Consider the following 57,671-nt stretch of genomic DNA (forward strand, 5'->3'; position numbering starts at 1 on the left):
ACAAGATCGCTACCGGGATTCGATGGACATTGAATTAATCAATATTAGGGACTTTCCTTTATACAATCAGGATGATGAAGAAGTACCTCCTGAAACGGTTCAATCTGCTGTAGAGCAAATCCATAATAGTGATGGTATCCTATTTGTTACACCAGAGTACAATCACTCTATACCTGCAGTGCTTAAAAATGCGATCGACTGGTTCTCGCGCTCCGGAAGACCAACAGCCGGAAAGCCAACTATGATTGCTGGAGCTTCCCAAGGAGCACTAGGTACCGTACGCTCACAACTACACCTGCGACAAATCTTAAATGCTCCTGGTGTGTCAGCCAAAGTGCTTCCTCAAAATGAGATATTCCTTGGAACCATACAAGACAAATTTGACGATAATGGGCAATTAACCGATCCTGGAACCATTGATTTTATTGATAACGTGGTGACAAACTTTAAAGATTGGATTAACCAAGTAAGCTAAAGCTTATTGAAACATAAATAAACATGAAAATGGGCACTTCTCATTTTTAGAGAAGTGCCCTATTTTATAAGTAAAGAAAGCATAAGTTCTGGCGCTTGTGCTTTTCTTATAAGTTAATCTACATAGCCGATTACTACTAATAGATAGGAAGATAAGCATGATAAAATAAAAAGGAGTGCTAAACCTAGCACTCCTAAAAATACCTACTTTATTTTGAAATAGAAGCGCTTAAGAACTCTTGCACTTCCTCTGGTGTTTTTGCGTTAGCACTATGAAGATGAGCTTTCTTTTCTCCGTTTTGGAAGATTAAAATACTAGGAATGCCCATTACTTCATATTCTTGAGCCACTTCTGGTAGTTCGTCACGATTAATTTCATACCACTCGAACTTATTGTATTCTTCTAAAATATCACCAATGAACATATCCATTCGCTTACAATCCGGACACCAGTTACCAGAAAACTTGATGATTACCGGTTGTTCGCCTTGGATGGTCTTATCAAAGACACTTCTATCATGAATAAACTCCATTAATTGGACCTCCTTAATAATGGTTCATACTTATTAAATCATATTAGAGCCTATCAGAAAATACCTATGCTCACAAATGTAAGGTGGATTACATCCTTTCTTTATAGCATATCTGTATAATAAAAGAACAAACACTCAGGGGGCTGGGAAACATGAAAAAATCAGGCTTAGCTGGATTTATTGTCTTAATACTTTTGTTATCTGCCTGCAACCAAGGACAAACACAGCAGTCAAACCCTAACGACCTTTCATGGGATGAAATAAAACAACAAGCAGATGGGACTACCGTAAATATTCACATGTGGGGTGGAGATGAAGGAATTAACCAGTACATGGACGAATGGGTAGCGCCTAGATTAAAGGAACAGTACAACATTACCCTTGAACGCGTTCCGATGGATACCCAAAATATACTACAAAAACTCCAATCTGAAAAACAAGCTGGAAAAAAAGATGGAACAATAGATATTGTATGGGTGAACGGTGAAAACTTTAAAAATGCTAAGGAAAACGACCTTCTGTATGGTCCATTTCGAGATCAACTTCCTAATTTCAACGATTATTATGATCAAGATAGCTTAGCTTTCCAATACGATTTTGGTACTCCGACAGAGGGATATGAAGCTCCTTGGGGAAAGGTTCAGTTTGTATTTCAATATGACAGCAACAAAATATCCAATCCACCAAAGAGTTTCGATGAATTACAAACTTGGATTAAAGAAAATCCAGGAAAATTCACGTACCCTAACGCAGATGATTTCTCCGGAAATGCATTCTTGCGCCAACTTCTGTATGCAACTGTGGAAGACCCAAAGGAAATCATTGAAGAACCATTTAGTAAGGAATATGCTTCTAAAAAAGCAGAACCTATGTGGGAATATTTAAATACCATCAAGCCTGACTTATGGAGAAATGGTGAGCACTACCCTGCATCGCTTACAGAGCTAGACCGCCTGTATAGCCAAGGAGATATATGGATGACTATGGGCTATAACGAAGCTCGTGCAGAACATCTCATAGAACAAGGAGTTTTCCCTGCATCAACTCGATCGTTTGTTATGGAACCTGGTTCACTTGGAAACACACACTTTTTAGCCATACCGTTTAATAGCTCAAATAAACCCGGAGCTATGGCTGCGATTAACTTCCTGCTCTCTCCTGATGCTCAGTATAAGAAACTTGAACCAACTTATTGGGGGGATAATACACCAATAAGTGTAGATAGACTTCCTGAAGAGCAGAAGAAGAAATTTGATTCTCTTAACCGAGGTGAAACTGTACTATCTACAGAGAAACTCGAAAACAGCTTTTTACCTGAAGCGGATTCAGGTTACGTGGAATGGATAAAGGAGAATTGGAAAGATGAGATTATCCGAAACAAATAAGGCTTGGTTGCTACTGCTACCAGCCTTTCTTTTTCTTTTACTACCTATTTATGGGTTACTATCTGCTTTATGGAGCAGTTTAAGAGTTAATGGCACGTTTTCTATATCCGTTTATCAACAATTATTGGCACGAGATGCCTTTTGGGGATCATTAATCTATAGTTTACGCATCGCTATTGTAGCAACGCTGTTATCCTTAGGCTTTGGCCTTTTGTTCACAAGGACATTCACAGAATATATTAATAAAACATCTGGGAAGTTAGCTGCCTGGATTCCCATGCTATTCCCTCATTTCGTGTGGGGCTATCTCGTATTACTACTATTTCAACAAAGTGGCTTTATTTCTTATATGGCATTTCAAATGGGCATTATTGATTCAAGAGAAGCTTTTCCCATCTTAACGAATGATAAAAGTGGTTTCGGTATGATTCTAACGTATATGGGAAAGGAGATACCTTTTGTTATTCTCATGCTCCTCCCTATTTATACGCAGCAAAATACCCATTATCAAGATCTTGTACAAACCCTTGGTGGAAACCGATGGCATAGTTTTAAAGATGCAGAGTGGCCGTGGATTTTTCCTGTGTTACTGGAAACCGGTGTCATCTTATTTTCATTCATTTTTAGCGCATATGAAATTCCGTATTTGCTCGGCGCTACATTCCCGGAAATGATTTCGATCCTTACCTATGATTGGTTTTATTCAGGTGATTGGAGTGAACGTCCACTCGCTTTCGCCGCGATGATTTCAACAAGTATCATTATCGGAATTATAGCATGGATAGGATTTTCATTAATGAATCGAAAACGCTGGCTGTTAACGAAAGGAAACCGGTAAGATGCAGTATAATTCAAGAATAAAAACTGCCAGCTTCTGGTTTTTGACAAGCGTTCTATTTCTATTTCCAGTGGTATTTTTAATTGTTAAGAGTTTCACACTACCTTGGAGGTATCAGGCTCACTTTCACATGCACTTTACACTTAGAGGATGGACTACACTCCTTTCAGAGAACCAATTAGTAAGCGCTACATTCATGTCTTTACTAATCGGCGGAGTTATAGTGATACTAAACCTACTCATTGGATTGTCAGCAGGAAAAGCATTGGCATTTTATCAATTCAAAGGAAAATCAATTATGGATACGCTTTTTTTGCTACCTCTTATATTTCCTTTACTAGCGATTGCAATGGGGGTTCATATTGCAATGATACGACTCGGGTTGGCAGATATGTGGGTCGGTGTTGTTCTCATTCACCTGGTTCCCACCATTCCGTACAGTATAAAAATTCTACGGAATGGCTATGTATCGTTAGGATCAAATATACTGGAACAATCTACTTCGCTTGGGGCTAATGTATGGAACCGATTCTTAACAATCGAGCTTCCATTATTGAAACCTGCTTTACGAAGTACGATTTTCTTAACGTTCGTCATTAGTCTCAGCCAATACGTCATCACTGCCATAATTGGTGGAGGAAACGTCGTAACATTGGCGATGGTCTATTTCCCTTTCTTACAATCTGCCAGTAGTACTGTTTTAGCAGCCTTTTCGATATGGTTTGCACTCGTACCAATCTTATTTTACATCATGGTAGAATTTATCCTATGCTTTTTGCCATACCAATCACCATGGAGGATGAAATCATGACGCAATCATCATTTATCACACTACAACATGCCTCTAAATCCTTTGGAGATGAGGTTATTTTCAAGCATGTGCAGGCACAGCTTTCTAAAGGAGAGATACTTAGTATTGTAGGTCCATCAGGAAGTGGAAAAACCACCCTTCTTCGTTGTCTAGCTGGATTAGAACCCTTCTCAGAAGGCGATTTTATAATTGATAACCAAAATGTAACGAAGCTTACAGCCAATAAAAGACCTGTTAGTTTAGTATTTCAACAAGCATTACTTTTCCCCCATATGACGATTTTAGATAATGTGGCTTATGGACTTACCTTCCAAAAGATTAAAAAGGAAGAACGGGGTAAACAAGCACAGGAATTCATTGAAAAAGTCGGGTTGAAAGGCTATGAGAAAAGCTTCCCCCACGAATTGTCAGGAGGCCAACAACAACGAGTTTCCTTGGCCCGTTCGCTTGCTATATCACCGGATCTAATCTTATTAGACGAACCGTTTAGTAGCCTTGACCCGAAGCTTCGTCATGAGATGAGAGACTGGGTTCGTAAGCTTCTGAAGTCTCAACAGATGACAGCTATCTTTGTTACACATGACCGGGAGGAAGCGATGCAAATGGGGGATCGCGTTGGTGTCTTTCATGATGGAGTCTTTCAACAAATAGGCACACCTCAAGATGTTTATCGAAGTCCTGTTAACCCTTTCGTTGCAACATTTTTCAGTGATTGCCTTGTATTGGATGGTCGTAAATATGTCCCAGTGTCTCATTTATATATTAGTAAAAACACTTCAAGTGATGCGTACCTTCAACTGGAAGCAATTGTCCAAAATCAGGTGTTTATCCATGGAGAAACATTTTATCAACTTTGGATTGAATCCATGGGAAAACGAATCACCTTACCCAGTTCCCTTTCGTTACATGAGGGGGGAAATGTAACTATTATGGCCAACGCTGAAGCAGTTCAATTGTTTCCTGAAGTCGAAATAAAGGAATGATTAAAATGAAACAGTGGAAAAATTGGATTAAACCAGCCATCGTAATTCTATTATTCTTGTTAGCAGCATACATTGTGCGATTTGAGCTCAATATAGGAAAAGAAGCAATTAAAGACTTCATTTTATCATTTGGTGTTTGGGGACCACTTATATTCTTTTTACTGTATGCACTAGGTCCGATAGTCTTCTTCCCTACTTCGGTCATGTCCCTCGCTGCCGGCCTTGTATATGGTGTATTTCCAGGAGTCATTTATATTTTACTTGGTGCTACAGGTGCTGCTGCTACAGGGTACGTAATGGCACGATATTTTGGAGATTCGTTACTAAAGTTTCACACATTTAAATGGTCAGATCAAATTTATGAGAAAGTACAAGAACGTGGTTTTTTATATGTGCTTGTGTTAAGACTCATTCCCATTATGGGCTTCGACATTTTAAGTTATATTTCTGGTATAGCTCGTGTGAAATTTGGTTCTTTTATTCTAGCAAGTTTTCTAGGAATGATGCCTGGTACATTTGCTTATGCCTTTCTTGGTTCGAGTATTGGGGAAGGTGATTCAAGCAAGATTGCAATCGGAATTGGTTTTTTCGTATTACTAATGTTCATCACATATCTACTTCGCAATCGTGTGAAAAGATGGCTCGGTTTATCCTAATAAGGAGGTGCTCCTATGTTAGACACACATGCTCGCAAATATGTTCAACCTTCTATTGAACATACATCAAAATGGCTCACGAAAAGAGGGCTTACTCCTAACCAAGTTACCGTTATCGCCTTTATCATCGGTGTTTCTGCTGGAGTGCTGTATGGATCTGGGCTACCCATTGTAGCTGTTTTAGCTCTGTGGTTATCAGGCTTCCTAGATGCTGTAGACGGCACGATGGCTCGGATGACACAACCATCTGGCTTTGGAACCGTTATGGATATCACATTCGATCGGGTGGTAGAGATTAGTATTATCTTAGGGATAGCTTATGTTCATCCAGAAATGTTGTGGCCGCTCCTCTTATTAAGCGTGTCGATTATTTTTTCTATGACAATCTTTTTAACAGTAGGAGCTGTCTCCGATAAACAAGGTGTAAAATCCTTTTATTATCAGACGGGTTTAGCAGAGCGTTCAGAAGGATTCATTCTATTTAGTATTATGATGTTGTTTCCATCCATATTGCTATGGTCTACGTTGGCCTTCTTTATTATAGAACTGTACACGGGGCTCCAACGATTTATGGAAGCAAAACGGATTTTGTCATAAAGGAGAGGGTATTGTGAAAAAATATGATCTTATTGTAGTAGGTGGCGGTGCTGGAGGGTTAACTGTTGCAGCAGGTGCTGCCTCTCTTGGTGCAAACGTAGCATTAGTCGAAAAACGCGATGACCTAGGCGGGGATTGCCTTCACTTTGGGTGCGTTCCATCAAAAGCCCTAATTGAAGCAGCAAATGAGGTGTATCATGCTCGAAATGTACAAGCCTATGGCATTCATGCTTCTGGTGAGGTTGACTTGAAAGCTATTAATGATCGAGTGAAGGCTTCCGTTGATCACATTCAGGAACACGATGATATTGACCGCTTCAAAGAATTAGGAATCGACGTCTATCTAGGTGGAGCTTCTTTTGCTACCGATCACGAAATACAAGTCGAGGGCCATGAGAATATTTACGGGAAACGTATTGTCATTTCAACAGGGTCCCGCCCTAATGTACCATCTATTGAAGGCTTAGAAGAGACAGGCTATATTACAAATGAATCAGCCTTCAACCTTGAACAACTACCGCAAAAATTAGTGTTTATTGGCGGCGGACCAATCGGATTAGAGCTAGCTCAAGCATACTCTAGACTTGGTTCTGAAGTTACCGTACTAGAAGCAGGACCACATCTACTAGGAAAAGAAGACCAAGACATTCAAAATACCGCACAAAGTATGCTTGAACAAGAATTGAATGTCATCACAAATGCACGCGTTTCAAAAACGTCTCGACACGATGAAAAAAATTATGTGCACTACACTATAGGCGATGAAGATCATGTTATCGAAGCTGATCAAATCTTCTTAGCTGTTGGCCGAAAACCTAACACAGACAACCTGCAACTAGAAAACACAGGTGTGGAAATGGATGAAAAAGGTCATGTCAAAGTAGACGACACCCTAAGATCCTCCGTTCCACATATCTTCGCTGTTGGAGATGTGAATGGTGGATTGTATTTCACCCACGTTGCAGGCTATGAAGGCAAAACCGTCGTACAAAATGCCCTATACGGCTTAAAACGAAAAGTTTCCTACGACAACATTCCATGGAACACCTATACAACACCAGAAATATTCCATTACGGCCTAACCCAAAAAAAAGCACAAGTAAAGCATGGCGACGTCATGATCTATAAAACAGAACTCGACCAAGTAGACCGCTTCGTAGCAGACCATGCCACCAATGGATTCATTAAGATCATTACAGATACAAAAGGAAACATAGTAGGCGCACACGCTATCGGAAAAGGCGCAGGAGACTGGATGCAAGTCGTCGTTCTAGCAGTAGAGAAAGGCATGAAAATCGGAGACCTATCCAACATGATCTACCCATACCCAAACCACACTGCCTCCATCGAAAACGCCAGCAACCAATACTGGAGAGCCAAACTCTTCAATGGCGTCATCCCAAAACTATCCAAAACCTTTATACGATGGTTTAGGTAAGATCAAAAGCGCAAGCGCCTTGGTCACCCCCGACAGGCTTAAGGCAAGCCTCGAAGTGGCGTTTTTTGCCACAGCGAGGATTGACTTAAGACCCCGAGGGGGTAGGCGCTGGAGCTGGACGTGGACAGAAAGCGGAGGCGACTGCTTAGCTCCGTACGCATAAGTAAGATTTTCGTAAGAGGCGTTTAGCCTCTGGAGAAAAGATTGCTTATGACGCTAGGAGCTAGGAGGCGCCCCGGTAGCGACGTATGTGCTGGACTGAACCGTAGGAGATAAAGGAAACACAAAGAACGAAGTGATTCGATGTTGATTTGTTGGAGTCCAAACAGGCGAAAACAAAGAAAGTTGGATGTACTTTTATACATCCAGCAACTCTTTCGTCTTTTCCGCATTCACAGAAAAATGTTGTATCCCTTTTTTAATATAGCCTTCTTTTTTTAATTGGCTAATGATAGCGCTTGTCGTTTCTCTTGTGGAACCAATCATATTGGCCAAGTCATGATGTGTTAATTTCATCTCAATGGTTTGCCATTCATTTTTCCGTCGACCAGTTTTCTCACTAAGCATTAGTAGTAAATACAGCAACCTATTTTTCACATCACTTAACGCTATTTTTTCACTAATCGTGTACACTTCTTTAAGCCTGGTCGATAGAATATCAATTAACTTTAAAGCAATATTGGAATTAGTTTGAATGAATTGTTCAAAGTCTTCGTTACTTAAAATACACAGATATGTATCCGTCATGGCTTCTGCGTAAATTTCATTATCTGTAAGTGACATCGTAGAAGTTTCACCAAAGATATTCCCATCCACTAGTATATCTACCGTAAACTGTTTACCTTGAGAATTCATACGATACAAACGCACTTGCCCTTGTTTAAGTAAAAATAAAGCTTCAATCGGGGATTCTGGTGATAAGATAAGCGTTCCTTTTTTAACAGGTTTCATCTCACTCATTTCATCTACGACCATTAGCTCTTCTTTCGGTAGTTCATCAAATAAACTGATTTGGGAGAGCATTAGTAATTTATCCACTATCCATCACCTCTTTTTTGTTTTGTCACATTAGAGAATAAGGAGGGCCACATCATGAATCTACTTTACACAATGGACGGTTGCAAAAACTGTTTTAAAGCAAAAAAACATTTACAGGATCTAAACATTAGTTTTGAAGAAGTAAACATTTTACAAGAACCTAATTCTCATCAAAGATTAAAAGAACTCGTTGGAGAGGTTTACGCTCCAGTTTATGTAACCGATCAAGATGTTTTTAAAGGTTTAGACATATTGAATTACGATACAAAGAACCTTCGCTAATAGCGTAGGTTTACATATAGTATAATCTAGGGGTAATGAAATATGAATAGCCATAACGAACAAGACATTATTATTGCTAAAAATACTATGGCGCAACAAAAAGAAACCATCTCATCCTTTTTGGATATTGCCGAGTCTATTGTAAAACAAACCAACCAGATAACTCAGACATCTACTTCTATCAACAACAATCTAGATGTAGCTGCGGAGAAAACTACGGAAGGTACACACATTTCACGAAAGAGATGCAAGAAATACAACAGTTTTCCTCTGTATTGCTAGAAAAGGTGAAGATTCTATCCTCCCTATTAAAAGCATTAACAGATATCATTTCAACCCTTCAAAAAATCTCTTCCCAAACTTGCCCTTAACGCTTCCATAGAAGCAGCTCGAGCTGGAAATACAGGTCGAGGTTTTAGTGTTGTTGAGCAAGAAGTTCATAAGCTCTCCGAAGAAAGCCATGAAGCAACAGAAACGAATGATGCTGGAACCGGAAAAGTGAATGCCGCAGCTGAAGTAACCAGAGATGAGATCCCGCGTAAAGACGTGGCGAAAGTGATTGTAGAGAATCTTAATAACGACAGTCTGATCAATAAAGAATTTCAGGTGACCAAAGGGGATACCCCTATTTTAGACGCGCTGAAAACCATCTAAACAAACAAAACCCTGTCCGATTCGTAAGGTCGGACAGGGTTTTTTGCTTTATTTTTTGTGACGGTCGGAGCGTGTTTCAGTCGCATTGTGATCGTGATCAGTCTGGTTGTCATGTATTTCAGGATTGAATGGTTCTTCTTGTGCATGGTGATTTCCTTGATTGTTATCGTAGTGCTCACTTTGCCCGTGGTGGTCTTGGTGCTTATGGTGTCCGTGGTCGTTCTGGACGTGCTCCGGATACATGGAACTGTTTTCTGTACGGTTTGATATGAACGTGCGATATACTTGCTCCGCATGTTTTTCTGCAGCTTCAACGAGTACGATGATTTTTCCGTCCTTCAAATGACCTTCGTACTGTTTTGCCTGCTCTTTCGGCATACCCATACCTACGAGGGCACCGACGATTCCACCGCCACCGGCTCCGACTCCTGCCCCCGTCAGAGCAGAAGCGAGAGGTCCTGCTGCGGCGATTTGACCGACTCCGGGAATGGCAAGAAGGCCAAGGCCGACTACAAGACCGCTGAGTCCCCCGAGCACTCCACCGGAGGCAGCACCAATTCCTGCTCCTTTACCGGCATTTTCCCCGCGACCGCCTCTATTCGAGGTGACACTTGTTTTGGTTTCATCTTCTAGTACATTCACTTTGTTTTTGTCCTGGGCAAAAACGGAAATGTCATTCACTTTGTACCCGTGTTTCGTTAATCCCTGAATAGCTCTTTCTGCATCTCCGACGTGTGAGAACACGCCGCCGATCAAGTGACTGGCCATGATAATTCCTCCTTTAAATTCTAACCTGCTGAACGATACCCGCGAACAGGTTGAATATGCAGCGACAACCTAAAAACAGGAAAAACGACCCACGGAAATGGCTGAAATAAAGAGGTTTACAAAAAATTCAGACTGATATATGATAACAGACAAAGAACAAAAAAACTGCATACCGATTGATGCACTAGGGGAGCCATACGTGGCTGAGAAGAACACAGTTCTGACCCTTTGAACCCGATCTGGATAATACCAGCGTGGGGAAGTGCGGTCTGAGTGATAACACAAACTCTTTTTGATAGACAGACTGCATCCCACGACCGGGTGCAGTCTTTTTGTTTTTTAAATCAGAAGGAGGAATTATAGATGAGTCAACAGTGCGGAAATTCAAGGATTGCAGGGTGTTCGTTTTCGGTGCATCCGATGACTGACCAGTTCGTGGAATATATCAAAGGAAGTCTGAAAGAAACGGACACATCGAATGTTTGGATGGATACTGACGAAGTGACGACAACGGTCCGCGGGGAAATCGAGCATGTTTTCGATGTTACAAGAGCTGTGTTTTTGAGAATTGCTAAGACCGGTGTACACACGGCATTCAATGCCACGTATTCCATCGGGTGTCCGGGAGATTCTGCAGGAGATCAGTACACAGGGGACATCGGTGAGCCTGCCAATGGTCTTCATGAGGTGAAACAGCATACCAGTGCAAAGTTTTCCCTTTATCCTATGGGCGGTGGGGATTATATGGAAGTCATTTACCGGGAAATAGACAGGATGAAAGAGAAAGGAATTGATGTGTCTGCCGTTCATTATGCAACGAAACTATCTGGAGATGTGAATGATACGTTCCATGGTTTGGAGGATGTATTCCGGGAAACGGAAAGAAGCGGATCTTCTCATACCGTAATGACAGTGACGATGTCGGCAAACAGTCCGTCTCAGAAAGAGGAGCAGTCATGAAAAACTGGAAGTTGAAAGAAATCGTGGTCATGTCCGTGCTTTCGGTAGTTTTCGCTGTCGTCTACCTGGCTTTTCTTCCTGTCGGAAAGGTGCTCGTGGGATTTTTCGGTCCAATCGGCTATGATTTCATTTTCGGCATCTGGTTCATCGTTTCGATCATTGCCGCCTATATCATTCGGAAACCGGGAGCTGCTTTTCTTTCGGAAACGATTGCGGCAACAGTGGAAGTGCTGCTTGGAAATGCGGTAGGGCCGATGCTAATTATCAGCGGAATGATTCAGGGACTCGGGGCGGAAGCCGGGTTCGCTTTGACCCGCTATCGCCGTTATGATTTATGGACACTGATGTTTGCTGGGATGATGGCCGGTGTGTTCAGTTTCGCCTGGGGGTACTTCCAATCAGGGTTTGCAGCCCTTGCCGGAGGTTATGTTCTGCTTATGTTCATCACCCGTGTCATCAGCGGTGCTCTGCTTGCAGGGGTAGCCGGCAAAGCACTAAGTGACGCATTGGCAAAAACGGGAGTGCTTTCGAGCTTTGCTTTAGGTAAAGAAAAACGGAAGAAGCATGCTGCATGATGAGCGTTCGGAATCTCACGTTGCAATATGAAGATATGGAAGAGCCGGTAATACAGGATGTATCGTTTTCCGTTGTAGAAAAGGAGACAGTACTCCTTCTTGGAGCGAGCGGGTCGGGTAAGAGCACGCTCACTCATTGTCTTACGGGTCTTTATCCAAGAGAACTGGAAGGAACAATGGAAGGGGAAGTCACTCTTCATGAGAAACCAGTGGCTGATGCTTTACCCGGAGCCATAAGTCGCAGTGTCGGCATTGTATTTCAGGATCCAGAGACTCAATTCTGCATGCTGACGGTAGAAGATGAAATGGCATTTGGACTCGAGAATCTACAGGTGGCCCCGGAGTTGATGGAGGAGAAAGTCGATGCGGCCCTTCAGGATGTCGGGTTACGGGAGAAAAAGAAAGAAATGATTACGGCCCTGTCCGGTGGAGAAAAGCAGAAGCTGGCACTCGCCTGTATTCTTGCCATGAACCCGCCTATGATCATTCTTGATGAGCCGACGGCCAATCTCGATCCGGTAGCGACAGAGGCGTTCGTTTCTCTACTGGAGACGCTGAAAGAAGAGCGCCATTTATCTCTTTTCATAATCGAACACGACCTGGACCCCTGGGTCTCTATGACAGACCGGGTATTGATGCTCGGAAGGGATGGACGAATTTTTTACGATGGACCGCTCCGCGAAGGATTGCAAGAACACGCAGGAAACCTGAAGCATCAAGGGGTCGCTATGCCGATGGTATCTGAGCTGGCACTTCAGGCAGGAGTAGCCGAACCTCCATTTCCATTGACGATAGATGAGCTGAGAAGGCGAAATCCTGTTCTGGAAGGGAAGCAAAGAGTGAGAAAAGATGAAATACCATTGCTTCGGGCAGAGAACGTAAGCTGGAAATCTGTTCTGAAAGATGTGAATGTGACTATTTCGAATGGATCTTTCACAGCGGTTGTCGGACCGAATGGAAGCGGGAAGACGACGCTTTGTCGGTTGCTTGCCGGTATAATATCCCCTTCTGCCGGTAAAGTCGAGCACCCTTTTGGAAAAAAAGAACAGTTCCGCCACGTCGGATATGTCTTCCAGAACCCTGAGCATCAGTTTCTCACGGACAGCGTATGGGAAGAGGTTTCCTATAGCGGTGCTAACCGTAAACAGGTACAGCAAATGCTTGAGTGGTGCGGATTGTCGAAGCATGTGGATATGCATCCCTTCCGTCTCAGTCAGGGCCAAAAGCGAAGGCTTAGTGTAGCCACGATGCTCGTAAATGATCAGGACGTTTTATTTCTCGATGAACCGACGTTCGGCCAGGATGCTGCGTCCACGGAACATTTGATGAACCTAATCGAGGAAAAACATCGCTCAGGAACGACCATTGTCATGATTACCCACGATATGGAACTTGTCGATACCTATGCTACCCGGGCCATTGCTATGAAAGAGGGAGAGGTTGCTTTTACCGGCGTTCCTGAAGAATTGTGGGAAGAGGACGTTGAGGCATTCCATTTGAAGCGGCCGTTACGAGCTCAGATAGAGGAGGCAGCTTATGTACCTCAATAAGATGAATCCCAGTGTGAAAGCACTGACGATTCTTGGGCTGGTTCTCGTGCTGGCGCTGATGTTTGATCCGATTACCCCGCTTCTTTTCACGGTTTCTGTGATTATCATCACATTTTTGTTCGGGACGTTTCGGAAAAAACATTACGTGTTGTACCTGCTCCCTTTTATAATCTTCGCTTTCGGAATGCTCTGGACAACAATCGCTTTCGCAGATATGCCTAAGAATCCCGGCGATACAGTGAATCTTATCGGGTGGGAAGTACCGAGAGAGGATTTAATGGTTGCTCTGTCCCTATCTTTTCGTGTTCTGGCATTTGCGACGCTGTCGTTGTTGTTTATGTTCACAACAAACATGGTGGCATTTTTGCTCAGCCTTATGCAGCAGCTGAAGCTGCCGCCGAAATTAGCGTATGGAATCATGGCAGGGTACCGTTTCTTGCCTATGTTGAAATCGGAATTCGGCCAGATCCAGGCAGCCCATCGCGTGCGAGGTCTTGGTCAGGAAAGCCGGTGGAAGAGGTATCGCCGATTTGCTGTGCCACTTTTAGCAGGAGCCATCCGGAAAGCGGAAAGGACAGCAGTAGCGATGGAGTCGAAAGGGTTCACGGGAAGCCGGGAGCGAACCTTTTACCGGAATCTTTCCATTCGTAAAAAAGACTGGCTGTTTCCGGCAGGGATGAGTCTGTTGCTTGGTCTGATTCTTTTTCTCAGTATTCATTTCGGTTATTTTTCCTGGTACCAGGGGCAATTATGAAGATATAGAAAAACGCTCAGAATCTTTGAGCGTTTTTTTACGTTAATCAACTTTTTGCATATATAGGATCTGGCCCCCCTCGCAATGAAAATGAAGCCCGTCGCTTTGTTCAAAAGCTGTCCACTTTTAGAACCGACGCGCAGCTTCGTCGTCGTAGCGGAAGATATGGTGTAAGACAGATTACATGCTTTAATAATAAAAATATCCTATAATGAATTCGAAACAACTTAAAGGAGGATTTAATCATGGCAGAACAAACTTTTCATGTTAAAAGTAACTCAAAAGGACTAAAAACTGATATTGAAACAGCAGATCAACACAAACTTGTTATAGATGAACCAGAAAAAATAGGCGGAACCAATGAAGCTGCTGATCCACTATCTACTCTTCTAAGTTCCCTAGCAGGTTGTGAGACTGTAGTAGCAAACTTCGTAGCTAAAGAAATTGGTTTTGACTTACAAAGCATCGACTTCGACATTAAGGGTTCTCTAGATCCTCGTGGGTTAATGGGTACGGAAGGTGTACGCCCATACTTCCAAACCGTTACTATTAATGCTAAGGTTCACACAAGTGAATCCCAGGAACGTATTAACGAACTACAGCGTATCACAGATGAACGTTGCCCAGTATATACAACGCTACAAGCAGCTGATGTTCAATTAACAGCTAACTGGGAAAAAGCATAATCTAATGCAAATCATATAAATGAAAAAAAGCTACTTCCTAATGGAAGTAGCTTTTTTTATAGTAAAGGAAATTTTTTCGCCGCTAAACGGGCGCTTGCATCTTTCTTTGATGTCACTTCTCCTTTAGTACACATGCCCATTTTTGGGGAATTTGCGGAATAATCCAACCAAAACAAGGGCATTTGCATACATTAATAAAGAAGTCATAACAAAAGGAGGGGTTTAGATGAGTGGATATGGTTACGGTGGCGGATTCGCATTAGTCGTTGTACTTTTCATACTTTTGATTATTGTAGGAGCATCTAAATTCGGTGGATATGGTGGCTACGGATACTAATATTTAAACAAGAAAAGCACAAGCGCACGTTTAGCGACGTACAAACTGCTGCCCACAGGACGTGGGTTGGTTCGATATTGCTGAGTAAAGCGGGCCTACAGGACTTAGGTCAGTTCGATGTTGCTGCGTGATGCAGCGGTGTTAATCGAACTTCTATCACCCAAGAACCTTCCCGGATTCCTGTTGACTTATCGTAAGGAGGAGCAGGAAGTTTGATAGGCGCTGGGCGCTGGAGCTAGACATCTAGCGCCACATTTTATTCTTAAAATCACTAGCGAAAAAGGAGGAACTTGTATGTATGGATATGGAGGATATGGTTGTTGCCAAACTGGAGGAGCTGGCTATGGTAGCTTTGTATTAATCGTTGTGCTATTCATCCTACTAATCATTGTAGGAGCAACAGCTTTCAAATACTAATCAACGTATTCAGGTCACCCAATGACGCTGTGCTAAAAAATAATAAAGAACCCCAACACGTACCAGCGTGTTGGGGTTCTTTATTTCCATGTCCATCATCAATATTCAATTTTCCCTAATAAATACGCAATAATCAAACCACCTATAAAGGTAATGAGACTTAATAATACCGAAACTGGTACACCAGGAAATAATACTCCAACAGATCCTATCACAAGGCCTATGACGATTGCATAGGTGTAGGAAGGATAGTGAGTGAATAAATGATTAATGATTTTACTACTAATCATCAGTCCAACTAGAACACCTAATCCTATGATAACAATCCGTACCAATTGAAATTCGGATAATGCTTGAATAACTGTGGGATAAACCCCGGCAAGTAACAACATAAATGATCCACTTATACCTGGGAGAATCATAGCCATACTGGCCAGCCACCCAGAGAAAAATAATAGTACAAACTGACCCGTAGTGAGGGACGCTCCCCACGGTTCTGGTGTTCCTTTATTCACAAACATCAGTAAACTAATTAAGATGGCACTCATGATCATAAAACCATAGTGCTTCTTCCGAAAATGTTGTTTATATTCTGCTTGTTTAAACAGAAACGGGATCACACCTATAATCAACCCTAGAAAAAAGTATAGGGTTGGTTGTTGATGTACATCTAGCAACCAATGAATAAGTTTACTAAGCGTCAGTATTGCAACCCCTATTCCCACAATCAAGGGAACAAAGAAGCCAACGTGTTTTTTCCATTCCCTACTAAATACTCCATCAACTGCTTTAATTAATCGACTATAAATTCCAAGCACAACTGCTATCGTGCCTCCACTGATACCAGGAACTAAGTCACTCGTTCCCATCAACAGACCCCGGTATAAATTTCTCCACTCCATCTGCCTGAACTCCTTTTTAGATTGCTTCTTCCTCATTACATAGTTCTGCTATATTAGATGCTGTTTTACGGATTAAATCTAAATCGTATTGATGATAATCCTCATCTTTTATAGCATCTAGAATATAAATTGTGAAGGACCATATATCTTTTCGAATATGCTCTTCATTTACGAGGGCTATTTTATATAATGATTCTAAAATGCCGTTCATGACTGATACATCATTTTTTCCATATAAACGAATTTGATAGAAGCTTTTATAAAGATATTGGTGGTACGATTTGGGTTCGACAATTAATCTTAATTCATCCTGTTTATCGGTATAATAACGGAATGGTTTATGTTTATGCCCTAATTCCGCAAGTAATGAGCCAATTCGATTGATACAGTTAATGGCTGTGTGAGGGTCATTTATACCAGGTGAAATAGCTCGAAGCGCAATTTCAACTAGCTTTTGTATAGAGAACTCAATGTCTTGTACATTCGTTCGTTCTTTACCAATAATGACATAATCTAAGCTAATATCTTCATTTAGATTTTCTTCCCCATCTTTAAATTGATAGTAAAAGATGGGAGAACCTGACTCAACATAATCACCGACCTGCACGTTAACATTAATAAACACGTTATTTTTTTGGGCCCAATTAATGAATGGACGGAAATCAATATGTTGCACATATCCACTTACTTTTGCTTTCATATAATGCTTTTCTTTTTGATTTAATCGTTTAATTTCTTCTTGATTCCATTCTTCATAAATACCATAAGCTTTCTCAGAAAACTTACGATTGATTACATGAATCGTTTCATTTTGTATTTTCCCGATTAGATTGTTCACCTGTACCCAGCGAGCTGAGTGATGAATAAACCAAACGAAAAATGCCAATGTACATGCTGTGACCAGAACTGTAATAAATGGACTAATCATCAACTTCGTTTTACTAGACGGTAGTAATAATAAGTTACCTAAAGAAAACATAAATCCAAACACATATACACCCAATACGTTTTGGGTGATGCGATCTGTCATAAAGTCCTCTAAAGCTCTCGGGGAGAACTGAGAGGAATATGTAGTTAGGACCACCATAATAGAAGAAAAACTAATCGTTGTCATCGTTAACATCGCTGTAATTAATGAAGAGTATAAATATAAAGCCATGCTCCGCTTCCCTAAAAAGAGGGTTGGAACATGTTGCTCAATAAATGGCATAAACCACAAATCTAACATTTTGGTCAAGGCTATTCCAACTATTGATAAAATACCATAGATTAAAGGTACAAACCAAAAGCTATCGCGGACACTTAACCACAATCTTGTATTTCGCATGGGGACGACCTCATTTCCCTTAATTATTTCACTAAAACAAGTTTACCCCCTGTTTCTCTCAATAAACCATGAGAAAAACAAGGGGTAATAAAAAAATGGCTTTATCCAAGTGCTACGTCTAAGGTCATCATTACGGCAAACCCTATCATTAAGCTAATGGAAGCAATGTCTGTATTTCCTTTTTCTAGTGAACCAGGTATGATTTCTTTTGCTACTACAAAAATCATCGCACCTGCTGCGAAGCTTAACGCATAAGGCAAAATAGGCTGAATTAAAATAACTGCTAATGCCCCTACAACGGCCGAAATAGGTTCAACCATACCTGAGAACTGTCCATACATAAAGCTTTTTCCTTTTCTCATACCGTCACGGTGGAGTGGCATAGAGACAGCTGTACCTTCCGGAAAGTTCTGAATCCCGATTCCGATAGCCAATGCTACGGCACCAGCTAAAGTAGATTCGGTAACACTGGAAGCCAAAGCTCCGAACGTAACACCGATAGCAAGCCCCTCAGGAATGTTGTGAAGAGTCATGGAAAAGACTAATAACGCCGTACGATTTTTTGCTCGATTATCTTTAATATCATGAAGATATTTATCAGTATCTAGCATTGGTAGCATCTTATCCACCATAAGCAATAAAGCTCCACCTAATAGAAACCCTACAACGGCTGGAACCCATGCTGGAACAGGGCCATTTTCCGCCATCTCAATAGCTGGCGAAAGTAACGACCAATAGCTTGCTGCAATCATAACGCCACCTGCGAAAGCAAGCATGCTATCTAGAAACTTTTGATTAGCGTCTTTTACAAAGAATACAAGTGCAGCTCCGGCTGCCGTCATTCCCCACGTAAATAAAGTCGCTAAAAAGGCTTGCATGACTGGGTTTAATGAGTTAAATGCTTCGATCATTGTTGTCACCTCTTTACTATATATCATTTTTGCATGAGTGCAATTTTTCTTGTCTAAACCATTTTATATGGTGTTATCCAAATAAGTCAAACATACTACTTAAAAACCCCAACTCCACTTATGAGTTGGGGAACTATTAATCTATTAATTTTAGATTTCCGTTTCGATATTGATACGTACTAGTCGAGTCATCCTCGCTACCAGTCTTAATAACATACTGATCTCCGTTTTTTTCTAACCGTGCATAGTCGCTACCTATTGCATCTCCAACATTAATGCGGTCGAACGTCTCAAAATGAGGAATATAAAAGACAGTTGTAAACGGCTTTAACTGGTGCCCGCCTTCTGTAGATACCATTTCTTCATCCCCATCCGCATCCACATCGATTTCTTGGAAATTTGGAATCGAGGCTATTATCTTGAAATAACTTCCTTGCTCTTGAGTTGGGTTAAAGCCAATGATATAAGTTTGTTGCACGAAACCACCATCTACCTCATTGGATCCATTGATTACAATTTCTCGGTTTTCATCTGAAGTATATTGTTCTGTATCAATCTGAATGGAATCGTCCTTATACCCTACTCTCCCTACTCGAAACCATTTATTATCATACCGAATGTAAGCGAAGGCAGGAGCATTGGCTTTAGTTGTATTGCCATTAGCAAATATGTGAACGGTAGCTTCTTCTCCATTCCCTAAAGGTAGTGGAGATGTCTTATTGATTTCTTCCCACATTGAGTATGGATCATCCCGTTGAATCGAATCCAGACCCCAAACGGAACTTTGAAACGCATGAGCATTAATGGTATCTTTAGCAACTCGTTGCCAGCCATTTTGTTTATTTTCGAATGATAAGTAAGCATTTTCATCAAATTCTCTGTTTTCAAATCTCACATTTAGTCTGCTAGGATCATCCCATCCATAAATGGTTGCTGTACCAGCATTACTGTTATAGGAATGAATCGTCTCTCCTTCGAGCTGATTGTTGTTGTCTAGCGTATAAATCGATACTCCCTCATTGTGATCGTTAGCGTCTTTTTGATTGTTCAAGGATTGGATAACAGCAATTTGATGGTCAGGACCCCAAACTGGTTCTTGTGTGGCTTCTTTCATCGATGTATATGACAAATCATCCATGTTAAAAACATTCCAATTAAATAGCGTATAGCTTGTCAGTACATACTTGTTGTCAGAGGACCAAGTAAAAGAACGAACATTTTGTATGTCTTCTTGTTCTGGAATGATTAGACGAGGAGATTCTTCTCCCACTTCCCATATTTTTATACTTCTTAGTCGAGTATCCTTATTTTCTTCTACATAAATAACCTTTTTGTTATTTCCGCTCCATGACATATGTTTAACATTCGTATCATCACGTAAATATAAATAACGTTCAATGAAAGATTGAGAGTAAGGTGCGTATGACGTTGCATCCACCTTCATCCACTCATCGTCTTGTTTTTCAAAAAATAAATCTTTTGCTATCCCTTCATTAGCTAATAGCTTATTGATCTTTATACCTGTAGGAGAAGTACGTTGTATGGAGTAATCATAAGGCTTATCGTCTTGTACACCTGATGCTATCACTTTCTCTTCACGATTACTCAAACTATAATGTGTAATTTGTTCATACTCTTTGTCGTTTGATTGAATATACTCTTGGAAGAACAATCCATTCCCCTCGTCCTCCCAATTAACATTATGCAGCTTAGCTTCAAACGACTGTTCCATTACTCCCCTTTTTTCTACATCGATAAAGGTTAAAGAAGTTGTTTGTTCACCGCCATCCCTGTACATTACGATATACCTTCCATTCGGAGACCATCGGAACTCATGATTAAAGTATTCTATTTGTTTTAGGATGGTTGGCTCCTCCTCCGATCTATGTTGAAGCGCAATTTCGTATTGTCCATCTTCTGTACCTTGTACAAAGAGAAGCAACTCACCACCAGGTGCGTACTGCATATATTCAAGGTTAGGTTGACTTTTTATCTCCCCATGGAATTCATAGACAGATTGTTTCTCCTGTTGTTCTTCATTCTCCTCTCCTACATTTTCTGCAGGATTACTTTGTGTTTGGCTTTGACCTCGATCTGTTATAACATAGACAGCTGTCATTAATATAAGCGCAGCACTAACTCCGGCTACCATCCCCTTCTTATTTGAGGATTTTTTTATGTGTAGTGGTTTTCGATCATGTTTCCCTACTTCCAGTCGAAGCTCTTGTTTCATCATTTCTTTTCTTTCAAAAGGTATGGACACTGTTTTTGATAGTTTACTAAATACTTCTTTTATTTCATGCATTGAGTAAGGAAGGCTCTCTTCTAATGCTCTCCAAGCTATATCATATCTGTTCTTCACTTTTTTCTCACTAGATTGAAGCACCTCAGCTACTTCAGTAAAAGGAAACTCCATCAACAGAACCAAAAAAAGAACTTCTCTTTTATTTTCAGGTAATTTACAAAATGCTAGATAGATATCGTTATTTAAATCGTTCATATTCGTTTCTTCATCCAAAGGTACCTTTTGTTTTCCACGCCCACTTAGTAACCGCTTCCATATTGGATTAGAAGATTGTTCTGATGACTGTTGACTTATCACGTTATGTGCGATGGAAAACAGCCAAGTCTTCGGATACTGATGTTGTTGAAATGAGGAAAAATGATGTAGCGCATGTTGGAAGGTGTCTTGAACAAGATGCTCTACCTCTTGGGATTGTATGGAATACACGAAATAACATTTTAACTCTTCACAATATGCATCGAACCACTCTTCAACAACCATTCTCTCATTCAAGCATCACACCTACTTTCCTTTAGAATCTCGTTTACAAATCATTATTTCTTTCATTTTAAAGCATTTTCATTCCTTTTTTTAGTGAAAGGCTATGTTTGATATAGTTTCTAAGAAAAAAATGAATCAGACAGATTAAAGCAGATTTATTCCATTTTAAAAAGAGGAATTACTTTTCTTTATATAGTAGTTATTCTAGAAAGAATATCGATACTGAAAAGGAGATAGATATACATTGGGAAAACACTCCTATCTGTTCATGAATTCATGGAAGAAGTTACCCTGAAGCCGTTCAATTAGCAAAACATCGGGTGTCAGAAGAAAAATTATTAAACCCTCAACAATTTAGCTTGAGATGTGTACCACATGATGGTTAACAATTTACTGCATACACATAAAAGAATGACTTAAACATAAGAAGACAAGTCAATGACTTGTCTTCTATCTCATGATTATTCACGTTTTTCCATTTATTATTGCTTATCGACTACCGTCAGTTCCCCTGTTTCCGGAGAGATTACAAGGCCATGAACCGGCGTATTTTTTGGAAGAAACGGGTGCTTACGTATAAGGTCGACACTATTTTGCACACTTTCCTCTACATCATCAAAACCCTTCAACCACTGTTCCACATCGACACCTGCATACTCCAAAGCTTCAAGGCTTGAACGATCCATCCCACTCTCAAGTGCTTTGTCAATAATTGGTTCTGATTTCAACCCCGTCATTCCACAACCGTAATGCCCAATAACCGCCACTTCATCTGCTTGCAATTCGTAAAGGGCTACAATGATACTTCTCATAATACTACCAAACGGATGAGAAATAATAGCACCTGCATTTTTAATGATTTTGGCGTCGCCATTTCCTAAATTCATGGCACGTGGCAACAATTCCAATAGACGTGTGTCCATACATGTTAGGATGACAATTTTCTTGTCCGGAAACTTAGTCGTTATGTATTTTTCATACTCTTTGTTCTCCACAAACTTCTTGTTGTACTCCAACATTGAATCAATTACAGACATAAAGATGTCCTCCTTTTTTATAAAAAAGTACATGTTTTTTGGTTAAATGTCTAGTACTTCGTTTCACGTAATTTTATTATATCGTATTTAGCAGTTAAAGGCATAATTGCATAATTGGTTTATAAATTAATAGGGAAGTTATTCCATAATTGAGGCATAATCTTAAAGCTTGGATTCGAGACATTGTAGTGACTTCAAACATTGTTGTGGAGGCGACTGCGATTTTGTCGACGTTTAGCGCCATGGCTGGGGTCGGGCTTGCACTCAAATGCGCTGGAAGCTTTTGCGAGCGAGTTTTCGAAATTAGGAGGAAGTTTCTAAATATAGGAGCGACTTTTTAATTTTTGGAGCGACTCTCACCAAATTCAGGGCAACTTTTTCAAAATAGGAGCGACCGCCCATATTTCCTTTCCCGGCTATGTTCCACGGCCACCTTTATTCTATCGAAAGCCACAGAAACATCCCTACTGCCCAAATTATCTTGAATTCAAATCCTCAAGATAATGGAGGAATTACGGAATACGCTGTTAAAAGTTAAAAAAAGAAATCCTAGCAATATGTTAGGATTTCTTTTTCTCTTTTATTCTATTTCCCACATTTTTGACTCAAAGAAGCTTCTTTAGATGGTTCTAGCCCAATACCATCTTTCATATCTGTATTGTCTCTTGATATAAACCATTTTCTTGTGTCTTCAATAGTTTGAGTAATGGAACGGAAAGTAAGACCTTTCTCTCTCGCTTTTTTATTAGAAACGAGGAAAAATCCATGTGGATGTTCATCTGATTTAGGAATCCATAATGGTAGCTCTGTCCATCGTTGTACATTATTTTCTAGTAAGCACTCATCACTAACCCACTTATCTTCTGCCTCTGGGCTTACCTGAATCAGTTTGTTTACAAAGTCCTTCATCGTAACTTCTTCCTCATACCCGACTGCATTAAAGGTACCTGTTTCTCTTTTCTCAGCCATGTCGATAGTCCATTTTGCAAGATCACGGACATCAATCCATTGCACAGGACGATTTTCTTCACCTGGAACTAGTACTTCTCCTCCACGAGCGAAACGCATTACCCAATACGTAAATCGGTCAGTAGGATCATGTGGACCGACAACCAGACCAGGTCGAATGTTCAATGTACGATTCGGCATGATATTCTCTATTGTTTGCTCGCATAAAGCCTTTAATGGTCCATATGTCTCTCCATTTATCTCTTGAACACTCTCATCCTCCAGTTTTCCTACAGGATGCGTTTCATCTACATAGATTTCCTGGAAATGGTCATATGCAGAAACAGATGAAATAAAGATATACTGTTGCACTGTGTCTTTCAAAAGGGACGCTGTTTCAGCGACCACACCCGGCAAATAACCTGATGTATCAATTACTACGTCCCATTCTTTTCCTTTTAAGCTCTCAAGGTTGGAGGAACGATCACCTGTAAGTTTTTCGACATTTGGAAATAACTCTTGATTCGTTTGGCCTCTATTAAATAAAGTGACTTCATGACCTTTTTTCAGAGCTGCTTCTGTAATATGACGTCCCACAAACTGTGTTCCCCCTAAAATAAGTATTTTCATGTCATTTTCCTCCTTTATCCTCACTCATTCTTCATTTATAATCCGTTCAAACATTTCAATTAGGAAGGAAGGCTTCCTTAGCATTCTTTTATGAAATATCACTCTTTCCCCACAATGTCTTTACCCTCGCAAATGTGACTCCACACTCAGAAAGGAATATTATGGTTAAAGAAACAATGATACATGCTCTAATTAGCATAAGAATTAAAAGATACAAGAGTAAGAACTTATGATTACTTTACTACAAAAAAAAGCGTTCCCTTTTACCCCACATATTGGCAAGGACTAAAAGGAAACACCATGATAAAAAATAAAAGGCTATTTATTAACTTGTACATCATATTTATCTCGTAAGGATTGAGGTGCCATCTTCACAATTTGTTGCAAAACAAATGTGAGCACAGTAACGTCATCCAGGAAGCCTATCAATCCAAGAAAGTCAGGAATTAAATCGAATGGAAATAACACATATCCAACGATCAGCAACGCAGAAAAAAATTTCTTATTCCGATCCACCTCATAGGAACGAAAGAATTCCATTAAAAAAGGAATGGATTTTTTAAGATTAAATAAAAACCGTATCCGTCTCCAAAATCTCAGCATAAAGCTTCTCCTTTGATAAGCAGTTTACAGTATCCATTCCCATATCCTAGAGATTTCTAACACATATCAGGTCGAAGAATGAGCCCTGGACATATTATTGTCCAGGACTTTTCACTTAAACTCTAATATGATAGGTGAGGTAATCAATGCTAATAAAACATGAGGTACAATATTTAAGTATATTTCCCCCCATAGATTGCTCATCACCATACATACCATAAGCAATAAACAAGACAATTCCTGTTAAAATGATAAGAGCAAAAATAAGAAAAATTACTTTCCAAAGAACCGTTCCGCTATGTTTGGTTGCCATCCAATCACTCCTTTCATACAGCCCTTAGAGTGCTCGTATTGGCAACACTTTATTCTTGTTGTCGCTTCGGCAGAAGAACATTATGTCTTTACTAGCATATCTAAATGCGGAATCCCATCTTCCATATACACTTCTGTAATTTCTTTAAATCCTAAAGACTGATAAAACTCAAGTAGATAGTGTTGTGCTTGAATCTTAATATATCTCTCGCCCCAAGTCTCTGTTAAAAGAGATAGGGCACGATCTAACATCTCTCTTGCATATCCATTCCCTCTATAATCCTTGTGAACAAAAATCCGTCCTATGGAAGCTTCTTCATATTTAATGCCCCCTTGAAATAGCCGGCAATATGCTACAATCGTCCCTTCATCTTCAAGCCATAAATGATGTGCCTGTTGATCATACCCATCTATCTCCGAATAAGGACAATTTTGCTCGACAACAAAGACCTGTATTCTCTCAGCTAAAATAGTGTATAGTTGCTCTTTTGTTAACTCACTGTATGATTTTAACTTCCACTCCATTAGAGGCATCCTTCCTATTTCCAATTTCTAATCGTAATTTTCCTATTTAGAGTGTAGCAAATTTCCTTTCATTTATCAGCGCAGAGAAGTCAACCTTTATTGTTAACCTTGTTTGTAACATGGTTGACAATATGCTATAAACTGCTCTATGCTAGTATCAAACGAGTTAAGGAGGAAAATATATGAAAAAAGCAAAATGGTCGGCCCTTGATCTAACAATGGGGGGGTTATTTGTTGCCATGATGGCAGTCGGTGCTAATATTACTTCCATAGCCCCTTTTATGGTTATTGGGGGTGTACCGATAACACTTCAAACCTTCTTCGCTATTTTAGCGGGTGTCCTGCTAGGTAGTCGTTTAGGAGCCTTTTCCATGCTTACATATATGTTGCTAGGCCTAGCAGGCGCACCTATTTTCGCCCAATTTAAGGGCGGAGCAGCCACTTTACTAACACCAACATTTGGATTTATCGTTTCCTTTATTCTCATTGCATACATAGCGGGTAAATTAGTTGAGATGAAACGAAGCTTCCCGATGTATATCACGGCTGCCTTAGTAGCTATGGTGATTAATTATGTGTTCGGTACAAATTGGATGTATGCTGCTTATGTTCTTTGGTTTGATGCTCCAGAAGGATTCACCTATCAAATGGCATGGGCTTGGATGTTAGTTCCAATACCAAAAGACATTGTTCTTTCTATAATGGCTGGTGTATTAGGCCAACGCATTGAAATAGGTGTTTTATCTAAAAGTAAATTTCGCAAGCAAAACCAAGCCGCATAATCGAAAGGCAGGATAAACGTGTTACACCTACCTATTGTCTCACAGTATTATGTCTATTCCGGTTTATAAACCCTTCTAAAAAATCCGTATTTCCGGTGAAGAGAAGTTAACTTCCGTAGCTTACAACCTCTTGGATTGTATCTAGCAAATTCAATGTTTGTTAGGGACTACTTAACCACTGCAGGTGAACGAAAGCTCAGGTCGCTCGTTTAGCGACGTATAGATTGCGGCCTCCACGTAGTTGGATATTACGTCGAAAAGAGCTGCTCAGCACGATTCACTGAACAGCTCTCCTTCGGCTTATTGATCATCTGAATCTGGTGGAGACCAAGAAGCATGTCTTTCTCCTTCTTTAGGGTCCCAATCTTCTTCGTTATCCGTTTCAATAATCCCTAACGTCACATCCGATATATCTTTTTTTTGCAATAATTGATTCCAAACTTTAAATTTAATATCATCTGCTTCCTCTAGCGAAAGATCCTCTTCCAGTTCTAGTAATCCTTCCACATGATATGTTCTTCCTTCTTTCACAATTCTCATACGTTTAATATCGACTACTTTGGGATGTTCTAGAATCTGTTTAGCTACATCTCTCTCTACATCAACAGGTGCAGCTACACCAATTAAACCAATCATATTCTCATAACCAATACGAAAAGCAATAATTAGCATTAAAACTCCAATTAATAACGTCACAACTCCGTCTAAGATTGCAAAATTCGTGAATGTCACGATTACTATACCAATTATGGCAAGTAACGCTCCCGTAACAGCTACTACATCTTCAAAAAATACAAGTCTTGTTGGAGGAGAAGCTTCCGAAAGGTGTTTGATGGAATTAGGAATAAAACTTAGCCCAGAAACCTCTACATGAGCTTCTGCGTTAATCTCTTTCATCACTTTAATAAGAATGGCCCCATCTATAATAACGTTGAAAAGAAGAATGCCTATATTAAGCCAGAACGCTCCAGACTCTTTCGGATGTTGAATGAGGTGCCATCCCTCTTTAATGGACTCATAACCTAATACCGTTACGATGATAACAGCCACCATAACGAAAATATTAATCACTCGACCAAATCCAGTCGGAAAACGCTTCGTCGGTTTTTTTTCCGCTAATACACTACCAAAAAATACAAAACCTTGATTCACCGAATCTGCCAGCGAATGAAATGTTGTAGCAAGCATTGCCCCACTGCCACTAAAATAGGCGCCGAATGCCTTTGCTATTGTAATCACAAGGTTTCCTAGAGCCGCAGTAGCAGAAGATGTATTTCCCTTTTTAATGAGTTCCTTCCACGATTGTGATTCCATGTTCTCCCTCCTTGCCAAACCACTTATACCCTTAGTATTGCTAAAACAGGGTTTTTAATGAGTCCCGACAGGAGATTTATTTGTGAAATCAATTTAGATATTATAATGGGTATTCCCTAAACGGTAAGGAATACCCATCTTCCGTCATTATTCATTTTTTGAGACAGCTATTACCCACCAAATAAGAAGCGGCTGAAAAGCTAACCGAACCCATAAGAAGATAGGATTAATGGAGGATGGAATTCCTTCTATCGCAGAATAGATATTAGCAGGAAAAACTGCTACTAAAAAAATTGCTGTCCACTTCCCTGACACTTTTCTTGTGGTAGGTAAAAGTAAGCCAACTGCAAGAATAATTTCTATTACACCTGTAATGTACACAATTTCGGCTTTAAATGGTAAGCTATTTGGGATAATCGTTGTGAAATTGTCAACAAAGATAAAATGAAAAATCCCAGCAAGAAAGAAAAAGAAAACAAATAAGAAAAGGCCTAGCTTTTTCAATTGGCGTCATCCTTTTTTACGTATGATTCTATGCCCATTAATGATACAAGTAATTAAAGCCAAACCAAAGCAAAATGCAAAAGGGTGACGTCTTTACGGTGCTGAGTTATTGATGTATTGAATTAATTCATCAGGTTTCGTTGTCTCATAAACAAGTTCTTCTGTATTAAAAACTAACGCTACAGGGAACTGTTCCAATTGAAAGGCTTCCCAGTATTCTCTCGTTACTACGTAGTCCACTCGATCCACTTTTTGTTTTTGTTCGAGAAGAAATATGTCGTTTTTTACAACATCCCACTTTTGAGCAGCTTCTGTGTTCTTTTTCCCATCATGCACAATTATAATATTATAAGCTCCTTCTTTATCGGCAAGCGATCGTTCTGTAAGTTGCTCATTAAGTTCTTCTACGCTAGCTTGTGTTCCCTCTTCTATATTAGGGTTATTTGCTTCATTGAGCCAGAATCCGTTACGAGAGAGGCCAAAGTACACAATAAAGATACACAAGACACCTACACCAACTATGCTAACAGCACCTTGGATAAAGGAGCGGGGGTTCCATGGGAAGAAAGGGGTTTTCCGCTTTTCGGCTTCGTTCAACACTTTTTGTTTAAGTTCTTGTTTGTCAGCTCGGACATTTTTTAGCGTCGTATTTGTCATTGATTTTCGCAAGTACTTCAGTCGATCATCAATCTTCATCCAACCCCTCCTTTTCATACATCTCCTTCAGTAAGGACCTTCCTCTGTTCAATCTCGTCTTAATGGTGTTCTCATTCATTTTCAAGATTTCACTCATTTCTTTTACTTTCATTTCTTCAAAATAATGCATGAAGATAACCTCTTTAAACTTTGTCGGCAATGCCATCACTTTGTCGGCAAGCTTCTGATCTTCTATTTTTGAGAGGATTTCTTGTTCTGGATGTTCCTTTGAGGAACCATAATAATCTTCTGTTTTTTCTTCTTTTGATAAGAATCGTTTTATAGTCTTTTTTCTTAATTGATCTTTACATTTATTAACGGTCACTCTATATATCCACGTTTTAATGGATGAATCATTTCGAAATAATTCGATTTTGCGATAGCAGGTCATAAATACGTCCTGCATAATTTCTTCAGCTAACTGAACATCTTTTACATATGTGTAGGCAAGCCAGAGAACAGACTGACTATATTCATTTATGAGTTGTTCTAAAAATAGTTCTCGCCGAGTCTCGTTTTTGCATATCTCTTTTAATTCGGAATCCGTTAACTCTATTGTCATGACAGCCATCTTGACCTCCTTTTGCACCCCTTTAGACGCAAAAACGACGTGGATGGTTTCAAGTCAAAGAAGTTTTTAACAAGAAAAGGGGGGTTGTATATAACAGGCATACATGGAAAGTATTCCCTTATTCTCATGATAAAAAAAGGAAGTTCGAGTAAGTTCGCTACATCCTGTAGAAAACTCGAACGCCCCTATATGATGTAGGAGCGCAGGAAAGCGTGATTTCCTGCGCCCATCTTTTCTCTGCAATTACGCAACCGAAACATCCCTCTCACCAAAGTTATCTCGAATTCAAGTCTTCAAGATAATGCCTTATAAAGAAAGAAGGTCCTTGCCTCCATTCACATAAAAACACACACATAAATACAAGCGACTCTCAGGTTATTGCAACAGCAATTTTATGATCTCGCTTGTTATTTAGTGTGTGAATTCTTTTCCGCAAAAATCAAATATTCATTCTCTTAAATGTCTCAAGAAGTGCCGAGGCATCTTCTTCCATGATAACCATGTCACGGTTGTTTTGGGTTAGAAATTGTTCTTGTACCATATGATCAAACAGGGAAACCAATGGAGTATAATATCCATTAATATTTAATAAACCAAACGGCTTTTCATGGATGCCTATTTGAGCCCACGTGTACACTTCGAAAAACTCTTCCATTGTTCCTGCTCCCCCCGGCATCGTAATAAATGCATCAGAGAGCTCTGCCATTTTAGCTTTTCGCTCATGCATGGTTTCTACTACGTGAAGGTCTGTGAGTTTTTCATGAGCAACTTCTTTCTCAACAAGTTTCTTAGGAATAACACCAATTGCCTCTCCTCCATTTTCCAGCACTGTATTCGCCAATATACCCATCAGTCCTACGCTTGATCCACCATATACCAATGAGATATCTTTTTCCGCTAACAGCTTCCCCAACTGAATTGCACCTTTTTTATATTCATCAGAACCACCTAAACTTGAACCACAAAACACAGCGATTTTCTTCATGTGAACACCTCTTTCATGATTCGATTCAAATTACTAAAAGTATAGTTTATTTTTGGCATCTAGAAAAGTGGGTAAATGTTAAGAATAGTGATATTCACCTTACTTAACACTTGGAGGTCTATCTATGTTTCCAAAAGAATTAGTAGAGCTAGCCCAAAAACGAATAGCACCATATCAAACAGAAGGCTTCGTTACTGGAAAGGGACCTATGAACCCTAAAATCATGTTTATAGGAGAGGCTCCGGGAAGAAATGAAATTGAAAAAGGAGAACCCTTTATAGGAAGAGCAGGTGACCAATTAAATGCATTTATGGAGCAAATTGGGTTAACAAGAGATGATGTTTATATTACCAGCGTCGTTCGTAGTCGTCCCTATAAAGTGGTTGAAAAAACAGACAAAGATGGGAACCTAATTATAAAAACACCTAACCGTGCACCTACTAAAAAAGAAATGGTGGCTCATGCTCCCTTATTGGACTATCAAATCCAACATATGAACCCTTCTATTATCGTGACGCTCGGAGGGATTGCTTTGAAACGTTTACTGGGGAATGAATACAAAATAACAGAAACACATGGACAATTGCTTGAAAAGCCAATTTACCAATTAAGGAACTTTAATGATCATCACTATTCTCCTAGCAAACATTCACACCTTATTTTCCCTACCTTTCACCCAGCCTCTGTTTTTTATCGACAAGTTTTGAAAGAGACAATATATGAAGATTTTCATCGACTTGGTGAGGTATTGGATAAAATAAAATTTACAAATTAGTTATCTTTTATAAGTATATGAAAAAACAATTACGTATATTTTTCAACTTTAGAAATTACAACTTCTCGCCTATTACCGTGTACATTGTTATCTAAATTCATTTCACTTCTTTTATATAGCCTGGAAATAACGCATATACTGCGCCTTTTACATCGTCGGTTGGTTGATACATTCTAGTTGTTGCAAGTCGGATCTAGGGCCTTTCTTGCCACATCAGAAAGGGCAGTGATCACTGCCCTTTCCATTTAAACTTGTGGCTCAAATGTCTTACAATCTGTTTCTTCACTTTGTGAGGCTTGATTTCCTTCGTGGCTCACTACAAAGATTCTGTCAGCATTACAGTTGTTACCTTCTCCCCAGTGCTTACAGTTTCTTACTTCACATAGTACATCTTTAGCCATTGAATTCCACCTCCTCTTTTATTAGCATTCTCCATGTCACAGAAGTTGATTCAGCATAGCATCTTAGAAATCCCTTTAGAAAACGTCTTATTTATGGATGAAATGCCTTCCCATTCAGACAAAAAAATATCCATTTTATCGAAATGACTGATAGGAAAAATATTCTACTAACGTAACAATCAAATCTAGTTTAAGATTATCCTTATAAAGGGAAATAAAAGATGTTGAGGAGGAGAAGAAATATGAAACTAGCCATAAGAGCCATTACATATGCAGGTATACTCTTCGGTGGACTCCTAGCAGTATTATTGTATGTCGGTTCGCTTAAGCAAAAACAGCGAGCAGTAGAGCGTTTATCTACCATGACAAAGCCTCTTCCAGATCAAATGAATGAGCAGCCCCCAGCTGTACAACCTGAATCAGAGAGTCCATTGCCAATAGAGGTTCCGTCTATTCCCATTAAAGGGAACCGAAATTCTAGGGGTGATCGTATTTATCATGTGCCTGGAGGACAATTTTACGAAAGGGTTACTGCCGTAGAAACCTTTGAGACAGAAGAAGAAGCACAACAAAAAGGATATCGAAGATCAAAACGGTAAATGCTAAACACGGTATCTATCCCACTACACACTTTCACTTATAAAACAAATCGAATGCAAAATCCTAGCATCGCGTTGCTAGGATTTTCACTTTTTATAAGAGTGTATATATCACCTAACCATATATCATCAAAGCATTACATACGTATTGCAATAAGCTGATGTGTTAGGATGACGATATCTGAGAAAGAACATACAGTATAGATCACATTGAGAGGTGAATCATCACCATGAAATTAAGTGTCCTTGATCAATCTCCTATATCCAAGGGGGGAACTTCAGAAGAGACCCTACAGCATACAATAGAACTAGCTCAACTCACAGAACAACTTGGTTTTACAAGATACTGGGTAGCAGAGCACCATAATACGAATGGGCTAGCTAGCTCTTCACCTGAAATCTTGATGACAAAACTCGCCTCTAGCACTTCGACTATTCGGATTGGGTCTGGCGGTGTATTGCTGCCACAGTATAGCCCATTAAAAGTCGCGGAAAATGCAAAGATGTTAGAGGCATTATTCCCTGGGCGCATCGATTTAGGATTAGGTCGATCACCAGGTGGATCGCAACAAACCCGATTAGCATTAACAGATGGAATGAAAAAGACCCTTAGTGCCTTTTCCCGACAAGTAAAAGATATACATGGCTACTTATTCGATTCGTTATCAGATGACCACCCTTATAAGGGAGTAATCGCTACCCCTACCACCCAAACAAATCCAGAGACTTGGGTGCTTGGAATAACAGCACAAGGGGCTAAGCATGCCGCAATAAATGGAACCGGTTTTACCTTTGGTCATTTTATTAACCCAGATGAAAGTATAGAAGCGATTCAGACGTATTTGAATGAATTCCAACCTTCTAAAGCTCATGCAGAACCAAAAATAAATGCATGTGTATTCGTAGTGTGTGCAGAAACGGAAGAAAAGGCTGAAGAGCTAGCTCTCAGCCAAGATATGTGGCTTTTACACGTTGGGAAAGGTATGGAAACAAGAGTCCCATCAGTAGAAGAAGTGAAACAACATACTTTCACTGCACAGGAGTTAGAAAAGGTGAAGAGCAATCGAAGACGAACCATCATTGGAACTCCAAAGCAAGTTCGCGAGGAACTAGAAGCACTAATTGAGGCGTATCAAACAGATGAGTTTCTTATCATTACGAACATTTATGATTTTGAAGCCAAGAAAAAATCCTACCAATTACTTGCAGAGGAAGTATTTGACAAATTGCAATGATTCACGTGAAACATTTGACGATTTTTGGCATAACAACGGGATTTTTGACGGTTTTTGACATCTTAATTAACCTAAAAAGAAGGCTTATCGTTTGATGATAAGCCTTCTTCCATACAATATTTACTACTCTACAACTTTATGATGTACCCACACATTCGGTTCGATGTAATGAGCAGTACCATGCTCAATTTTTACATTTAACGGAACTAACCCGCCTGGTATGATATTTGCCCCGAGAAGCAAGTGATCTTCTCCAGTCCAATTTTCCCACTCTGCTATCGTCCCTTCAATATACATGGATCTCCTGGCAATACTAACAACCTCTCCTCCAACCCTTTGATGGACACGTAACCACCGGTCATACATGAAGCCATCTTCATTCATCCAGGTTATATACTCATCAATAGATGTCTTTGGATACTCACTTTTTCCAGTAGGGCGTACAGGCGCAACCACATCACGAAAGCCCTGCTCCAAAGCCAACTTTTTCATACGTTGAATCACTTGTTGACTTAACCCTCTCCCTTGAGCTTTAGGATGAATCACAACTGCTAATGCGGATAACGTATTATGATTAATCCCTTCATCAAATTGCTGAAAGCTGCGGAGAATAGAATCATCCCAGCCTGCAGGAAGACCTTCTACACTGCCATCCCAAAAAATAGGTATAGCATTTCCCATTGCAATCACCTGGTCATCCTCCAAAAGCAGAATCTGATAGGAAGCATACTCTCTCATAATTCTCCCCCAATGATCGTTACCGATTTTATCCTGCCTCATAAAAGCTGGCCATCCCACTTCATGAAGTTTCTCGATTTCCTTTTGAGCTAATGGACGTTCCTTCAATGTAGTTGTGGTTAACATGAGCATCCCCTCTCTTGGGCAATAGGAACACAGAACAAATGGATTATTATGGTTACTATTAGTTCAACACATAATTGAATGAATGCGCAAGTACCATCTTTCCCCAATTCCTTCTCGAACTTTTAAATCTTAATAAATACCTTAGAATGTTTCGCGTCCTATTTTCATCCTCTAAAAAAAGATATAAAAATACCACAGCACTTATGACTGTGGTATAAGATCATTCACTATTCTACATAAAAAGCTCGGTGGATCTCCCGACAAACTTAGCAGATTTGTGACGTGATGAACTGGCTACAGAGAAGATTTTTCAGAACCCGAGTAGGAGCGCTGGAGCCGAACATCAAATTACTAAAATTTTATACTTCATTCCCTCTTGAAAAAGCAAATGCTTTCGACACTTGGCCTTTCATCGATAAGGCAGCGGCTCCAAGAGATAAAATGATAAACAGTCCTCCGATTGTAGCGTTGTATTGCACAGAAGCCTGTTGAATGACAAGGCCACCAATGGAAGAACCTAGGGCAATACCTAAGTGTAGAGCAGAATTATTTAATCCTTGCTGAATATCAGATGTTTCTGGAGCTGTTTCAATTAAATAACTTTGCATAGCTGGTGTAATTGCCCAGCTAAGCATTCCCCAAATCATCATCACGACTAAAAATAACGGAAGAGCGAACGTCGTGTATGGAATAAGGAAAATGGATACGGCAAATGCAACTATGATTGCTAGAATAGACGGTTTGGTTCCAAAACGATCGGCTAATGAACCACCTACTCCGCCTCCCGTAATCGCGGCAAACCCAAACAGCAAGTACGCAATACTTACCCAAGTACCACCTAGACCAAGCATCTCTTTTAGGAAAGGAGTCAGATATGCATATAACGTAAGATGCCCTGTTAGGAAAAGAAACGATGCTGTTTGAGCCAATAGTATTTTACTATCCTTCAGTGTTTCTAATTGTTTGCGAATAGGTATAGCTGGTTTTGGTGCAATTCGATCCATGAAAAAGAATACCCCAAGCATCGATACAACCGTTAACACTGTAATCAAAATAAATGGTGCACGCCAACCGAAGACATTCCCAAGCATAAGTCCTATAGGTACCCCAAGTACAAGTGATCCACTAACACCCATAAACACAATTCCAATGGCACGGCCACGATATTTTTCTTCTACTATATTCGAAGCAAGCGTTACACATAATAATACGAGTAATGACCCGCTTGCAGCAGAGACAATTCTCGATACCATAAGTACACTATACGTTGGACTAAAAACGGCTAAAAGATTACCAACAAAAAAGACCACTAACGATACTAACGTTAACCTCTTTCGCTCCATTTTAGCTGTTGCAACTAGAAGCACAGGTGCTGAAAGAGCAAATACCAATGAGAATATCGTAATCAATAAACCAGCCCTTCCAAGACTCACGCCTAAATCATTAGCCACTAAATCCAATATTCCACCTATGATTAATTCGACCATCCCTACAATAAACGAAACGATCGTTAATAAATACACGCGTTTATCCATTATCTTTACGCCCCTTTTAAGTTACTACTATAATAGTAACTTTATCACCATCTGCAAAAAAGGGCAATACGTTCTTTTAACCTTCTGTTATCTCAACTGAGTGCAACGCGAACTGTGGCATATGATATGATAGAGACAATAATCTCGTATGAAACAAAGGGAGTATGGAACAATGTTGCAACAATTTGGATTCACACAATATGAAAGTCAAGTGTACCAAGCACTCATCACTGTCGACGAACCACTCGATGCATCAGCTATTGTTAAACGCTCTGGTGTGCCACGAGCCAAGGTATATGAAGTACTTCATCGTATGACAGAAAAAGGAATGATACTGGAGTCAACCGTTGAAAAGAAGCGAATGTACACCGCCCTTCCAGTAGAATCAACCATTGAGAAATTAAAAGCTGACTTTGAAGATAATGTGGAGCAATTAAGAAATGCTCAAATTAAAGAAACACCTGTAGATGATCGAGTGTGGACGTTAAAAAATAATCAATCGATTCAATCCTTGCTCAAAGAACTGCTTCATCAAGCAGAAAAATCGATTATTATTTCAGGATGGGCAGATGACCTTGAAGCATACCTTCCTATTCTAGAAACAAAATCACAAGAAGGACTGTCCGTGAACATCCATTCCATTGGGTCACTTGAGACAACGGTCCCTTCGGTTTCTACCTTGATTCCCGATACCCATCATGAAACATTAGAGCGTAGTCGTATTTTAATTATTGATGAAAAAGAGATGCTTTTTGCCGGTATTGAAGAAACACAATGGCAAGCAATACGTAGTCAATCACGACCACTTGTCAAATTCTTCACAGAGTTTTTCTACCATGATGTAGCCTTAACAGAAATCACGCAAAAGTATAAGCATCAAATCATGAAAGACCAAGATGTACGCGATGTTTTATTGAAATTGAGATACTAAGAACAAAAGCTCATGTTACCTTATCGTACGGAGGCGAGGGAAGCATACTAGTCACTGGGCGCTGGAGCTGGACGTGGGCACATCATTTCATCTAAGTTATCCACAACCTCAACCCGTTTATAATTTCCTAAAGGAGAACAAAAGCATGTGAGCCTCTTAGAGGACTCACATGCTTTTTCAATTACATTTGATATTTTCTTTTGTTCTGGACGCCTCCAACTATATAGATAAAAAACAACATACACACTAAACTTAAAAAGCCTAATTTAAAGCCAATCGTATCAATCATATACCCAAATAGTGGGAACAGGATCATGATAAAGAAGCTCTCCACAACACTAATCATCGAGAAAAACGTTGAGCGAACATGGCTTTCTAGTTTGTTTTGAATAAAGTTTGAAAATATCGGCTCATATAAGGTTACAAACTGTGACATGACGAGGAACGACAATACAATCGCCCAATTTGGAGACCATATATACAGTAAGAAAAATCCTAAATAGAGCGCATAACCATAATAGGTAATCGTAAAGAACTTCCATCGTGCTTCTAATCGATAGGCTACTTTCGCCATTACTACCCCTAACAAACCTTCTGCTGTAAAAATGACTCCGATTGTTGTTGCAGAATATCCGATGCGAGTAAAGTATTCTTGTCCATAAAACGTCAAGATGACAATGGAAGTGACGACCATAACAAAAAACGCAATCGGTATATGAATGGTTGGATTATTCCTCCATATAGTTGCTCCTTCTTTCAATTGATCTTGCCATTGCTTCATCCAATTCACCTGTTTCTCCTTTTTCTCACGCTCTGGCTCGTGTAAAAAGAAGATTGGAACTAGAGCAATGACGTGAACGACTACTATGGCACCATAAACAAGCTCCCAACTCATCTCTGCCATCCAACCGCCCGCTAGTTTAGCAACGCTCAAAGAGAGAAGAGCTAAAGCTGTCATATTACCAAACACACGCGTATATTGATGTTCCTGACCTTGTTCCTTAAGCGTATCATAAGCAAGCGCCTCTTCAGCACCTGATTGGAAAGTCATACAAAGTCCTAATGTCATGAGTGCTACTCCAAACAAAGAAAAAGAGTCGCTAATCAGCATTAATCCTCCGTACCCAATACTTAACACATTCCCTATCAACAAGCTTACTTTACGACCATATAAATCAGCTATCATACCAGTAGGTATTTCAAATAGAACGACCGCTACATGCATCAGTGCTTCTACAATGCCTATTTGAGTCATGCTTAATCCTGAATCACTCAAATAAATCACCCATAATGCCCGGTCAAAAAACAATTGTGCAAAAAAGATATATAAATAGATAAACCGAATATTCGTCTTCATGTTCCGTTTCATGTTTGGTTCCTCCTGAGAACCTCTATATCGAAAGGCACAAGCGCTCGTTTAGCGACGTACAAACTACTGCCCCACAGGACGTAGGTCAGTTCGATGATGCTGCGTGAAGTAGCGGTTTTCATCAAACTTCCATTACTTCGGAACCACCATCACCCAAGAACCTTCCCTGAGTCCTTGACTTATCGTAAAAAGGGACAGGAAGTTTGCTGGGCGCTGTAGCTAGACATCTAAAAGCGAGATCTAATCCACCTTTTTTCATATAAACAAAAAACGCCACAGGTAAATACTCACCCGTGGCGTTACGCAAATCTACTTAAAAAGGAACCAGACTGGCCTTTAAGTTCATGTACACCGATTGTATAGAGGTAAGAAATTTTACGTTAGAAGTTTTTTGGAGTTTTGCTAATATTGGACACACTTGTCCCATCTGATAACAAAGTTCCAAAAATGGACGCCATGAACACGATAAACTGTTTCACTTCGTCCACAACTTCTTCCAACGTAAACATTTCTACTCCCTCCTTTTTCTTCATATTACTTATCATCATAATAAAATTCATACTATAACACAACAAGTTTCTTCCATTATCTCAACACACTGGTTAGCACAATCATCACAATAAAGCCAATCATAAACGACAAAGTAGAAGCACGTTCATTACCGTCCCCGTGACTTTCAGGTATTAACTCCTTATAGACGATAAACAGCATGGCTCCGGCTGAAAAAGCTAATCCATAAGGTACCACCCCTCCAAAACTCCCTCCAAAATACACGCCCGCTAAGCTAGCAATAAACTCAATCAACCCCGTTAAAGAAGCGTACAGGAGGGTCTTCCATCTCCTCACTTGCTGCAACATTAAAAAAAGAGCTACTAGAAACCCTTCAGGAACGTTTTGCAGCCCTATGGCGAACGACACGATTGGGCCTAAATCTTTGTATTCACTCGCATAACTCATCCCAACGGAAAGCCCTTCTGGAATGTTATGTAGGGACATTGCAACTAAAAATAATAGAATACTTGCTGAACCAACTTGGTGAGTCGTGTTGTCTAAATCATGGTGAGGTACGACAATCTCAAGAAGTAATAAGACTAGCGTTCCTATCAGTATTCCAATAACAAGTACATATAAGTTTGATAACTTTAAGGCTGAGGGGATCAATCCGTACGTAGAAGCTGCAACCATGATCCCTGCAGTAAAAGCTAACAAGCTGTCCTTTCCTTTATGGGATAGATTACGTATCATTAGAACGGGAAGTGCTCCCAGAGTTGTACAAGAGGAGGTAATTAAGATCCCCCACACATGAACGGATTCCATACTTGTCCTCCCTACTCATTACTTCTATAAGCATATGAGGACAAGATTTAAGACATACCACTCTTTCTTATACTTCCGTCATGCGCTTGGTACTTTTATTCCCGGTGTAATATGTTCAGGGTTTCCTTCGTTATCCTTAGGGTACTCCTTATCTACTCGGAGGTTATGTTAAGGTATCTAAATAGGATGGGAATGTTTGTACTTAACTATCGGAACCGAATAACAAAATATGTAGTTTTCAACACCTTCTCCCTATCCTTTGATATGTTTGGGAATCAAAATTATATATTAGAAGAGGGGGACATGATTATTTGTGTGGTATTGGCCTTCTTTTTAGGTACTGGGTGTTGGATGTACATTATTATTAGGTGCTATATTAGGAGTATTGTTGGCTATCTTCCATCAGTTAACTAATATTTATAAATGCCTTAAAAGCGAAAAAGAGAAAGATAAACAACCTTCTAATAAATCTAATATACCTATACGTTATTGAGTTAAAGAAGCATTTAGCTGAATAAGAGGATAATAAACTCTTACGTTAAAAAAACGCTCAGAATTCTGAGCGTTTTTGCTAACTATTTATACTTAACATTTGCTTTCGGAAGACATGCTACATATAGTATTATTTCTATGTTATTTGCATTTTATCTTCCGAAACTAACCAGCACCTATAAAGGTACGGTTTCTTTATTCTTCCATAGCTCCTGCTACATCATATTGAGCAAGATCAAGTTCTGTTTCATATCCTAAAGCTAATCTGGCTAATTCTGCTCCTACATAGGGGCCACTTGTTAGTCCAGATGAGCCAAGACCGTTTGCTACATAGATGCCTTCAAAGCCTGGAAGTGCACCAAATACAGGTAAGAAACCTGGTGTGAAGGGACGAAACCCTACTTTTGTTTCCACCATTGTTGAGTCTCCTAGTCCTGGCGCAATGGCTAACACCTTACTTAAGATGTCATGAATGCCGCCAGCTGTGACGCGGCGATCCAACCCAACGTCATCTTCATGGGTTGCTCCGATGACAATTTTGCCTCCACCGAAAGTTAGCAAGTATTTGTTCGTTGGAGGCATCACGACCGGCCAATCTCCTGTTTCTGTATTTGGTATTTCCAGATGAACAATCTGGGCTTTTTGTGAGGAGACATTAAACGTTACACCTAATGGCTTTATAAGTTCCTTCGCCCAAGCTCCAGCTGTTACCATCACCTGATCTGCAAAATGAGTTTCTCCATTCATCTCAATTCCCGTTACTTTCTGACCTTCATGTAAAAGGGAAGCATCCCCATGCATCACGCTAGCTCCATTTTTTTTCGCTGCTTGGATGAGTGCCTTGCGTAACTTTCCCCCATTCACACGAGCCGCTCCACTTACATGAACAGAGCCATATTCTTCTGATAATGGAGGGAAGAGGGCTTGTGTTTCGGATGGCGACAATCGAGTGATTTCACCTATTTCAGGTGCATGTTCCCGACGCTTCCTGGCACGTTCAACCATTTGATCTAGTTTCTTCTCCTCAGTATGCAAGCTAATCGCACCAACTCGGCTATAGCCGGTGTCATGCTCCCCATCCTCTTCTAATGCTTTCATTAATTCTGGATAATACTTGGCACCACCCTTCACAAGCTGATACCATGCTTTATTACGACGCTGGGATAGCCAAGGGCAGACGATTCCAGCTGCAGCATCAGTTGCTTGTCCTGGATCATGGCGATCAACTAAGGTAACCTCAGCACCAGCTTTAGCAAGATGATAAGCTGTTGAAGCTCCTAATATGCCGGCTCCTACTACGATATATGACTGCATGTACAACACCTTTTCCCGTTTAGTTTGCTGATAGCTATTGTACAAGAGATTCACCATCAACTCAATTACGTACGCGTCGTGTCCAACAATAGTTTATGTTACAATAATGTCGATTATCAGACAGTTGACCTATTTTTCGGAGAGGACGAACGACATGAACATACAAAATGGAATTCTTCCTGCAACCAAAAGCATGAAGGATTTTGAGAGATTGTTAGAATCGAATTCAGAATACATTATTCTACTAGAAGTTCGCGTGTCTCAAGTAAAGAGCTTAGTTCAATATGCTAAAAAATATAACAAAAAAGTATTTCTTCATGCGGATTTAATCCAAGGGTTGAAAACAGACGATTTTGCGATTGAATTTCTGTGTAATGAAGTGAAACCGTATGGAATCATCTCAACACGGGCAAATGTCATAAATCGCGCCAAAAAACATAAAATCATCGCCATCCAGCGACTGTTTTTATTGGATTCACATGCGTTAGAACAAAACATGAAAATCATCCAAAAAACCCAGCCGGATTACATAGAAATCCTACCAGGTTTAATTCCTAAACTTATTAAGGAAATTCACAACGAGGTTAATATCCCTGTCATCGCAGGAGGACTTATAAGAAGTCAGGAAGACGTAACCAATGCCCTTGAAGGTGGTGCCTTTGCCGTCACAACCTCTCGGACAGAACTTTGGAATTTTTCCTAGATTCATAGCTCATATATTGACAGCGCTTCCAGTATTGAGTTACAGTTTTATCAAAGTTAACAACTGTGCGGAGAATTGGAGAGCCACACGTTTCATTTGTACTTCACCCTAATAGAAGGACAAATGGTTACGTGTGGCTTCTGTTTTATCCCACAAGGATAAAGGGAAATGATGGAACACCATTTCCACTACGTAACGTTCCATTTCATGCACACTTAGGATTTCTCAAAGGTACGACGAAACATTGATAAAGGAGATGAACAACTTGGAAACATATATTCTATCGATTGATCAAGGAACAACAAGTTCTCGGGCGATCCTTTTCAATCATAACGGTGATGCCATTGAATCTGCGCAAAAGGAATTCCAGCAATTCTTTCCAAAACCTGGATGGGTTGAACATGATGCAAATGAGATTTGGACGTCTGTCTTAGCTTGTATCGCTGACGTGCTTCGTAAAGCTGAAATTGAACCTGAGCAAGTAGCTGGAATCGGAATTACCAATCAAAGGGAAACAACAGTAGTTTGGGATAAAGAGACTGGTCGCCCTATTCATAAAGCCGTCGTATGGCAATCTAGGCAAACGGCAGATATTTGTAATGAACTCCGTAACCAAGGGTTAAACGATACGTTTCGTAACAAAACGGGATTGTTATTAGACCCTTATTTTTCTGGTACTAAAGTAAAGTGGATTCTAGACCATGTAGATGGTGCACGGGAAAAAGCTGAGAATGGACAGCTTATGTTTGGCACCATCGACACATGGCTCATTTATAAGCTATCAGGTGGAAAAACGCATGTTACGGACTACTCAAACGCATCACGTACCCTCTTGTATAACATCTATGATCTAAAATGGGATGAGGAACTTCTCGGTATTCTAGGAGTACCTAAATCTATGCTTCCGGAAGTACGTCCATCCTCAGAAATCTACGCGCATACCGTAGATTATCATTTCTTCGGTAAAGAAGTTCCCATTGCAGGAGTTGCTGGCGACCAGCAATCTGCATTATTTGGGCAAGCTTGCTTTGAAAAAGGCATGGCAAAAAATACGTACGGAACTGGTTGCTTTATGTTAATGAATACAGGAGAAGAAGCTGTGCCGTCTGATCATGGACTCCTCACAACGATTGCCTGGGGGCTGGATGGAACGGTTCAATATGCGTTAGAAGGTAGTATCTTTGTTGCAGGATCTGCCATTCAGTGGCTACGGGACGGATTGCACATGATTGAAGATGCGCCTGATAGCGAACACTTCGCTGATCAAGTCAACTCTACGGAAGGCGTTTATGTAGTACCTGCCTTTGTTGGTCTTGGAACTCCTTATTGGGATAGTGATGTCCGAGGAGCTGTGTTTGGCTTAACGAGAGGAACTACAAAGTCCCACTTTATTCGTGCAACCCTTGAATCGTTAGCCTATCAAACAAGGGATGTTTTAGATGTAATGGTCAGCGATTCTGGGCTAGATGTGAAAGCACTTCGCGTTGATGGAGGGGCTGTCAAAAATAACTTCCTGATGCAATTTCAAAGTGATATCATTAACGTTCCTGTCGATCGCCCAACCGTCAATGAAACGACTGCTTTAGGGGCTGCTTATTTAGCTGGTCTTGCGATTGGTTATTGGGACAATAAGAATAAAATTGAAGAACGATGGAAAAAAGATAAAACCTTCACTCCAAACCTTTCTGATGAAGAGCGTGAAGAACGGTACAATGGATGGAAAAAGGCTGTTAAGGCCGCACAAGCGTTTAAATAAATTTCATTTTGTGTTGGATACCTTCCTCAAATGAGTTACAATGAAAGTAACAAGTTAACACATTCGGTTGGAGAAACGGAGAGACCACATTTCCTTTATGGGCTATGCTATAAAGTGATTTGTGGTCTCTTTTTTTATATCCCAAAACCATACGAAAAAGGAGCAAATAATTCATGGCACACTTTTCTAGCTTAGATAGAGAATCCATTTATGAAGCAATGGGAGAGAACACGTTAGATGTCCTTGTTATTGGAGGCGGAATCACTGGTGCAGGTATTGCACTAGATGCTTCGACAAGAGGATTAACAAATGGGGTTATAGAAATGCAAGACTTTGCTGCTGGTACATCAAGCCGCTCCACAAAGCTAGTTCACGGTGGACTCCGTTACTTAAAGCAATTCGAAGTCGCTATGGTAGCAGAAGTCGGGAAAGAACGAGACATTGTCTATCAAAACGGACCGCATGTGACGACTCCAGAATGGATGTTACTCCCTTTTCATAAAGGAGGAACATTTGGTCCGCTCTCTACGAACCTCGGACTTCGCGTTTATGACTTCTTAGCAGGTGTCAAAAAAGAAGAACGACGTAAAATGCTTTCTGCACAAGAAACGCTAGAACGAGAACCACTTGTAAACGAAAAAGGGCTTCGAGGTGCTGGTTATTACGTTGAATACCGAACAGATGATGCAAGGTTAACCCTAGAAGTGATGAAGAAAGCCGTACAAAAAGGCACCTACGCACTTAACTATACAAAAGTAGTCGATTTTATTTATGAGAAGGAGCGGATCACAGGGGTTATCGTAGAGAATCAAATCAACGGTAGTCAGCATTCCCTATACGCCAAAAAGATCGTTAACGCTGCTGGCCCTTGGGTTGATACATTGCGAGAAAAAGATGGGTCAAAACAAGGAAAAACCTTAAGATTAACAAAAGGGATCCACCTAGTCTTTGATCAACAAACGTTTCCTCTTCAACAAGCCATTTACTTCGATACACCAGATGGACGTATGGTCTTTGCCATCCCAAGAGACGGGAAAACATATGTAGGAACTACGGATACCGTATATGAAGGAGATATTTCACACCCTACTATGACAACGGATGACCGGGATTATATATTACGTGCAATAGAGTATATGTTCCCTTCCCTATCCATTACAGAACATGATGTAGAATCTAGCTGGGCTGGACTTCGCCCTCTAATTTACGAAGAAGGAAAAGATCCATCTGAAATATCAAGAAAAGATGAAATTTTTGAATCGGATTCAGGTCTGCTCTCCATTGCAGGTGGAAAATTAACAGGATACCGAAAAATGGCGGAGAATGTTATAGATCGTGTTGTCTCCTATTTACAGGACGAAAACGGCAAGGCATTTTCAAAATCCCAAACCAAGAACCTTCCGATATCCGGAGGAGAAGTGGGTGGAGCAAAAGGGTACGTACAATTCAAAAAACGAAAAATAGAAGAAGGTATAGCAATGGGCTTAACCGAAAAACAAGCCACGAGCCTTACTCAATTATACGGCGCTAATGTGGGGCACGTTTACGATCTATATCAATCAAAACAGGCCGAAGCGTATCAAGAAGGTTTGGACCCCGTCGTGTTTGCTATGCTTACCTACGCTATCGAACAAGAAAGCACAGTCAAACCTGTCGACTTCTTCATTCGCCGAACCGGGGCTCTATTTTTCGACATCCATTGGGTACATCTGCACAAAGAGTCTGTACTTGTTTATATGGCCAAGAAACTAGGCTGGACCCACCAACAAACAGAAAGCTTTACTCAAGAATTAGAACAGTTGTTGGAGGAAGCAGTGGTGCCTGTTCCAGTGCACTCTTGATAAAAAAGCAAAAGCGTTCTCCCCAACAATGTTTAATCTCTGTCGCTGACTATTCACTCTAGATTTCGAGCTTAGCTCTGGAACAAGAAACCTACAAATTGAAATATGCCAATCCCCCAGCAAATAACTTATTGCTAGGGGATTCGTTTTTTATAGATTTCATTCCTATTCAGAATATTGATAGCTTTGAGCATGAGCTTTTCCGATAGCGGCTTCTTCTCAATGCGTTTTATACCTTGCTGTTCAGCTAATTTGATGCAGAATATTGGAGCTAGCGACAATATCGATACTACGAATCGAGAAAACTGACCAATCAATTCGTTGAATGATTTCCTTAAAGGAGATCATTTTATTGCCTCTTATTATCCTCCAAATAACTACTTTAAGGTTTCAGATACTTGCCTAGTAGCTTCCAATAAATCAGGAACATACTCTTTCATTGTTTCCTTATTCCAACGAAAAGAAGGACCTGAAATAGATAAAGCACCGATAACACGGTCTTTTTGATCAAATACAGGAGCGGATAATGCCGAAACATTAGGACTGATTTCACCATCATTTGTCGCAAAGCCTTCCCTAGCTGTCTGCTCTAATTTTTCTAAAAGAACTGATCGCTCCTCATATGATAATGATTCTATAATCTTATCTTGCATTTCCTTTGGTTGAAAAGCTAATATCGCCCGGCCACTTGCCCCGGCATATAAGGGTAATCTCTTCCCTACACCAACAGAACGACGAATCTCTTCCTGACTTTCGTATTCAATCGTACAAACCCTGTATTGTCCAGTTGGAACATAAAATCCAACCGTTTCTTTTGTTTTATCCCTTAGTTCAGTTAACCATGGATCAATAACTGGTGCTATAGGCATATCTGTCAATAACTTATTTGCATAGTTTAAGAATGCTGAACCTAGCGAATACAGCTTGGATTTAGGGTCTTGAAATATAAGCCCTTCTGACTTTAATGTTTGAAGTAATCGGTGAACTACGGTTTGAGAATAGTCAAGTTGATTACTAATCTCACTTATACTTTGTGGTCCTCTTGATTCTGCTAATACATTTAATACATGAATTGCCCTTAACACTGTAGTTGAATATTCAGTTCGTGTTGTCATATAGTCACCTACTTTTAAGTACTAGATTAATAGTAATCCACGATAGATGGTGTACCTACCGTGGATTACGTTATTATGAAGTTTTAATATACTTTGTTTTCACCTTCGTGAAAAAATCAATTCCTTCTCTTCCAAGTTCTTTGAATGAGCCAGAGCTTGATTGCTTATACCCTCCAAATGGAGCTTGATAGAATGTTCCTGTTGTCGTCATATTTGCTTTTACTAGACCTGCTTCTATCTCATTTAGAGCCCTCACCATAGCATTGGAATCCTTCGTACACACAGATGCAGATAAGCCATAGTCTACATCATTTGCAATCATTATTGCATCATCTAAATCTGTTGCTTTCATTACATTAATTACTGGACCAAAGACTTCTCGCTTAGCAATCGTCATATCTCTTGTAACCTGTGTAATAACAGTTGGCTCTACAAAAAAACCATACTCATGCTCTTCACTATCTAGGGAGGATCCTCCTAAAAGAATGTTTGCCCCTTCATTACGAGCAGTATTTATTAACTCTAATGTAGACATCTTCTCATCTTCGTTTACCTGAGGGCCCATGTCTATATTATCTTCAAGCCCATTTCCTACTCTTAATTTGCTCACTCTATCTGTTAGCTTTTCTACAAATTCATCGTGTACATCAGCTTCGATAATAACTCTTCCAGTAGCAGTACAAGCCTGACCAGCCTGCCCCAAACTACCCTTGATCGCTAAATCAACAGCTTCATCTAAATCAGCATCTTTTAGTATGACTAAAGGATTCTTTCCTCCCATCTCTAGGTGAACACGTTTCATGTGTTTACTAGCAGCTTGATATATTTTATTACCAACATTATTAGACCCTGTAAATGATATTGCTTGAACTGCCGGATGATCAATCATTTGATTAACAAGTCTTCCTGGTCCTATAACCTGATTTATGACACCGGCTGGAAACTCTGCTGCTTCCACCATTTCCATAAATAGCTTACCTAGAAGAGGTGTTTCCGATGATGTTTTTAAGACAACAGTGTTTCCACTGACAACTGCAGGAGCAATCTTCCAGGTAGGAATAGATAATGGGAAGTTCCACGGCGTGACAATCACGGCAACACCTAGAGGTTCTTGTACAGTTTCGATTTTGACATTTGGCATATCCGAAGGAATCGTCTTCCCTGACATCCTTCTCCCTTCACCAGCATAAAAATCAGCTATTCCTGCTGCGTATAAAACTTCTTTTTTTGCTTCCGCGTATGTTTTCCCCATTTCTTTTACAATTGCTTGTGTTAATTCCTCCTGACGATTTCTCATTTGGGTAGCTAATTTTGTTAAATAACTTCCTCGAGCGGGAGACGAAGTGCTCTTCCAACTAGCCAATGCATAATCAGCAGCTTCGATCGCTGCGTCAGCATCTTCTTCTGTTGATTGCCTTACAACAGCTAATACTTCTCTATAATTTGCAGGGTTTAGGTTATTCATAACCTCTTCACTACTTGGCTTGTGCCATTCTCCCCCTATATAATTCTTTAATTCCTTTACACCCTCTGTTACTGTCATCATAATCCTCCTTATCTATTTGCGTGTTCTCCCGTTCCAAATAACCTGGATTGTTCTGTAGACTCAACCAGTACATTCTTAGCTTCTTTGTATAACTTGCCCCAAAGCGTTTCTTCAACGAGCGCCCCGTATTTTCTTGATTGCTCCCAAATCCGTTCATGTTCTTCAAAAGATAAGATTGTATCAAATAAGTTTTGCTCTAAAATATAGTTAATAGCTCGTTTTAAATCCTTCTTTTCTGTTGTAGCTTGAAGTACATAATCATAGGATTCAAAGGATAATTGATGCCATTCCGGTAAAGCCATTTCTACACTATCTCCCGACAACACTACTGGATGAGGGTCACCAGGAAATGCAAATGCCCAATAAGGAATTCCATTTTCATACCAATGAACTACCCCACCCCTACCTCTTTTGGCTATTCGAACTGCTTCATAAGCTAAAAGGTGAGTTGTAGTGGAAGATTGGATATACCCATGGATGGTTTGAGGTGAATCGACAAGTTTTGATTCAACTAAATCCAGTGCAATTTTAGCTAACACATAATCTGGAAATCCTGCACCATCCACCCTTATTAGGTGGTCTGAATCATGCAAAAGTTCTATTTGATGAATTTCTCTTCTTTTTAAGTCATCCATCCCCTGTTCAAGAATCTCCACCCCCCCGTACCCAACACACTCAGACCATGTTATTAATTCTGCACAATCCTCTCGACAACCAAATGGTAAACCACATGATTCAAACACTTTCCGACACAATTCAAATAATTCCTGATAGGTTACTTTCATATTTACATCTCCTTCTGCCTCAAGAAACCTTCATCAAAAAAGCGATACCAGTTTCCACCCATGACAGATTCAACTTCAGCTTCCTTCAAGCCTCTTTCGAGCAAACCTTGGGAGATATTTGGAAAATCTGCTGGTCCCTTAAACCAAGTTGGCCATGTAGGCCACGAAGGGTTATTAGCTGAACCCGCACCATAATCCATTTCATGTGTCCACCTCCCCATTCTCATCCAATGTAAAAAGTCATCAGACATATTAAGAGTCAGGTCTGTTCCAATCGCAACTTGCTTAACTCCCATAAAGTCGATCGTTCTAACAATTAAATCTACAAACTCCTCCAAAGGTGTCTCAGAACCACTTATCAAATGAGGATATGCACAAAGACCAAGGATCCCATTATTGTCTTTTAATGCCTGTAACACTTCAGGTGATTTATTCCGTTTACTTGGATAGATCCAATCAGGGTTTGCATGAGTAATTGCTACAGGGCGTTGACTATGATGGATAGCATCAAGAGACGTTTGCTCTCCTACGTGCGAAAGGTCAATGACCATGCCTACTCTATTCATTTCTTCTACCACTAGCTTTCCATATCGAGAAAGCCCAGAGTCCCTAGCTTCATAGCAACTACTTCCAATTAAGTTCTGATTGTTATAGGTGAGTTGCATTATTTTAATACCTAGTTGTTCAAACACTTCAACCAACCCTAATTCATCTTCTAAGGAAGAAGTATTTTGAGTACCTAAGATAATACCAATTTTCCCTTCAGCATTTGCTTTAAGGATATCCTCTCCTCGTCGTACAGGGATAACGAGATCGCTATGCTTTTGGAAGAATTGATACCATCCTGAAACTTTACTTAAGGTCTCTCTAGCATTCTCCCAAAGCACACAGCACGCATGGACACAAGATACCCCTCCTTTTTTCAACTCTAGTAAGAATTCACGATCCCACTTACTCAATTCAAGACCATCAATCACCATCATGTTTTGTTTTGATAGATTTTGATCACTCATAAAATATTCAGCCCTCCAATTTTGGTATTTTTGGAAAAATCCATTTCGGTTGATTGATAGCAGTAAAATCTTTAATAAGGGGAGCCCCTTGGAATAAGGTGATTCGAACCCAACGATTTGACTTAGGGTCAAAGCGCTCTCCACCAAAAAAGGATAGCTTACAGCGCATTAAAAAGATGGGAACCATATTCTTATCGAGTAAATTTCCTCTAATTTCCCCATAATCATAATTCTCCAATGATTGAATGCGGCGTATTATCCCCTTGTATTCCGGATAACGAAAAACAAAAGTAGCAACCTTTTCTGTATAATCACGATCTTGTAGAAGAAAAGATACCTTTTGAACAAGTTCGGCAATATTCATTGGCATCTCATGCTCATCTCCTGGCTCTTCTCCCCTAACAGCAATTCTCGGCTCTTCTTTATCTACAGATCGATACCAAAAGTAATATTTTTCATCAGGGTTTGAAAAATCAAATGAAAATACCCACTGATAATGATTATTTATTAGCCCTAATAGTTCACCAATAGTCATACTTGGGTTTAGTTCCATTTCTTCGTTCACAACTGTGTATTGTTCAAGCTCTTCATTCTTTTCAGGATATATTTCTATCATCATTGTATTTAGAACTTCTTGAGCTTCAACTGAAAGAGCAGAAGATATTTGCTCAATAATCGGTAGCCATTGTGTATCCTCAGGGACATGATCGCTATGAATAAAATCTTCGAGATGCTGTCGAACAATCTGTAAATCTCCGGCTATTGATTCACCATCCTCAAATACTCCCGTTTTTTGAACTGGATAATGAGCGAAATAATGAATGGCTCTATCAAGCCAATCTATAAGGGAATTAATCTTTTCCTCTGTCATAGGTTCTACTTTTGACCTTGCTAATGAGAGTTCCCTAAGATAAATCCATTGATGAATAAGTTTAGGATGATAAATTAAAAAAGGTACCATACCAAGACCCGTTGCATTACCAATACCAAGAAAGCGTTTAATACGATCATCTAATGTTGAAGCTTGGGGATTTTGACATTTGGCAATATGCTCGACTATATCGAAACTAAACTGCCTAAGCATATATGCAGTAAACAGTTGTGCGCTAAAAGCTCCATGAAGGGGATGATCACCCTTCATTTTTTCAAACGGAGCTACCCCGAATTTTCCGTTTGCATAAAAAGCGGTACTTCTAACGATATACCCAACCTTAGCTAGCGCTTCAGGGTCTGGTTGCTGCTCTGATGTAAGCGCATTCACAATATGCTGAAATATTCGTGAACTCCGATTCGCCCTAGACCAAACTAAATCTTGGACAGTCCCTCTCCCTAGTTCTTGCTTCGGTAGTTCACGTTTTAAGTCTTCAATCTTTTCTTCAGATAGTACTCCTTCACATAAAGCAAATGTAATATCCCATTTCTCCGAAATAACCCGATCACTACGTTCATACTCATCGATATCCTGTGAAACGACTACAAAGGAAAAAGTTCCAGCAGGTGTTCTGATATAATAAATTGCTTCCCCATGACCATTATGGTCTAAATTAAAACGATGTTGATCAATACTCCACTTCTCCCTCATTGCTCGTCTTAGTATGATGCGAGCAAAACTTAAGCTTGTCATTCGGAATGCACCAATTCTTTCTGGCTTCATCACTTCACGTGCTGGTCGTATCGCATCCTCAATTCCATAGTGGAAATGAGCTTTTGAAAGAGCCATATTATCACCTCCATAAATTCCGTTAAACGGAATTATATTTCGTTATGTGGTTTTAACTCTAGAGTATAGTCTATTTACTTTAAGGTCAATAGATATAAACTGATTTTTTTGAGTTTTCTGATATATGTAGGTGCCACATTAATCCATAAAAAATCCCGGCATAAAGTAGTATGTGCCGAGACTTTTGTACCTTATATTACTTACACTTAAACGAACTTACTATTATAGCGTCAATGGCCTTAACTTCTTCTCTATTTCCTCACGATTCTTCTCCAAAAACGGAGGTAATGACAAGTTTTCACCTAATGATTCAACAGATTCATCAATATCAAATCCTGGTGTGTCTGTTGATAATTCAAATAAAATCCCATTAGGTTCCCTGAAGTATAAGGCTTTGAAGTAAAAACGATCAACTTTGCCGGAATTCATCATACCTGTTTGCTGAATACGTTTCACCCATTCTGCATGTTCATCCTCATCTGGCACACGGAAGGCTACATGGTGAACGCCTCCGCGCCCTAGTTTTTCTGGGGATAAATCAGGTCGAGTTTGGATGTGAACCTCTGCTCCCGCTCCCCCTTCACCAGTGGTGTACACTTCTACATCTGGAAAGTCACCTTCAAGAGAAGGATACGAATCCGCATAACGGAAGCCTAGAACATCCTGTAACACCTTAGCTGTTGGTTTTGAACTTCTCACTCTTAATAACACAGGACCTAACCCAACAATTCCGTATTCTTTAGGAACTTCTGTCTCATCCCATGCTTCACCGGCATGGACGCCTTGTTCATCGTTATCAGCTACTAGAATTAATTGCGTTCCTTCAAAATCTTGAAAGGCTAACGTATCACGATTGGCCCTCTTTTTAATTTCTTCATGTTCCACATTGTATGCTTCAAATCGTTTTCGCCAATAATCCAGTGCTTCTGTAGTTTTCACTCTTAGAGAAGTACTTGTGATACTGGAAACCCCTGTATACGTTTGACCAAGACCAGGTATGTCAAAGAATGTTAATTCCGTTCCTGGACTTCCTTTAGCATCACCATAAAATAAATGATACGTACTCGTTTCATCTTGGTTCACACTTTTTTTCACTAAACGCATGCCTAATATCTTTGTATAAAATTCAAAATTTCGTTCTGCTTTCCCCGTTAATATAGAAACGTGATGAATTCCTAATAAATTCATTTTCATCATCCTAACGAAAATATTTTTAATTATCTCGAATTCAAAGTAATGATAAAATACATTTGTTTTTCGGTCAACTATTTAGATCCGAAACAAAATATATGTCTAAATTTTCAAAATAATTATATGGTATTAGTCGATATTCCTCACAAAAACGCCAATATTGATGATGTATGAGTCAAAATTGGTATAGACGTCTATATTGGAATTCCGATACACTTTAGGTAGTAAATGTAAGCGCTTGTATATTTCGAAAAGGAATAACTTCGTTTCATTTATATTTTCTTACATTAGGAGGTTATTATGTGAAAAGAAAAACGGTATCTATTATTCTGTCTACTGTTCTTGTTTCGTCATTGGTTACACCTATTACAGGTAACGCAGCAAATGGACCCACTATAGAAAATCATCATAAGAAAAATCCACATCAGTCCTCCCAACAAGCTCACCCTAATTTTACATGGAATAATCCCGGACCCTCATCTCCTGTTTTACACCCTGGTTCCATTCGTGGTTCTGGGTTACGAAAGGAGCCACTTCAAGACATTGACACCATGATTCGTAATGCGATTGATGATCAGGTCATGCCTGGTGCCGTTGCACTTGTTGCTCGAAGGGGTCAAGTCGTGAAGCATGATGCATATGGCTACGCTGCAAAGTATAAAAATAACGAATTTACTGAATTAGAACATCCTCAACAGATGGAGAAAAACACTGTATTTGATTTAGCCTCTATCAGTAAACTTTTTACCACTACTGCTGCAATGACCTTATATGAAGAAGGAAAATTTGAACTGGATGATCCCGTAGCAAAATACATCCCCGAATTTGCAACAAATGGAAAAGAAAATGTTACGATTGAACAACTCATGACCCATACTTCTGGATTTAAACCATGGATTCCACTTTATACAATAGAAGGTGATCGAGAGGATCGCCTGCAACATGTATATAAACAACCTCTGCAATCAGAGCCAGGTAAGGAATATACATACAGTGACCTCAACATGATTACCCTTGGAGCTCTTGTAGAAGAGTGGTCTGGAATGCGTCTTGATCAATATGTTGAAAAAGCTATCACCAAACCACTCGGAATGAAGGAAACGATGTACAACCCACCATCTTCATTAAAAGATCGCATTGCTGCAACCGAATATCAACCTTGGACAGATCGAGGGCTGGTTTGGGGAGAAGTCCATGATGAGAATGCTTGGTCCCTTAATGGTGTAGCAGGACATGCAGGGGTGTTTTCTACAGCTTCAGACCTTGCAACATTTGCTCACATGTTTGTGATGGACGGCCGTTATGGCGGAGAACGTATATTAGAACCAGAGACTGTCGATCTTTTAACGGAGAACCGAATACCTGAATTTCCTGGAGATGATCATGGACTAGGTTGGGAGCTTCAGCAAGATTGGTTTATGGATGGTCTCTCTGAAAGCAATACGCTAGGGCATACAGGGTACACTGGTACCTCCATTGTTGTTAGCCCTACAAACAAAACCGTTGCCATTCTACTAACCAATAGAGTTCACCCAACACGTAACACTGTTTCCACAAGTCCTACAAGGCGAAAATTCGCACGAAATGTAGCCGATTCCATACCAGTATCCATTCCTAACAAAGGAGAAGCTTGGTTTTCTGGATATGGTAACAATGAAACCAAACATTTAACTGCTGAAATCAATGTAGATCAAAATGCTACACTTACCTTCGACACCTGGTATCGTATCGAACCTGAAGCTGATGTTGGAAAAATAGAAATTTCTAGCAATGGCACCGATTGGACACAATTAGACCAAACGTTTACTGGAACGAGTGGTGATTGGGATTCCATCAAGGTTGCATTACCAAAAGACACCTCTCACCTTCGCTTTACGTATGAAACAGATTACTCCGTAAATCGCCGAGGATGGTATATTCATCAACCAGAACTCGTTACAGAGCAAGGCAATACAACTCCACTCCACTTAAACAGCGAGAAATGGACAAAACGATCGTATTAAGTAAAGCTCGGGGTGCCCACTGCTGCCCGCAATACGTGGATTCATTCGATGTTGTTGACTTATCGTAAGGAGGAGTAGGAAGTCTGCTAGATGCTGGCGCTAGATATAAATGCAAAAACGTACGCTTTCTTTGCTTATTATGAAGACAGAGAGCCTTGGAAATAACCAAGGCTCTCTATTTATATGTTTGAATTCTATGATTATAAAGGAAAGGTTGAGTAGAATATAAACTTAGGTATTTTTACTACAGCAAAGGTATTGGGAACTTTTCCATATCAATGCGAGATGATTCACGACCGAATCATCTCATTTTGTTATCATTTCTTACTAAATATCTTCATTTGTGATATCATCAATATTATCATTAAGAAGATTATGAAAATTGCTTCATACAAATAGATTTAGGAAGGTGAACATATGTCAACTCAAACACAGATAGATGATAGTACTAGTCCCCTAAGGAGAGACGTCAATAAACTCGGCCATATGCTTGGTGACCTTCTTGTCCATCATGGAGGAAACGAACTTTTAGATAAGGTAGAGAAAATCCGTACATTGACGAAAGCTCTTCGGAAGCATTTCGATCAAGATACGTATCAGTCATTGAAAAGGGAAATCGAATCGCTCGAACCACCTATGCGACAACAAGTGATTCGTGCCTTTTCCGTTTATTTCCACCTCGTTAATATTGCAGAGCAAAACCACCGTATTCGCCGACGCCGAGATTATCAACTTTCCGGCGATGATACTGTACAGCCCTTCTCCTTACAAAGCGCCGTACAGGCTTTAAAACGTAATGACACATCTGAAGACGTGATTCAGAATGTTTTAGACCAGCTCTCACTTGAGTTAATTATTACAGCACACCCAACGGAAGCAACAAAACGCTCCGTGCTTGAAATTCAAAAACGAATCGCCAATCTTCTAAAGCAACTGGACAATCCTATGCTTACGAAAAGTGAACGTGAAAAAATGGAGGAAAGCCTATTCAATGAAGTTACCGTTCTATGGCAAACGGATGAACTACGTCACCGTAAACCAACGGTAATGGATGAAGTACGAAATGGTCTTTATTATTTTGATGAGACACTATTTGATGTACTCCCTGATGTCCATCAAGAATTAGAGGATTGCTTGGAAGAACAATACCCATATGCTGAATGGGATGTACCTAACTTCCTTCGATTTGGGTCCTGGATTGGGGGCGACCGTGATGGAAACCCTAATGTAACTCCAGAAATCACATGGGAAACATTACAAAAACAAAGAAACCTTGCACTTACGAAGTACGATGAAGTACTTGTGGAACTAATGAAGCGATTCAGCCACTCCACTACTCGCGTATCCGTAAGTGAGGAACTCATTACTTCTGTAAAAACCGAAGAAGAACTAATCTCTAATGACAAAAGATGGAGAGCAGAACAAGAGATTTATCGCCGTAAATTCGCGATTGTTCTTGAAAAGCTACGAAACGTTGGTCATTCTTCGTTAGGATATAAATCAGCAGAGGAACTTTTAGAAGATTTATACGTCATTCAACGAAGCGTTAAGCAACATCAACCGACTGAGCGAGAACTTAAAATGTTGCATAAGCTTATTCGGCAAGTGCAATTGTTTGGCTTCCACCTCGCCACACTGGATATACGTAACCATAGCGGAGAGCATGAATCAGCTATTACCGAAATTCTACACAAAGTGAATATTACGGAAGACTATAGTGCCCTTTCTGAGCAAGAAAAAATTAATGTTCTTAAGAATGCTTTGGAAGACCCTCGTCCAATCACATTATTAAATGATGATTATACTGAAGACACACAAGAGATGTTGAAGGTATTCCAAACGATTCGTGCTGCCCATGAAGAGTTTGGAAAACGCTCCATTGAAGTGTACCTTATCAGTATGACGGAATCCGTTAGTGACATTCTTGAAGTATTAGTACTTGCGAAGGAAGCTGGCATTTATCGTCTTCATCCAGATGGGACAGTAGAAAGTAGCATTAATGTCGCACCACTCCTTGAGACGGTAGATGACTTAGTGGCTGGACCTGAAATTCTTAAGACGTTATTTGATATGGATGTGTACAAAAACCATCTACAGCAAAGAGGTAACCTTCAAGAAATTATGCTAGGTTACTCTGATGGCAGTAAAGATGGTGGAACGTTAACCGCTAACTGGAAACTTTACAAAGCCCAACAAGAAATCCATGAAATGGCTAAGGCATATAACGTGAAGCTGAAGTTCTTTCATGGCAGAGGTGGTTCTTTAGGACGTGGTGGTGGACCGCTAAACCGCAGTCTTCTATCCCAGCCTGCTGAAACACTAGGTGATGGTGTGAAAATTACCGAGCAAGGCGAGGTTCTATCCTCTCGTTACATGCTGAAAGATATAGCCTACAGAAGCTTAGAGCAAGCCGCTTCTACATTATTGGAAGGAGCTGCACACATCTCGGAAGAATCGGAACAAGGACACCATCGCGAAAAAGAATGGGAAAATGCAATGGAAGCAATAGCAAATACATCCCTAAAGAAATATCAATCCCTTGTATTTGGCGATCCCGATTTCTTAACGTACTTTAATGAGGCTACTCCTTTACAAGAG

Annotated in this window: 58 protein-coding genes, 2 pseudogenes and 1 riboswitch (2 of these 61 cut by a window edge); of the genes and pseudogenes, 30 read left to right on the forward strand and 30 right to left on the reverse strand. The window is 40.0% G+C overall.

Annotated elements, in window-relative coordinates:
* A protein-coding gene (locus GLW08_RS17995; RefSeq protein WP_160850027.1) for an NADPH-dependent FMN reductase crosses the window boundary here: on the forward strand, positions 1 to 475 show its 3' portion. 68 nt of this gene lie to the left of the window's left edge; the window shows 475 of its 543 coding nt (coding positions 69-543); the start codon falls outside the window, past its left edge; its stop codon occupies positions 473 to 475.
* 208 nt (positions 476 to 683) lie between these two features.
* On the opposite strand, the gene GLW08_RS18000 is transcribed toward GLW08_RS17995, so the two are convergent.
* Positions 684 to 1,007, reverse strand: a complete 324-nt coding sequence (locus GLW08_RS18000; protein ID WP_160850028.1) for a thioredoxin family protein — start codon at positions 1,005 to 1,007, stop codon at positions 684 to 686.
* 152 nt (positions 1,008 to 1,159) lie between these two features.
* On the opposite strand from GLW08_RS18000, the gene GLW08_RS18005 reads away from it, so the two are divergent.
* The 7 genes from GLW08_RS18005 to GLW08_RS22295 are packed head-to-tail and all read left to right on the forward strand — an operon-like array spanning position 1,160 to position 7,715.
* The gene (locus GLW08_RS18005; protein WP_160850029.1) at positions 1,160 to 2,392 is read left to right on the forward strand and encodes an ABC transporter substrate-binding protein; all 1,233 of its coding nucleotides are present in this window, start codon (positions 1,160 to 1,162) and stop codon (positions 2,390 to 2,392) included.
* A complete protein-coding gene (locus GLW08_RS18010) occupies positions 2,370 to 3,230 on the forward strand; it encodes an ABC transporter permease (protein WP_160850030.1) in 861 nt (286 codons plus the stop codon). Before GLW08_RS18005 ends, GLW08_RS18010 begins: the two co-directional genes overlap by 23 nt.
* Position 3,231: 1 nt before the next feature.
* Entirely contained in the window at positions 3,232 to 4,041 is an 810-nt protein-coding gene (locus GLW08_RS18015; RefSeq protein WP_160850031.1) for an ABC transporter permease, read from the forward strand.
* On the forward strand, positions 4,038 to 5,024 hold the full coding sequence (locus GLW08_RS18020; RefSeq protein ID WP_160850032.1) for an ABC transporter ATP-binding protein: 987 nt from the start codon (positions 4,038 to 4,040) through the stop codon (positions 5,022 to 5,024). The genes GLW08_RS18015 and GLW08_RS18020 overlap by 4 nt, the downstream gene beginning before the upstream one ends.
* Before the next feature lie 5 nt (positions 5,025 to 5,029).
* Positions 5,030 to 5,680 carry a TVP38/TMEM64 family protein gene (locus GLW08_RS18025; RefSeq protein ID WP_160850033.1) on the forward strand — a complete coding sequence of 217 codons (651 nt, stop codon included), beginning with the start codon at positions 5,030 to 5,032 and terminating at the stop codon, positions 5,678 to 5,680.
* A 15-nt stretch (positions 5,681 to 5,695) separates the two neighbouring features.
* The gene (locus GLW08_RS18030) at positions 5,696 to 6,277 is read left to right on the forward strand and encodes a CDP-alcohol phosphatidyltransferase family protein (protein WP_160850034.1); all 582 of its coding nucleotides are present in this window, start codon (positions 5,696 to 5,698) and stop codon (positions 6,275 to 6,277) included.
* Between the two features lie 13 nt (positions 6,278 to 6,290).
* Positions 6,291 to 7,715, forward strand: coding sequence for an FAD-dependent oxidoreductase (locus GLW08_RS22295; protein ID WP_160850035.1), 1,425 nt, complete (start codon positions 6,291 to 6,293; stop codon positions 7,713 to 7,715).
* 357 nt (positions 7,716 to 8,072) lie between these two features.
* Here GLW08_RS22295 and GLW08_RS18040 read toward each other — a convergent pair whose 3' ends face one another.
* Positions 8,073 to 8,753, reverse strand: coding sequence for a cyclic nucleotide-binding domain-containing protein (locus tag GLW08_RS18040; RefSeq protein ID WP_160850036.1), 681 nt, complete (start codon positions 8,751 to 8,753; stop codon positions 8,073 to 8,075).
* Positions 8,754 to 8,807: 54 nt separating this feature from the next.
* On the opposite strand from GLW08_RS18040, the gene GLW08_RS18045 reads away from it, so the two are divergent.
* The 4 genes and pseudogenes from GLW08_RS18045 to GLW08_RS22015 all read left to right on the forward strand — a co-directional run bounded on the left by GLW08_RS18045 (position 8,808) and on the right by GLW08_RS22015 (position 9,689).
* Positions 8,808 to 9,035 (forward strand): glutaredoxin family protein, encoded by a 228-nt coding sequence (locus tag GLW08_RS18045; RefSeq protein WP_160850037.1) that lies wholly within the window; start codon positions 8,808 to 8,810, stop codon positions 9,033 to 9,035.
* 42 nt (positions 9,036 to 9,077) lie between these two features.
* Positions 9,078 to 9,317 carry a hypothetical protein gene (locus GLW08_RS18050; RefSeq protein WP_160850038.1) on the forward strand — a complete coding sequence of 80 codons (240 nt, stop codon included), beginning with the start codon at positions 9,078 to 9,080 and terminating at the stop codon, positions 9,315 to 9,317.
* Positions 9,318 to 9,413: 96 nt separating this feature from the next.
* Positions 9,414 to 9,461: pseudogene (locus GLW08_RS22300) on the forward strand (hypothetical protein); the annotation flags it as partial.
* A gap of 72 nt (positions 9,462 to 9,533) precedes the next feature.
* Positions 9,534 to 9,689, forward strand: a complete 156-nt coding sequence (locus tag GLW08_RS22015) for a hypothetical protein (RefSeq protein WP_237458500.1) — start codon at positions 9,534 to 9,536, stop codon at positions 9,687 to 9,689.
* Between the two features lie 48 nt (positions 9,690 to 9,737).
* On the opposite strand, the gene GLW08_RS18060 is transcribed toward GLW08_RS22015, so the two are convergent.
* On the reverse strand, positions 9,738 to 10,433 hold the full coding sequence (locus GLW08_RS18060) for a low temperature-induced protein (protein WP_202406368.1): 696 nt from the start codon (positions 10,431 to 10,433) through the stop codon (positions 9,738 to 9,740).
* Between the two features lie 200 nt (positions 10,434 to 10,633).
* Positions 10,634 to 10,735: riboswitch (TPP riboswitch) on the forward strand.
* A gap of 85 nt (positions 10,736 to 10,820) precedes the next feature.
* Here GLW08_RS18060 and GLW08_RS18065 point away from each other — a divergent pair.
* From GLW08_RS18065 to GLW08_RS18095, 7 genes are all read left to right on the forward strand, one after another.
* A complete protein-coding gene (locus tag GLW08_RS18065) occupies positions 10,821 to 11,417 on the forward strand; it encodes a YkoF family thiamine/hydroxymethylpyrimidine-binding protein (RefSeq protein ID WP_160850039.1) in 597 nt (198 codons plus the stop codon).
* Positions 11,414 to 11,992 carry an ECF transporter S component gene (locus tag GLW08_RS18070; RefSeq protein WP_160850040.1) on the forward strand — a complete coding sequence of 193 codons (579 nt, stop codon included), beginning with the start codon at positions 11,414 to 11,416 and terminating at the stop codon, positions 11,990 to 11,992. The genes GLW08_RS18065 and GLW08_RS18070 overlap by 4 nt, the downstream gene beginning before the upstream one ends.
* Positions 11,989 to 13,542: an ABC transporter ATP-binding protein gene (locus tag GLW08_RS18075; protein ID WP_160850041.1), complete on the forward strand. Its 1,554-nt coding sequence runs from the start codon at positions 11,989 to 11,991 to the stop codon at positions 13,540 to 13,542. The genes GLW08_RS18070 and GLW08_RS18075 overlap by 4 nt, the downstream gene beginning before the upstream one ends.
* The gene (locus GLW08_RS18080) at positions 13,529 to 14,296 is read left to right on the forward strand and encodes an energy-coupling factor transporter transmembrane component T family protein (RefSeq protein ID WP_160850042.1); all 768 of its coding nucleotides are present in this window, start codon (positions 13,529 to 13,531) and stop codon (positions 14,294 to 14,296) included. The genes GLW08_RS18075 and GLW08_RS18080 overlap by 14 nt, the downstream gene beginning before the upstream one ends.
* Before the next feature lie 245 nt (positions 14,297 to 14,541).
* Positions 14,542 to 14,982 (forward strand): OsmC family protein, encoded by a 441-nt coding sequence (locus tag GLW08_RS18085; RefSeq protein ID WP_160850043.1) that lies wholly within the window; start codon positions 14,542 to 14,544, stop codon positions 14,980 to 14,982.
* Between the two features lie 226 nt (positions 14,983 to 15,208).
* Positions 15,209 to 15,319: a YjcZ family sporulation protein gene (locus GLW08_RS18090; protein ID WP_160850044.1), complete on the forward strand. Its 111-nt coding sequence runs from the start codon at positions 15,209 to 15,211 to the stop codon at positions 15,317 to 15,319.
* A 294-nt stretch (positions 15,320 to 15,613) separates the two neighbouring features.
* Positions 15,614 to 15,736, forward strand: a complete 123-nt coding sequence (locus GLW08_RS18095; RefSeq protein ID WP_160850045.1) for a YjcZ family sporulation protein — start codon at positions 15,614 to 15,616, stop codon at positions 15,734 to 15,736.
* A gap of 98 nt (positions 15,737 to 15,834) precedes the next feature.
* Here the strand turns inward: GLW08_RS18095 and GLW08_RS18100 are convergent, their stop codons facing one another.
* The 9 genes from GLW08_RS18100 to GLW08_RS18140 form a co-directional block, all read right to left on the reverse strand.
* Positions 15,835 to 16,638 (reverse strand): DUF368 domain-containing protein, encoded by an 804-nt coding sequence (locus GLW08_RS18100; protein ID WP_160850046.1) that lies wholly within the window; start codon positions 16,636 to 16,638, stop codon positions 15,835 to 15,837.
* Between the two features lie 16 nt (positions 16,639 to 16,654).
* A complete protein-coding gene (locus tag GLW08_RS18105) occupies positions 16,655 to 17,965 on the reverse strand; it encodes a DUF2254 domain-containing protein (protein WP_160850047.1) in 1,311 nt (436 codons plus the stop codon).
* 101 nt (positions 17,966 to 18,066) lie between these two features.
* Positions 18,067 to 18,876 carry a ZIP family metal transporter gene (locus GLW08_RS18110; RefSeq protein ID WP_160850048.1) on the reverse strand — a complete coding sequence of 270 codons (810 nt, stop codon included), beginning with the start codon at positions 18,874 to 18,876 and terminating at the stop codon, positions 18,067 to 18,069.
* A gap of 136 nt (positions 18,877 to 19,012) precedes the next feature.
* Positions 19,013 to 21,673 (reverse strand): RNA polymerase sigma factor, encoded by a 2,661-nt coding sequence (locus GLW08_RS18115; RefSeq protein ID WP_160850049.1) that lies wholly within the window; start codon positions 21,671 to 21,673, stop codon positions 19,013 to 19,015.
* Positions 21,674 to 22,143: 470 nt separating this feature from the next.
* Positions 22,144 to 22,698 (reverse strand): beta-class carbonic anhydrase, encoded by a 555-nt coding sequence (locus GLW08_RS18120; RefSeq protein ID WP_160850050.1) that lies wholly within the window; start codon positions 22,696 to 22,698, stop codon positions 22,144 to 22,146.
* Between the two features lie 585 nt (positions 22,699 to 23,283).
* On the reverse strand, positions 23,284 to 24,276 hold the full coding sequence (locus GLW08_RS18125; RefSeq protein WP_160850051.1) for an NAD-dependent epimerase/dehydratase family protein: 993 nt from the start codon (positions 24,274 to 24,276) through the stop codon (positions 23,284 to 23,286).
* A 318-nt stretch (positions 24,277 to 24,594) separates the two neighbouring features.
* On the reverse strand, positions 24,595 to 24,879 hold the full coding sequence (locus tag GLW08_RS18130; RefSeq protein ID WP_160850052.1) for a YkvA family protein: 285 nt from the start codon (positions 24,877 to 24,879) through the stop codon (positions 24,595 to 24,597).
* A gap of 115 nt (positions 24,880 to 24,994) precedes the next feature.
* Entirely contained in the window at positions 24,995 to 25,192 is a 198-nt protein-coding gene (locus tag GLW08_RS18135) for a hypothetical protein (RefSeq protein WP_160850053.1), read from the reverse strand.
* Between the two features lie 80 nt (positions 25,193 to 25,272).
* Positions 25,273 to 25,716: a GNAT family N-acetyltransferase gene (locus GLW08_RS18140; protein WP_160850054.1), complete on the reverse strand. Its 444-nt coding sequence runs from the start codon at positions 25,714 to 25,716 to the stop codon at positions 25,273 to 25,275.
* 182 nt (positions 25,717 to 25,898) lie between these two features.
* Here GLW08_RS18140 and GLW08_RS18145 point away from each other — a divergent pair, with 182 nt between their 5' ends.
* Entirely contained in the window at positions 25,899 to 26,498 is a 600-nt protein-coding gene (locus tag GLW08_RS18145) for a biotin transporter BioY (protein WP_160850055.1), read from the forward strand.
* Positions 26,499 to 26,518: 20 nt separating this feature from the next.
* Positions 26,519 to 26,693: pseudogene (locus GLW08_RS18150) on the forward strand (biotin synthase BioB); the annotation flags it as partial.
* Between the two features lie 105 nt (positions 26,694 to 26,798).
* Here the strand turns inward: GLW08_RS18150 and GLW08_RS18155 are convergent.
* The 5 genes from GLW08_RS18155 to GLW08_RS18175 all read right to left on the reverse strand — a co-directional run bounded on the left by GLW08_RS18155 (position 26,799) and on the right by GLW08_RS18175 (position 30,568).
* Positions 26,799 to 27,812, reverse strand: a complete 1,014-nt coding sequence (locus tag GLW08_RS18155; protein ID WP_160850056.1) for a cation diffusion facilitator family transporter — start codon at positions 27,810 to 27,812, stop codon at positions 26,799 to 26,801.
* Between the two features lie 147 nt (positions 27,813 to 27,959).
* Entirely contained in the window at positions 27,960 to 28,316 is a 357-nt protein-coding gene (locus tag GLW08_RS18160) for a DoxX family protein (protein WP_160850057.1), read from the reverse strand.
* Positions 28,317 to 28,409: 93 nt separating this feature from the next.
* Positions 28,410 to 29,012, reverse strand: a complete 603-nt coding sequence (locus GLW08_RS18165; protein ID WP_160850058.1) for a hypothetical protein — start codon at positions 29,010 to 29,012, stop codon at positions 28,410 to 28,412.
* Complete coding sequence (locus tag GLW08_RS18170) at positions 29,002 to 29,583, reverse strand: sigma-70 family RNA polymerase sigma factor (RefSeq protein ID WP_160850059.1); 582 nt, start codon at positions 29,581 to 29,583, stop codon at positions 29,002 to 29,004. The genes GLW08_RS18165 and GLW08_RS18170 overlap by 11 nt, the downstream gene beginning before the upstream one ends.
* 439 nt (positions 29,584 to 30,022) lie before the next feature.
* Positions 30,023 to 30,568 (reverse strand): TIGR00730 family Rossman fold protein, encoded by a 546-nt coding sequence (locus tag GLW08_RS18175; RefSeq protein WP_160850060.1) that lies wholly within the window; start codon positions 30,566 to 30,568, stop codon positions 30,023 to 30,025.
* 124 nt (positions 30,569 to 30,692) lie between these two features.
* On the opposite strand from GLW08_RS18175, the gene GLW08_RS18180 reads away from it, so the two are divergent.
* Positions 30,693 to 31,343, forward strand: coding sequence for a uracil-DNA glycosylase (locus tag GLW08_RS18180; protein WP_160850061.1), 651 nt, complete (start codon positions 30,693 to 30,695; stop codon positions 31,341 to 31,343).
* Positions 31,344 to 31,588: 245 nt separating this feature from the next.
* Here GLW08_RS18180 and GLW08_RS18185 read toward each other — a convergent pair whose 3' ends face one another.
* Positions 31,589 to 31,744, reverse strand: coding sequence for a DUF1540 domain-containing protein (locus GLW08_RS18185; protein ID WP_160850062.1), 156 nt, complete (start codon positions 31,742 to 31,744; stop codon positions 31,589 to 31,591).
* Positions 31,745 to 31,986: 242 nt separating this feature from the next.
* Here GLW08_RS18185 and GLW08_RS18190 point away from each other — a divergent pair, with 242 nt between their 5' ends.
* Together GLW08_RS18190 and GLW08_RS18195 are read left to right on the forward strand one after the other, a co-directional pair.
* On the forward strand, positions 31,987 to 32,343 hold the full coding sequence (locus tag GLW08_RS18190) for a hypothetical protein (RefSeq protein ID WP_160850063.1): 357 nt from the start codon (positions 31,987 to 31,989) through the stop codon (positions 32,341 to 32,343).
* A 230-nt stretch (positions 32,344 to 32,573) separates the two neighbouring features.
* Positions 32,574 to 33,578, forward strand: a complete 1,005-nt coding sequence (locus tag GLW08_RS18195; protein ID WP_160850064.1) for an LLM class flavin-dependent oxidoreductase — start codon at positions 32,574 to 32,576, stop codon at positions 33,576 to 33,578.
* Positions 33,579 to 33,701: 123 nt separating this feature from the next.
* On the opposite strand, the gene GLW08_RS18200 is transcribed toward GLW08_RS18195, so the two are convergent.
* Together GLW08_RS18200 and GLW08_RS18205 are read right to left on the reverse strand one after the other, a co-directional pair.
* Entirely contained in the window at positions 33,702 to 34,442 is a 741-nt protein-coding gene (locus GLW08_RS18200) for a GNAT family N-acetyltransferase (RefSeq protein WP_160850065.1), read from the reverse strand.
* Positions 34,443 to 34,801: 359 nt separating this feature from the next.
* Positions 34,802 to 35,977: an MFS transporter gene (locus tag GLW08_RS18205; RefSeq protein ID WP_160850066.1), complete on the reverse strand. Its 1,176-nt coding sequence runs from the start codon at positions 35,975 to 35,977 to the stop codon at positions 34,802 to 34,804.
* Positions 35,978 to 36,149: 172 nt separating this feature from the next.
* Between GLW08_RS18205 and GLW08_RS18210 the strand changes: the two genes are divergently transcribed.
* Entirely contained in the window at positions 36,150 to 36,908 is a 759-nt protein-coding gene (locus tag GLW08_RS18210) for a TrmB family transcriptional regulator (protein ID WP_160850067.1), read from the forward strand.
* A 181-nt stretch (positions 36,909 to 37,089) separates the two neighbouring features.
* On the opposite strand, the gene GLW08_RS18215 is transcribed toward GLW08_RS18210, so the two are convergent.
* The 4 genes from GLW08_RS18215 to GLW08_RS18225 all read right to left on the reverse strand — a co-directional run bounded on the left by GLW08_RS18215 (position 37,090) and on the right by GLW08_RS18225 (position 41,400).
* Entirely contained in the window at positions 37,090 to 38,277 is a 1,188-nt protein-coding gene (locus GLW08_RS18215) for an MFS transporter (protein ID WP_160850068.1), read from the reverse strand.
* Positions 38,278 to 38,657: 380 nt separating this feature from the next.
* Entirely contained in the window at positions 38,658 to 38,786 is a 129-nt protein-coding gene (locus GLW08_RS22185; RefSeq protein WP_272917103.1) for a hypothetical protein, read from the reverse strand.
* A gap of 76 nt (positions 38,787 to 38,862) precedes the next feature.
* A complete protein-coding gene (locus GLW08_RS18220) occupies positions 38,863 to 39,594 on the reverse strand; it encodes a ZIP family metal transporter (protein WP_160850069.1) in 732 nt (243 codons plus the stop codon).
* A gap of 687 nt (positions 39,595 to 40,281) precedes the next feature.
* Positions 40,282 to 41,400, reverse strand: a complete 1,119-nt coding sequence (locus tag GLW08_RS18225) for an NAD(P)/FAD-dependent oxidoreductase (RefSeq protein WP_160850070.1) — start codon at positions 41,398 to 41,400, stop codon at positions 40,282 to 40,284.
* Positions 41,401 to 41,554: 154 nt separating this feature from the next.
* On the opposite strand from GLW08_RS18225, the gene GLW08_RS18230 reads away from it, so the two are divergent.
* From GLW08_RS18230 to GLW08_RS18240, 3 genes are all read left to right on the forward strand, one after another.
* Positions 41,555 to 42,103: a glycerol-3-phosphate responsive antiterminator gene (locus tag GLW08_RS18230; protein WP_160850071.1), complete on the forward strand. Its 549-nt coding sequence runs from the start codon at positions 41,555 to 41,557 to the stop codon at positions 42,101 to 42,103.
* Between the two features lie 256 nt (positions 42,104 to 42,359).
* Positions 42,360 to 43,859 (forward strand): glycerol kinase GlpK, encoded by a 1,500-nt coding sequence (glpK, locus tag GLW08_RS18235; RefSeq protein WP_202406367.1) that lies wholly within the window; start codon positions 42,360 to 42,362, stop codon positions 43,857 to 43,859.
* Between the two features lie 173 nt (positions 43,860 to 44,032).
* Complete coding sequence (locus GLW08_RS18240; RefSeq protein WP_160850073.1) at positions 44,033 to 45,700, forward strand: glycerol-3-phosphate dehydrogenase/oxidase; 1,668 nt, start codon at positions 44,033 to 44,035, stop codon at positions 45,698 to 45,700.
* Positions 45,701 to 46,077: 377 nt separating this feature from the next.
* Here the strand turns inward: GLW08_RS18240 and GLW08_RS18245 are convergent, their stop codons facing one another.
* The 6 genes from GLW08_RS18245 to GLW08_RS18270 form a co-directional block, all read right to left on the reverse strand.
* Positions 46,078 to 46,815: an IclR family transcriptional regulator gene (locus GLW08_RS18245; RefSeq protein WP_160850074.1), complete on the reverse strand. Its 738-nt coding sequence runs from the start codon at positions 46,813 to 46,815 to the stop codon at positions 46,078 to 46,080.
* Positions 46,816 to 46,888: 73 nt separating this feature from the next.
* On the reverse strand, positions 46,889 to 48,358 hold the full coding sequence (locus GLW08_RS18250; protein ID WP_160850075.1) for an aldehyde dehydrogenase family protein: 1,470 nt from the start codon (positions 48,356 to 48,358) through the stop codon (positions 46,889 to 46,891).
* Positions 48,359 to 48,369: 11 nt separating this feature from the next.
* A complete protein-coding gene (locus GLW08_RS18255; RefSeq protein ID WP_160850076.1) occupies positions 48,370 to 49,146 on the reverse strand; it encodes an Ldh family oxidoreductase in 777 nt (258 codons plus the stop codon).
* Between the two features lie 2 nt (positions 49,147 to 49,148).
* Complete coding sequence (locus GLW08_RS18260; protein WP_160850077.1) at positions 49,149 to 50,159, reverse strand: membrane dipeptidase; 1,011 nt, start codon at positions 50,157 to 50,159, stop codon at positions 49,149 to 49,151.
* Between the two features lie 7 nt (positions 50,160 to 50,166).
* Entirely contained in the window at positions 50,167 to 51,879 is a 1,713-nt protein-coding gene (locus tag GLW08_RS18265; protein ID WP_160850078.1) for a hypothetical protein, read from the reverse strand.
* A 222-nt stretch (positions 51,880 to 52,101) separates the two neighbouring features.
* Positions 52,102 to 53,067, reverse strand: coding sequence for a ring-cleaving dioxygenase (locus GLW08_RS18270; protein WP_160850079.1), 966 nt, complete (start codon positions 53,065 to 53,067; stop codon positions 52,102 to 52,104).
* 305 nt (positions 53,068 to 53,372) lie between these two features.
* On the opposite strand from GLW08_RS18270, the gene GLW08_RS18275 reads away from it, so the two are divergent.
* Together GLW08_RS18275 and ppc are read left to right on the forward strand one after the other, a co-directional pair.
* Positions 53,373 to 55,073, forward strand: a complete 1,701-nt coding sequence (locus tag GLW08_RS18275) for a serine hydrolase (protein WP_160850080.1) — start codon at positions 53,373 to 53,375, stop codon at positions 55,071 to 55,073.
* 417 nt (positions 55,074 to 55,490) lie between these two features.
* A protein-coding gene (gene ppc / locus GLW08_RS18280) for a phosphoenolpyruvate carboxylase (RefSeq protein WP_160850081.1) crosses the window boundary here: on the forward strand, positions 55,491 to 57,671 show its 5' portion. The gene runs 579 nt beyond the window's last position; the window shows 2,181 of its 2,760 coding nt (coding positions 1-2,181); its start codon is at positions 55,491 to 55,493; its stop codon lies off the right edge, out of view.

It is taken from the genome of Pontibacillus yanchengensis (genome assembly GCF_009856295.1).
GTDB classification, from domain to species: Bacteria; Bacillota; Bacilli; order Bacillales; family BH030062; genus Pontibacillus; species Pontibacillus yanchengensis_A.

Bases quoted from the DNA above. Each gene is read 5' to 3' on its own strand.
- GLW08_RS18140 (WP_160850054.1), bottom strand. From the start codon at position 25,716: ATGGAGTGGAAGTTAAAATCATACAGTGAGTTAACAAAAGAGCAACTA.
- GLW08_RS18130 (WP_160850052.1), bottom strand. From the start codon at position 24,879: ATGCTGAGATTTTGGAGACGGATACGGTTTTTATTTAATCTTAAAAAA.
- GLW08_RS18255 (WP_160850076.1), bottom strand. From the start codon at position 49,146: ATGAAAGTAACCTATCAGGAATTATTTGAATTGTGTCGGAAAGTGTTT.
- GLW08_RS18145 (WP_160850055.1), top strand. From the start codon at position 25,899: ATGAAAAAAGCAAAATGGTCGGCCCTTGATCTAACAATGGGGGGGTTA.
- GLW08_RS18100 (WP_160850046.1), bottom strand. From the start codon at position 16,638: ATGGAGTGGAGAAATTTATACCGGGGTCTGTTGATGGGAACGAGTGAC.
- GLW08_RS18205 (WP_160850066.1), bottom strand. From the start codon at position 35,977: ATGGATAAACGCGTGTATTTATTAACGATCGTTTCGTTTATTGTAGGG.
- GLW08_RS18070 (WP_160850040.1), top strand. From the start codon at position 11,414: ATGAAAAACTGGAAGTTGAAAGAAATCGTGGTCATGTCCGTGCTTTCG.
- GLW08_RS18135 (WP_160850053.1), bottom strand. From the start codon at position 25,192: ATGGCAACCAAACATAGCGGAACGGTTCTTTGGAAAGTAATTTTTCTT.
- GLW08_RS18180 (WP_160850061.1), top strand. From the start codon at position 30,693: ATGTTTCCAAAAGAATTAGTAGAGCTAGCCCAAAAACGAATAGCACCA.
- GLW08_RS18155 (WP_160850056.1), bottom strand. From the start codon at position 27,812: ATGGAATCACAATCGTGGAAGGAACTCATTAAAAAGGGAAATACATCT.
- GLW08_RS18085 (WP_160850043.1), top strand. From the start codon at position 14,542: ATGGCAGAACAAACTTTTCATGTTAAAAGTAACTCAAAAGGACTAAAA.
- GLW08_RS18010 (WP_160850030.1), top strand. From the start codon at position 2,370: ATGAGATTATCCGAAACAAATAAGGCTTGGTTGCTACTGCTACCAGCC.
- GLW08_RS18020 (WP_160850032.1), top strand. From the start codon at position 4,038: ATGACGCAATCATCATTTATCACACTACAACATGCCTCTAAATCCTTT.
- GLW08_RS18080 (WP_160850042.1), top strand. From the start codon at position 13,529: ATGTACCTCAATAAGATGAATCCCAGTGTGAAAGCACTGACGATTCTT.
- GLW08_RS18195 (WP_160850064.1), top strand. From the start codon at position 32,574: ATGAAATTAAGTGTCCTTGATCAATCTCCTATATCCAAGGGGGGAACT.
- GLW08_RS18260 (WP_160850077.1), bottom strand. From the start codon at position 50,159: ATGAGTGATCAAAATCTATCAAAACAAAACATGATGGTGATTGATGGT.
- GLW08_RS18245 (WP_160850074.1), bottom strand. From the start codon at position 46,815: ATGACAACACGAACTGAATATTCAACTACAGTGTTAAGGGCAATTCAT.
- GLW08_RS22185 (WP_272917103.1), bottom strand. From the start codon at position 38,786: ATGTTTACGTTGGAAGAAGTTGTGGACGAAGTGAAACAGTTTATCGTG.
- GLW08_RS18025 (WP_160850033.1), top strand. From the start codon at position 5,030: ATGAAACAGTGGAAAAATTGGATTAAACCAGCCATCGTAATTCTATTA.
- GLW08_RS18045 (WP_160850037.1), top strand. From the start codon at position 8,808: ATGAATCTACTTTACACAATGGACGGTTGCAAAAACTGTTTTAAAGCA.
- GLW08_RS18200 (WP_160850065.1), bottom strand. From the start codon at position 34,442: ATGTTAACCACAACTACATTGAAGGAACGTCCATTAGCTCAAAAGGAA.
- GLW08_RS18095 (WP_160850045.1), top strand. From the start codon at position 15,614: ATGTATGGATATGGAGGATATGGTTGTTGCCAAACTGGAGGAGCTGGC.
- GLW08_RS18120 (WP_160850050.1), bottom strand. From the start codon at position 22,698: ATGTCTGTAATTGATTCAATGTTGGAGTACAACAAGAAGTTTGTGGAG.
- GLW08_RS18165 (WP_160850058.1), bottom strand. From the start codon at position 29,012: ATGAAGATTGATGATCGACTGAAGTACTTGCGAAAATCAATGACAAAT.
- GLW08_RS18240 (WP_160850073.1), top strand. From the start codon at position 44,033: ATGGCACACTTTTCTAGCTTAGATAGAGAATCCATTTATGAAGCAATG.
- GLW08_RS18050 (WP_160850038.1), top strand. From the start codon at position 9,078: ATGAATAGCCATAACGAACAAGACATTATTATTGCTAAAAATACTATG.
- GLW08_RS18210 (WP_160850067.1), top strand. From the start codon at position 36,150: ATGTTGCAACAATTTGGATTCACACAATATGAAAGTCAAGTGTACCAA.
- GLW08_RS18015 (WP_160850031.1), top strand. From the start codon at position 3,232: ATGCAGTATAATTCAAGAATAAAAACTGCCAGCTTCTGGTTTTTGACA.
- GLW08_RS18220 (WP_160850069.1), bottom strand. From the start codon at position 39,594: ATGGAATCCGTTCATGTGTGGGGGATCTTAATTACCTCCTCTTGTACA.
- GLW08_RS18225 (WP_160850070.1), bottom strand. From the start codon at position 41,400: ATGCAGTCATATATCGTAGTAGGAGCCGGCATATTAGGAGCTTCAACA.
- glpK (WP_202406367.1), top strand. From the start codon at position 42,360: ATGAACAACTTGGAAACATATATTCTATCGATTGATCAAGGAACAACA.
- GLW08_RS18075 (WP_160850041.1), top strand. From the start codon at position 11,989: ATGATGAGCGTTCGGAATCTCACGTTGCAATATGAAGATATGGAAGAG.
- GLW08_RS18215 (WP_160850068.1), bottom strand. From the start codon at position 38,277: ATGAAACGGAACATGAAGACGAATATTCGGTTTATCTATTTATATATC.
- GLW08_RS18190 (WP_160850063.1), top strand. From the start codon at position 31,987: ATGAAACTAGCCATAAGAGCCATTACATATGCAGGTATACTCTTCGGT.
- GLW08_RS18270 (WP_160850079.1), bottom strand. From the start codon at position 53,067: ATGAATTTATTAGGAATTCATCACGTTTCTATATTAACGGGGAAAGCA.
- GLW08_RS18110 (WP_160850048.1), bottom strand. From the start codon at position 18,876: ATGATCGAAGCATTTAACTCATTAAACCCAGTCATGCAAGCCTTTTTA.
- GLW08_RS18170 (WP_160850059.1), bottom strand. From the start codon at position 29,583: ATGGCTGTCATGACAATAGAGTTAACGGATTCCGAATTAAAAGAGATA.
- GLW08_RS18265 (WP_160850078.1), bottom strand. From the start codon at position 51,879: ATGGCTCTTTCAAAAGCTCATTTCCACTATGGAATTGAGGATGCGATA.
- GLW08_RS18065 (WP_160850039.1), top strand. From the start codon at position 10,821: ATGAGTCAACAGTGCGGAAATTCAAGGATTGCAGGGTGTTCGTTTTCG.
- GLW08_RS18030 (WP_160850034.1), top strand. From the start codon at position 5,696: ATGTTAGACACACATGCTCGCAAATATGTTCAACCTTCTATTGAACAT.
- GLW08_RS18000 (WP_160850028.1), bottom strand. From the start codon at position 1,007: ATGGAGTTTATTCATGATAGAAGTGTCTTTGATAAGACCATCCAAGGC.
- GLW08_RS18230 (WP_160850071.1), top strand. From the start codon at position 41,555: ATGAACATACAAAATGGAATTCTTCCTGCAACCAAAAGCATGAAGGAT.
- GLW08_RS18005 (WP_160850029.1), top strand. From the start codon at position 1,160: ATGAAAAAATCAGGCTTAGCTGGATTTATTGTCTTAATACTTTTGTTA.
- GLW08_RS18250 (WP_160850075.1), bottom strand. From the start codon at position 48,358: ATGACAGTAACAGAGGGTGTAAAGGAATTAAAGAATTATATAGGGGGA.
- GLW08_RS18125 (WP_160850051.1), bottom strand. From the start codon at position 24,276: ATGAAAATACTTATTTTAGGGGGAACACAGTTTGTGGGACGTCATATT.
- GLW08_RS18175 (WP_160850060.1), bottom strand. From the start codon at position 30,568: ATGAAGAAAATCGCTGTGTTTTGTGGTTCAAGTTTAGGTGGTTCTGAT.
- GLW08_RS18105 (WP_160850047.1), bottom strand. From the start codon at position 17,965: ATGCGAAATACAAGATTGTGGTTAAGTGTCCGCGATAGCTTTTGGTTT.
- GLW08_RS18185 (WP_160850062.1), bottom strand. From the start codon at position 31,744: ATGGCTAAAGATGTACTATGTGAAGTAAGAAACTGTAAGCACTGGGGA.
- GLW08_RS18090 (WP_160850044.1), top strand. From the start codon at position 15,209: ATGAGTGGATATGGTTACGGTGGCGGATTCGCATTAGTCGTTGTACTT.